The organism is Pontibacter cellulosilyticus (genome assembly GCF_014306105.1).
Classification (GTDB): domain Bacteria; phylum Bacteroidota; class Bacteroidia; order Cytophagales; family Hymenobacteraceae; genus Pontibacter; species Pontibacter cellulosilyticus.
Genome location: NZ_JACRVF010000001.1, coordinates 576,714 through 634,384 on the forward strand (window position 1 = coordinate 576,714; position 57,671 = coordinate 634,384).

At 45.2% G+C, this 57,671-nt stretch carries 48 protein-coding genes (2 of these 48 cut by a window edge); 29 read left to right on the forward strand and 19 right to left on the reverse strand.

The genetic code is table 11. The annotated features are described in order from the left end of the window. The 3 genes in view from H8S84_RS02520 to sdaAB are tightly spaced (at most 15 nt apart) and all read right to left on the reverse strand, a layout consistent with a single transcriptional unit that may run on beyond the window. On the reverse strand, window positions 1–251 hold the beginning of the coding sequence (locus H8S84_RS02520; RefSeq protein WP_187065695.1) for an efflux RND transporter periplasmic adaptor subunit. Its footprint begins 1,135 nt before the window's first position; the window shows 251 of its 1,386 coding nt (coding positions 1–251); the start codon lies at window positions 249–251; its stop codon lies beyond the left edge, outside the window. Between the two features lie 4 nt (window positions 252–255). Then, a complete protein-coding gene (locus H8S84_RS02525) occupies window positions 256–1,716 on the reverse strand; it encodes a TolC family protein (RefSeq protein WP_187065696.1) in 1,461 nt (486 codons plus the stop codon). A gap of 15 nt (window positions 1,717–1,731) precedes the next feature. Beyond that, window positions 1,732–2,409 (reverse strand): L-serine ammonia-lyase, iron-sulfur-dependent subunit beta, encoded by a 678-nt coding sequence (sdaAB, locus tag H8S84_RS02530; RefSeq protein WP_187065697.1) that lies wholly within the window; start codon window positions 2,407–2,409, stop codon window positions 1,732–1,734. 294 nt (window positions 2,410–2,703) lie between these two features. Here sdaAB and H8S84_RS02535 point away from each other — a divergent pair, with 294 nt between their 5' ends. The 3 genes from H8S84_RS02535 to H8S84_RS02545 all read left to right on the forward strand — a co-directional run bounded on the left by H8S84_RS02535 (window position 2,704) and on the right by H8S84_RS02545 (window position 5,972). Further along, window positions 2,704–3,669: a tryptophan 2,3-dioxygenase family protein gene (locus tag H8S84_RS02535; protein WP_187065698.1), complete on the forward strand. Its 966-nt coding sequence runs from the start codon at window positions 2,704–2,706 to the stop codon at window positions 3,667–3,669. A gap of 233 nt (window positions 3,670–3,902) precedes the next feature. Further along, window positions 3,903–5,483: an NAD(P)/FAD-dependent oxidoreductase gene (locus H8S84_RS02540; protein WP_187065699.1), complete on the forward strand. Its 1,581-nt coding sequence runs from the start codon at window positions 3,903–3,905 to the stop codon at window positions 5,481–5,483. Window positions 5,484–5,609: 126 nt separating this feature from the next. Then, window positions 5,610–5,972, forward strand: a complete 363-nt coding sequence (locus H8S84_RS02545; RefSeq protein ID WP_187065700.1) for a CoA-binding protein — start codon at window positions 5,610–5,612, stop codon at window positions 5,970–5,972. Between the two features lie 201 nt (window positions 5,973–6,173). On the opposite strand, the gene H8S84_RS02550 is transcribed toward H8S84_RS02545, so the two are convergent. The 3 genes from H8S84_RS02550 to H8S84_RS02560 all read right to left on the reverse strand — a co-directional run bounded on the left by H8S84_RS02550 (window position 6,174) and on the right by H8S84_RS02560 (window position 10,474). After that, complete coding sequence (locus H8S84_RS02550) at window positions 6,174–7,004, reverse strand: SDR family NAD(P)-dependent oxidoreductase (RefSeq protein ID WP_187065701.1); 831 nt, start codon at window positions 7,002–7,004, stop codon at window positions 6,174–6,176. Window positions 7,005–7,156: 152 nt separating this feature from the next. Then, entirely contained in the window at window positions 7,157–9,736 is a 2,580-nt protein-coding gene (locus H8S84_RS02555; RefSeq protein ID WP_187065702.1) for an ABC transporter permease, read from the reverse strand. Window positions 9,737–9,769: 33 nt separating this feature from the next. Then, window positions 9,770–10,474, reverse strand: a complete 705-nt coding sequence (locus H8S84_RS02560; protein WP_187065703.1) for an ABC transporter ATP-binding protein — start codon at window positions 10,472–10,474, stop codon at window positions 9,770–9,772. Between the two features lie 145 nt (window positions 10,475–10,619). Here H8S84_RS02560 and H8S84_RS02565 point away from each other — a divergent pair, with 145 nt between their 5' ends. From H8S84_RS02565 to H8S84_RS02580, 4 genes are all read left to right on the forward strand, one after another. Continuing rightward, complete coding sequence (locus H8S84_RS02565; RefSeq protein WP_187066644.1) at window positions 10,620–11,339, forward strand: arylesterase; 720 nt, start codon at window positions 10,620–10,622, stop codon at window positions 11,337–11,339. 286 nt (window positions 11,340–11,625) lie between these two features. After that, window positions 11,626–12,159: an RNA polymerase sigma factor gene (locus H8S84_RS02570; protein WP_187065704.1), complete on the forward strand. Its 534-nt coding sequence runs from the start codon at window positions 11,626–11,628 to the stop codon at window positions 12,157–12,159. A 17-nt stretch (window positions 12,160–12,176) separates the two neighbouring features. Continuing rightward, window positions 12,177–13,052, forward strand: coding sequence for a hypothetical protein (locus tag H8S84_RS02575; protein WP_187065705.1), 876 nt, complete (start codon window positions 12,177–12,179; stop codon window positions 13,050–13,052). Between the two features lie 12 nt (window positions 13,053–13,064). Next, window positions 13,065–14,204: an outer membrane beta-barrel protein gene (locus tag H8S84_RS02580; RefSeq protein WP_187065706.1), complete on the forward strand. Its 1,140-nt coding sequence runs from the start codon at window positions 13,065–13,067 to the stop codon at window positions 14,202–14,204. 71 nt (window positions 14,205–14,275) lie between these two features. Here the strand turns inward: H8S84_RS02580 and H8S84_RS02585 are convergent, their stop codons facing one another. Further along, a complete protein-coding gene (locus H8S84_RS02585) occupies window positions 14,276–15,043 on the reverse strand; it encodes a TrmH family RNA methyltransferase (protein WP_317175418.1) in 768 nt (255 codons plus the stop codon). Between H8S84_RS02585 and tamL the strand changes: the two genes are divergently transcribed. Next, the gene (gene tamL, locus H8S84_RS02590) at window positions 15,037–17,481 is read left to right on the forward strand and encodes a translocation and assembly module lipoprotein TamL (RefSeq protein ID WP_222621554.1); all 2,445 of its coding nucleotides are present in this window, start codon (window positions 15,037–15,039) and stop codon (window positions 17,479–17,481) included. The two genes, H8S84_RS02585 and tamL, sit on opposite strands and share 7 nt — an antisense overlap. Before the next feature lie 172 nt (window positions 17,482–17,653). Here tamL and H8S84_RS02595 read toward each other — a convergent pair whose 3' ends face one another. Then, entirely contained in the window at window positions 17,654–19,732 is a 2,079-nt protein-coding gene (locus H8S84_RS02595; RefSeq protein WP_187065708.1) for an alpha-ketoacid dehydrogenase subunit alpha/beta, read from the reverse strand. Window positions 19,733–20,017: 285 nt separating this feature from the next. Between H8S84_RS02595 and hemF the strand changes: the two genes are divergently transcribed. Genes hemF through H8S84_RS02615 form a run of 4 tightly spaced genes read left to right on the forward strand, consistent with a single transcriptional unit; the run spans window position 20,018 to window position 24,857 of the window. After that, window positions 20,018–20,917 (forward strand): oxygen-dependent coproporphyrinogen oxidase, encoded by a 900-nt coding sequence (gene hemF, locus H8S84_RS02600; protein WP_187065709.1) that lies wholly within the window; start codon window positions 20,018–20,020, stop codon window positions 20,915–20,917. A gap of 5 nt (window positions 20,918–20,922) precedes the next feature. Beyond that, a complete protein-coding gene (locus H8S84_RS02605; RefSeq protein WP_187065710.1) occupies window positions 20,923–21,495 on the forward strand; it encodes a phosphatase PAP2 family protein in 573 nt (190 codons plus the stop codon). Window positions 21,496–21,544: 49 nt separating this feature from the next. After that, window positions 21,545–23,920, forward strand: a complete 2,376-nt coding sequence (locus tag H8S84_RS02610) for a TonB-dependent receptor (protein ID WP_187065711.1) — start codon at window positions 21,545–21,547, stop codon at window positions 23,918–23,920. A gap of 1 nt (window position 23,921) precedes the next feature. Then, the gene (locus tag H8S84_RS02615) at window positions 23,922–24,857 is read left to right on the forward strand and encodes a DUF4249 family protein (RefSeq protein WP_187065712.1); all 936 of its coding nucleotides are present in this window, start codon (window positions 23,922–23,924) and stop codon (window positions 24,855–24,857) included. 220 nt (window positions 24,858–25,077) lie between these two features. On the opposite strand, the gene H8S84_RS02620 is transcribed toward H8S84_RS02615, so the two are convergent. Next, window positions 25,078–25,662 carry a riboflavin synthase gene (locus H8S84_RS02620; protein WP_187065713.1) on the reverse strand — a complete coding sequence of 195 codons (585 nt, stop codon included), beginning with the start codon at window positions 25,660–25,662 and terminating at the stop codon, window positions 25,078–25,080. A 188-nt stretch (window positions 25,663–25,850) separates the two neighbouring features. On the opposite strand from H8S84_RS02620, the gene H8S84_RS02625 reads away from it, so the two are divergent. The 4 genes from H8S84_RS02625 to H8S84_RS02640 all read left to right on the forward strand — a co-directional run bounded on the left by H8S84_RS02625 (window position 25,851) and on the right by H8S84_RS02640 (window position 28,850). Next, a complete protein-coding gene (locus H8S84_RS02625; RefSeq protein ID WP_187065714.1) occupies window positions 25,851–26,513 on the forward strand; it encodes a protein-L-isoaspartate(D-aspartate) O-methyltransferase in 663 nt (220 codons plus the stop codon). A gap of 78 nt (window positions 26,514–26,591) precedes the next feature. Then, entirely contained in the window at window positions 26,592–27,533 is a 942-nt protein-coding gene (locus tag H8S84_RS02630) for a gliding motility protein GldB-related protein (protein WP_187065715.1), read from the forward strand. Between the two features lie 108 nt (window positions 27,534–27,641). Next, on the forward strand, window positions 27,642–28,175 hold the full coding sequence (locus H8S84_RS02635; protein WP_187065716.1) for an acyl-CoA thioesterase: 534 nt from the start codon (window positions 27,642–27,644) through the stop codon (window positions 28,173–28,175). A gap of 6 nt (window positions 28,176–28,181) precedes the next feature. After that, the gene (locus tag H8S84_RS02640) at window positions 28,182–28,850 is read left to right on the forward strand and encodes a hypothetical protein (protein WP_187065717.1); all 669 of its coding nucleotides are present in this window, start codon (window positions 28,182–28,184) and stop codon (window positions 28,848–28,850) included. Window positions 28,851–28,930: 80 nt separating this feature from the next. Here H8S84_RS02640 and H8S84_RS02645 read toward each other — a convergent pair whose 3' ends face one another. The 3 genes from H8S84_RS02645 to alaS form a co-directional block, all read right to left on the reverse strand. After that, window positions 28,931–30,043: a TlpA disulfide reductase family protein gene (locus tag H8S84_RS02645; protein WP_187065718.1), complete on the reverse strand. Its 1,113-nt coding sequence runs from the start codon at window positions 30,041–30,043 to the stop codon at window positions 28,931–28,933. Window positions 30,044–30,053: 10 nt separating this feature from the next. Next, the gene (gene gatB / locus H8S84_RS02650; protein ID WP_187065719.1) at window positions 30,054–31,511 is read right to left on the reverse strand and encodes an Asp-tRNA(Asn)/Glu-tRNA(Gln) amidotransferase subunit GatB; all 1,458 of its coding nucleotides are present in this window, start codon (window positions 31,509–31,511) and stop codon (window positions 30,054–30,056) included. Between the two features lie 78 nt (window positions 31,512–31,589). Further along, window positions 31,590–34,226, reverse strand: coding sequence for an alanine--tRNA ligase (gene alaS, locus H8S84_RS02655; RefSeq protein WP_187065720.1), 2,637 nt, complete (start codon window positions 34,224–34,226; stop codon window positions 31,590–31,592). Between the two features lie 202 nt (window positions 34,227–34,428). Between alaS and H8S84_RS02660 the strand changes: the two genes are divergently transcribed. The 4 genes from H8S84_RS02660 to H8S84_RS02675 all read left to right on the forward strand — a co-directional run bounded on the left by H8S84_RS02660 (window position 34,429) and on the right by H8S84_RS02675 (window position 40,254). Next, window positions 34,429–34,776: a MerR family transcriptional regulator gene (locus H8S84_RS02660; protein ID WP_187065721.1), complete on the forward strand. Its 348-nt coding sequence runs from the start codon at window positions 34,429–34,431 to the stop codon at window positions 34,774–34,776. Window positions 34,777–34,799: 23 nt separating this feature from the next. Further along, on the forward strand, window positions 34,800–35,924 hold the full coding sequence (dprA, locus tag H8S84_RS02665) for a DNA-processing protein DprA (RefSeq protein WP_187065722.1): 1,125 nt from the start codon (window positions 34,800–34,802) through the stop codon (window positions 35,922–35,924). A gap of 64 nt (window positions 35,925–35,988) precedes the next feature. After that, a complete protein-coding gene (locus tag H8S84_RS02670; RefSeq protein ID WP_187065723.1) occupies window positions 35,989–36,804 on the forward strand; it encodes an aminotransferase class IV in 816 nt (271 codons plus the stop codon). 336 nt (window positions 36,805–37,140) lie between these two features. After that, window positions 37,141–40,254, forward strand: coding sequence for a M4 family metallopeptidase (locus H8S84_RS02675; protein WP_187065724.1), 3,114 nt, complete (start codon window positions 37,141–37,143; stop codon window positions 40,252–40,254). Window positions 40,255–40,454: 200 nt separating this feature from the next. On the opposite strand, the gene H8S84_RS02680 is transcribed toward H8S84_RS02675, so the two are convergent. Beyond that, window positions 40,455–41,255 carry an MBL fold metallo-hydrolase gene (locus H8S84_RS02680; RefSeq protein ID WP_187065725.1) on the reverse strand — a complete coding sequence of 267 codons (801 nt, stop codon included), beginning with the start codon at window positions 41,253–41,255 and terminating at the stop codon, window positions 40,455–40,457. A 618-nt stretch (window positions 41,256–41,873) separates the two neighbouring features. Here H8S84_RS02680 and H8S84_RS02685 point away from each other — a divergent pair. After that, complete coding sequence (locus H8S84_RS02685; protein WP_317175419.1) at window positions 41,874–42,806, forward strand: L-threonylcarbamoyladenylate synthase; 933 nt, start codon at window positions 41,874–41,876, stop codon at window positions 42,804–42,806. A 235-nt stretch (window positions 42,807–43,041) separates the two neighbouring features. On the opposite strand, the gene H8S84_RS02690 is transcribed toward H8S84_RS02685, so the two are convergent. Beyond that, the gene (locus H8S84_RS02690) at window positions 43,042–43,836 is read right to left on the reverse strand and encodes a thymidylate synthase (RefSeq protein WP_187065727.1); all 795 of its coding nucleotides are present in this window, start codon (window positions 43,834–43,836) and stop codon (window positions 43,042–43,044) included. Between the two features lie 189 nt (window positions 43,837–44,025). Then, complete coding sequence (locus H8S84_RS02695; RefSeq protein ID WP_187065728.1) at window positions 44,026–44,292, reverse strand: hypothetical protein; 267 nt, start codon at window positions 44,290–44,292, stop codon at window positions 44,026–44,028. A 100-nt stretch (window positions 44,293–44,392) separates the two neighbouring features. Here H8S84_RS02695 and H8S84_RS02700 point away from each other — a divergent pair, with 100 nt between their 5' ends. From H8S84_RS02700 to H8S84_RS02715, 4 genes are all read left to right on the forward strand, one after another. Further along, entirely contained in the window at window positions 44,393–46,657 is a 2,265-nt protein-coding gene (locus tag H8S84_RS02700) for an efflux RND transporter permease subunit (RefSeq protein WP_187065729.1), read from the forward strand. 53 nt (window positions 46,658–46,710) lie between these two features. Then, a complete protein-coding gene (locus H8S84_RS02705; RefSeq protein ID WP_222621555.1) occupies window positions 46,711–47,310 on the forward strand; it encodes a prominin family protein in 600 nt (199 codons plus the stop codon). 112 nt (window positions 47,311–47,422) lie between these two features. Further along, window positions 47,423–49,366, forward strand: coding sequence for an AAA domain-containing protein (locus H8S84_RS02710; RefSeq protein WP_187065730.1), 1,944 nt, complete (start codon window positions 47,423–47,425; stop codon window positions 49,364–49,366). An 89-nt stretch (window positions 49,367–49,455) separates the two neighbouring features. Beyond that, a complete protein-coding gene (locus H8S84_RS02715; RefSeq protein WP_187065731.1) occupies window positions 49,456–49,968 on the forward strand; it encodes an FKBP-type peptidyl-prolyl cis-trans isomerase in 513 nt (170 codons plus the stop codon). A 327-nt stretch (window positions 49,969–50,295) separates the two neighbouring features. On the opposite strand, the gene H8S84_RS02720 is transcribed toward H8S84_RS02715, so the two are convergent. Further along, entirely contained in the window at window positions 50,296–50,880 is a 585-nt protein-coding gene (locus H8S84_RS02720) for an acyl carrier protein phosphodiesterase (RefSeq protein WP_187065732.1), read from the reverse strand. 140 nt (window positions 50,881–51,020) lie between these two features. Between H8S84_RS02720 and H8S84_RS02725 the strand changes: the two genes are divergently transcribed. Next, window positions 51,021–51,524, forward strand: a complete 504-nt coding sequence (locus tag H8S84_RS02725) for a pyridoxamine 5'-phosphate oxidase family protein (RefSeq protein ID WP_187065733.1) — start codon at window positions 51,021–51,023, stop codon at window positions 51,522–51,524. 104 nt (window positions 51,525–51,628) lie between these two features. After that, on the forward strand, window positions 51,629–52,366 hold the full coding sequence (locus tag H8S84_RS02730; protein ID WP_222621556.1) for a spheroidene monooxygenase: 738 nt from the start codon (window positions 51,629–51,631) through the stop codon (window positions 52,364–52,366). A 7-nt stretch (window positions 52,367–52,373) separates the two neighbouring features. Here H8S84_RS02730 and H8S84_RS02735 read toward each other — a convergent pair whose 3' ends face one another. The 3 genes from H8S84_RS02735 to H8S84_RS02745 form a co-directional block, all read right to left on the reverse strand. Further along, window positions 52,374–52,973, reverse strand: a complete 600-nt coding sequence (locus tag H8S84_RS02735) for a LysE family translocator (protein WP_187065734.1) — start codon at window positions 52,971–52,973, stop codon at window positions 52,374–52,376. Window positions 52,974–53,032: 59 nt separating this feature from the next. Further along, window positions 53,033–53,740, reverse strand: coding sequence for a DUF1003 domain-containing protein (locus H8S84_RS02740; protein ID WP_187065735.1), 708 nt, complete (start codon window positions 53,738–53,740; stop codon window positions 53,033–53,035). A 111-nt stretch (window positions 53,741–53,851) separates the two neighbouring features. Further along, window positions 53,852–54,526: a DsbA family protein gene (locus H8S84_RS02745; RefSeq protein WP_187065736.1), complete on the reverse strand. Its 675-nt coding sequence runs from the start codon at window positions 54,524–54,526 to the stop codon at window positions 53,852–53,854. Window positions 54,527–54,747: 221 nt separating this feature from the next. On the opposite strand from H8S84_RS02745, the gene leuS reads away from it, so the two are divergent. Together leuS and H8S84_RS02755 are read left to right on the forward strand one after the other, a co-directional pair. Continuing rightward, the gene (gene leuS, locus H8S84_RS02750) at window positions 54,748–57,513 is read left to right on the forward strand and encodes a leucine--tRNA ligase (RefSeq protein WP_187065737.1); all 2,766 of its coding nucleotides are present in this window, start codon (window positions 54,748–54,750) and stop codon (window positions 57,511–57,513) included. A gap of 142 nt (window positions 57,514–57,655) precedes the next feature. Beyond that, window positions 57,656–57,671, forward strand: partial view of a universal stress protein gene (locus H8S84_RS02755; protein ID WP_187065738.1) — the 5' portion only. The gene runs 815 nt beyond the window's last position; the window shows 16 of its 831 coding nt (coding positions 1–16); the start codon lies at window positions 57,656–57,658; the stop codon falls past the right edge of the window.

Here is a 57,671-nt window from a genome sequence, read left to right on the forward strand (position 1 = left end):
CCCTCCTCAACGTTCAGTTCAATGATTTCTCCGGAAACATCAGGGCTAATTTTTACTTCTGTTTCAGGCTGAATTTTACCAGATGCACTTACTTTTTCAACTATCTCAGTTTTTTTCGCCTCGGCAATCACAACTTCTGTTCCTTCTTCCTTCCCGATCCACCCGGCCATTTTTGCTACAATGATGCCTATTATCAGTAATACAAGTACACCTGCAATAATAGGGATCAGATTTGATTTTCTTTTAGCCATAGTTTTACAATGATATGTCTTTGCCTTGGTAGAAATCAAGCACTTTTTGCTTGAACGTATACTCATACTTTGCCTGTAGCAGATTAGACTGCGCAGCACGGTAATTGTTAGCGATTATGTTAAAATCGACGGTATTGATTACTCCGTTGTTTAGGCGCAACTGAGCATTGTTATAGTTTTTCTCAGCTGCCTGTAGTTGTTCTTTTGCTGCATTGTAGCGTCTTTGGGCAGCTAACGCATCCACATATGCCTGTTCTATTGTTTGGCGCAGATTATTGCGTTCAATTTCGGCGTTTATCTGTGCGTCCTGTTGCTGCAGCTTTGCCCGTTGCACATTGTTTCTCACCTGTAGCCCGTTAAGAATAGGTACCTGCAAAGAAAAGCCAAAATTCTTGCCGACACCGTCTTTCAACTGATCAAGGTACTCGTAAGTTTCCCTTCTGAAAGTTGTGGTAGGTGTATAAATAATGAATGGGTCTGTACCTTCAGAGTCGGAGAAACCGATAGTAGTCTGCCTTAAAGCACCTGATTCAGGAAACCTGAAATCACGGGCACTTGAATAGAATGTGTTAAGTCCTCCAAACATAGATAGTCGAGGATAAAAACCTCCTCTGGCAAGTTCAAGTCCTTTCTGTGCACTTAATACTCGTAATTCTGCAGCCTTAATAGCCGGTTGTGTCTGGCTGGCTACATCATACACCTGCTCTAAACTTACGAGCACCGGATCCTGGTCTGGTTCCGGAATATCGGGCACCTCTATATTAAAGTCTTTATTAGCCGGCAGGTTAAGCAACTGCTTAAGTGTAAGCCTGGAAAGGTCGCGCTGGTTTTCAGCATTTATCAGATCCAGATCATCGGCAGCTAACTGAGACTCCAAATCCAGCACAGCATTTTCGGCTACACTTCCAGCCTTGAACAGAATTCGTGTTCTGTTTAGCTGTTGGTTTGTTAAGTCTTTAGTTTGAGTAGACAGCTTTACCAGTTCTTCGGCAAAAAGTATGTTTAAGAAAGAGGTAATTAGCTGAATAGTAATATCGTTTTGCAGAGACAAGTACTCCTGCTCCGATGCCTGAAGTTCTAACTCGTTTTGTTTAATAGCATTTACACGTTGTAAACCTAGAAACAGTGGCAGGTTAGCACCCAGCTGGAAGCTGTTTGTCTGGCTGCTTTCTGAACGAAGGTCCTGTGTGGTAGGGTCGACATAGGTACCAAAGTTAAAGTTATAGGATGAACTACCATTTAGCGAAGGCAGTCTATCGAACTTAGATTGCTTTAGATCAATCCTGTTTCCTTCTTTAATCAGAAAGCTTCGTCTTACCTGTAAGTTATTCGCCTTGGCATAATTCACTGCTTCCTGTAACGACCAGGTACCATCGGTAGGCGCTTGTTGTGCAAAGCCTTCGGTAATGCCGGCAGAGCTGGCTAGTCCGAGGGCAAGCAGTAAAATTCTGGAGGTTTTTTTCATAGTAACTATCTGTTATTAAAGATCTATGTTCGGTATATAAACCACGTGCTTCACCCAGCTAAGCTGCTTCAGGTAGTCGAGGGTAATGGGTTTTATGCCAGAGTCCATCTCTATAAACTGGCGAGCTAACTCATTTCTTCCTTTGCGCGAAACGTTCATCGTCGCAATGTTGCAATCGTCGTGGGCTAAAACAGAAGCTATAAAAGCTATACTTCCGCGCACGTCGTCTGCATCAATGATCAGGGTATGAAGTGTAGCGGAGAAATTAGCTGTAAAGCCGTCCACTTCTACAATTTTGATTACACCGCCTCCCCTGCTCTGGCCGATTACTTCAACTTGTCTGTCGCCAGCTTTTAGGTTAAGCTTTATGGTATTGGGGTGCATGGTAGAGGCATTGCCTACAGATTTAAAAGTATACTTTAGTCCACGCTCTTTAGCATGGTCAAAAGCATCTTTAATGCGCTTATCGTCGGTTTTGAAATCCAGCAATCCGGCAACAATAGCACGATCGCTACCGTGCCCTTCGTATGTTCGGGCAAAAGAATTGTAAAAGGTGATGATGGCCTCTTCAGGAGCGGCGCCAAGTATACGAATGGCAGCGCGTGCAATGCGCACTACACCAGCTGTATGTGAACTTGAGGGGCCAATCATTACTGGTCCAATCATATCAAAAACACTGCTTTTCTCTGCCATGGATGTTTAAGGTCGGATAAGTATAGAAAAAACCAAATTTAAGCATTAACTATCAGCTTTACTCTATTTATTAGCTAAAATAGCTTTATTTATACAATAACAGGTGTTTTTTCTACGAACACGGCCTATATTTCTAGTAAGCTGGATATTCTATGGACGAGATTTGTAACTGATCTTTTCAACCTCCAAAATAATTGCTAGTATGGCCTATTGCTGATTTTAATCATTCTTGACTAGTTTTTATTTACTTAATTTGCGCATTGTCTTTAATCAATCATCCGTAAAACGTTTTAGATGGAGCATACATTTAAACCTGAAGTACTGGAGCAGTTAAGGAGGCTGGAAGAAAAGTATGTGCCGCTGGGGCAGGATTTGGCTGCGTACCTGGAGGGGCTTTACTATACAAACTTCCTTAACTATTGGGATTATATCCACCTCGATACCCTGTTAAGCCTGCAAAACCCGCGCACTAATATTCCGGATGAAAAGATATTTATTATCTATCACCAGATAACGGAGCTATACTTTAAGCTATGCCTTGAGGAATATCGTCAAATAGCTGAGGACAAGAATATTAACGTTGATGTGCTCACTAAACGCGTGAAGCGCATAAACCGCTACTTCGATAACCTGATCAATTCATTTGATGTGATGGTTGACGGCATGGACCCGAAGCAGTTTCTACAGTTCAGGATGGCGTTGATGCCAGCCAGCGGCTTTCAGTCGGCACAGTACCGTATGATCGAGATAGCTTCTACTGACCTACGTAACTTAGTGGCAAAAGACAAAAGAGCCGTGCTTGGCCTGCAAAGCACCCAAGAGGAAATGATTGGTTGTATTTACTGGAAAGAAGGCGCCACCGAGGTAGCCTCTGGCGCTAAAACCCTTACTTTGCTGCAGTTTGAGGAGAAGTATACCGATCAGCTTATAAAGTTTGCAAAGCAGTACGAGCACACCAATATCTGGAGCATTTACAAGCGTTTGCCGGAAGAGCAGCAGCAGGATGCCAAGCTCAAGAAGGCCATGCGCGCACTCGATAGCAACGTGAACGTGAACTGGCCGTTGATGCACTACAAGTCTGCGGTACGTTACCTGCAACGCGACCCGGAGGTGATTGCAGCTACTGGCGGAACAAACTGGCAGAAATACCTGCCTCCAAAATTCCAGAAGCGTATTTTCTACCCTGAGTTCTGGGATAACCAGGAAGTGGAAGAATGGGGCAAAGGCTGGGTAGATAAGGTGCTGAACGGAGATATATAATCTCTAATTGAATTGGTTGAGTGTTTGACTGTTGAATACCTTCACAAAAAGTGATAGTATAAAACCTGCTTCATGTATATCATCACAGTGTCTCGCAAACTTTAGGCATCTTTTTTACGGAAGATTGAATTTGCATTACCTTTGTATTGTTTAATCCCTACTGTAGCTGAAACAACACATCAGCAACTAAATAATTAAAACCGGTTTAAGGCTAACTACCTTACCCACACTTTATGAGAAAAAAAGAACTTGATCTGGTGTTCACACCAGAGGTTGCCTTTGATGCAGCACTGTTAGAGCATGAAATCCTAAAAAGTGCCCGAGTAAATCCTGATGATATAAAGTATGTGCACCGCGTAAAGCGATCTATCGATGCGCGAGGCCGACAGGTGTTGGTTCGTGTACGTGCAGATATTTACCTGGATACCCCTCCTGCTGATGTCATCTCTCCTACCTATACTTACCCTGATGTAAGTAAAGCAAAGCAAATTATTATTGTAGGTGCCGGACCAGCTGGTTTGTTTGCCGCCCTGCGCTGCATCGAACTTGGCCTTAAACCTGTTGTGCTGGAGCGTGGTAAAGATGTCAGAAGTCGCCGCCGAGATCTGGCAGCCATAAATAAAGAGCACAAGGTAAACCCGGATTCCAATTACTGTTTTGGTGAGGGTGGTGCAGGCACATACTCTGACGGTAAGTTGTACACCCGTTCCAAAAAGCGAGGCGACTTACAGCGTATACTTCAGATACTGGTACAGCACGGTGCCACACCAGATATTCTCTTTGATGCGCACCCGCACATCGGCACTAACAAGCTACCTAAGATTATAGAAGCAATTCGCGAAACAGTTCGGGAAGCAGGCGGAGAAGTACATTTTGACAAGCGCGTTTCTGATTTTATACTTGAGGATGAAGAAATGCGCGGTGTTGTTTCGGCCGATGGTCAAACCTACTTAGGTGAGTCGGTTATACTTGCCACCGGCCACAGTGCCCGCGATATTTTCGAGCTGCTGCACGAGAAAGGCATTACCATAGAGGCTAAGCCATTTGCCATGGGCGTGCGCGTAGAGCACCAGCAAAGCCTGATCGATAGCATACAGTATAAATGCGAAGACCGTGGACCATATTTGCCGGCATCTTCTTATGCTCTGGTGCATCAAACGCATTACAAGGGCAGGCAGCGTGGTATCTTCTCGTTCTGTATGTGCCCGGGCGGGTTTATTGTGCCTTCAGCAACAGCTCCCGGCGAGGTGGTGGTGAATGGTATGTCGCCAAGCCGCCGAGACTCTAGATTCTCCAATTCTGGAATTGTAGTGGCCATTGAACTGGAAGATATGGAACTGGAGAAGTATGGCCCATTGGCTGGATTGCGAATGCAGCAGGCACTTGAGCAGAAAGCATGCGAAATGGCAGGCAATACGCAGGCTGCACCGGCACAATTGCTAAAAGACTTTACAGAGCGCAGGGTAAGCAAGCAACTGCTGGATACATCATACCAGCCCGGTTTGGTGTCTATGGACATGAACGAGGTTTTTTCTGAGGATATGGCTTATCGTTTGCGTGAGGGTTTTAAAGCTTTTGGCAGTAAAATGCGTGGTTATTTAACGAACGAGGCGCAGATTGTGGGAGTAGAAAGCCGTACCTCCTCTCCTGTTCGTATTCCCCGCGACCGCGATACACTTGAGCATACCCAAATAAAGCGTTTTTACCCATGCGGCGAAGGTGCAGGTTATGCAGGAGGTATCGTTTCTGCGGCAATGGATGGAGAAAGATGTGCGGAAATGGCAGCTGTGAAAGCGGGTGTTAGCATCCGCTAACTCAATTTTCCATATTTTAGCCACATTATACTTACTTAGCCCGTAAAGTATAAGCGTACAGCCCTGATGAGTGTTAAAGAAGAGGACTGTGCAAGTTTAAAATGTATTTCCATTAAAATTATATTAATGAAAAAGACAGTAGTAGTTGGTGCCACCGATAATCCAACACGTTATGCTTACAAAGCTGTACACCGCTTGCAGCAGCATGGGCATGAAGTAGTTCCGGTTGGCATTCGAAAATCTGAAGTTGGCGGTAAACCGATCGTCACTGATCTAAGCCAACCCATAGAAGAGGTAGATACAGTTACATTGTATGTTGGCCCAAGAAATCAGCCTTACTGGTACGATTATATTCTTTCGCTAAAGCCTAAGCGTATAATCTTTAATCCGGGCACAGAGAACCATGAACTGGAGCAAATGGCAGCTGATGCCAACATAGAAACGCTGCACCACTGCACGTTGGTAATGCTGGCTACGGATAGCTATTAAAATTTTTTTATTATTTTTTCTTTATGCTATAACCTGGCTTAAAGTGCACCGTATAAATAAGAGAAATCAAGCAGATGGCATTTGTTGTCTATGCTTTGAAAGAAGGAATCTGATGAAGATTCCTTCTTTTATTTTAAGGCCAGCCTATAACCTAAAATCCCCTGTAGGAACACTACAGGGGATTTTAATATTTTATACTTACTACAGTTTGCTTTGCTTCCATTCACCTTCGTCTTCTTCCATCTGGTATCGCATACTTGCAGCCAGGGCTGTATCAGGAATAACGTTAGAGCTTGTAGCCTGCAGCTTAGACATAAGGCCGGAAACAATTTTAACTTCACCGCTCATCAGCGCTTTATAGCCGTCACGCGCCACCTCTGCCGGATCTAACAGGTCGCCGTGTGCTGCTCTAGTATGAGCGGCGCCAGCTCTCCTGAAGAACATCGTATTACTCGCCCCCGGGCAAAGTGCCGTTACTGTTATGCCTGTATCCTTAAGTTCGTTAGAGAGTGCCTCAGAAAATGAAAGTATAAAAGCCTTTGTAGCGCCATAAATAGCCATTAGCGGCGAAGGCATAAAGGATACAATGGAAGCAACATTCAGAATCTTGCCATCTCCACGTTGCTTCATCTCTTTCAGGAAGTGTTTAGTAAGTTCTACCGGCGTATTTACGTTTAGCTGAATAATAGCCTGCTCCCGCTCCAGGTCTGTTTCCTCAAATGGACCGTGTACTCCGGCACCGGCATTATTTACTAAGATATCTACATGAATGCCGCTGTCTTTTACCTGCTGGTATACTTCTGAGGCTACTCCTGGCTCAGATAAGTCTGCTGTAATAACAGAAACCTGTTCTAGTTGATGTTCGTCTTGTAACTGGTAACCTAACCTTCTTAACCGTTCTGTGCTTCTGGCAACAAGAATCAGGTTATAGCCGTCTTTGGCAAAAAGCTTGGCAAATTCCATCCCAAAACCATTGGATGCCCCTGTAATAAGTACAGTTTTCTCTTTATTTTCCTCTCGCTTTGTCTTCATAAATTATAGTGCATTTTGTGCTTTTTTACCCTAGTATTTACCTTAAAACAGCGCGATTAGTTATAAATGTCATTTCCATATGTGCACAATAGATACAAAAAAGCCTCACTGCTTTTAGCAATGAGGCTTTAGATTATAGTGCAATAAACCAGTTATGCTTCTCCTCTTAATACTTCAAGCGGAGGTCTGTTCAGGATACCACGACTATTTAGCATACCAATAGCTACTGTTAAAGAAGTGATTCCTAGGAACACAGGCAATAGAGGCGCAAAGTCTGGCACAAAGTCCACTTCAAAACTAAATACGGCCAGTGCCCAGCTGGCTCCCACCGAAAGTATAACACCTGTACCGGCGGCCAAAGCTCCCAGCAGTAGGTACTCAAAGGCATTTATACTTAATATCTGCTTCCGGCTTGCCCCTAACGTGCGCAGCAACACACTCTCCTGCACCCGCTGAAACTTACTGATGTTAACCGAGCCAATCAGCACAAGCAGACCAGTGCTGATACTAAATAAAGCCATGAATCGGATCACAAAAGATATTTTACCTAGGATATCATCTAGTGTCTGAAGTATAAGATCCAGATCTATGGCTGATACATTAGGGAAACGCTGCACCAGGCTGCGCTGGAAAGCAGCTGATTGGGCAGTAGAGTCAGTACGGGTCATGAGCACATGAAACTGAGGCGCTTCTTCCAGCACACCTTTTGGAAACACCACCAGGAAGTTGCTTTGCACTCTGTTCCATTCCACCTCCCGTAAATGTGATACAACTGTGGGTACTAGTGCACCCTGCACATTAAATATCATCGTGTCACCAACTCCTACTTTAAGCCTTTCGGCATAACGATCTTCTAATGAAATAGGTACAGGTGCATCCGGATCAGTAACAGTTCCTTGCCATTTGCCATCTACTTCTTTTTCTGAACCGATCAGGGAATCCCGGTACGTTACCCGGTATTCTCGTGTATAAGCCCAATCAGGTATGCCCAAGGTAGTGTCTTTGCGTACATCGGCGGCGGTAAGTCCTTTCATCTCTTCCAGGCGCATGGTTACCACCGGTACATACTGCAGCACTGGCAAGCCTGCCTCCCGTGTTACCTGAGCTACCTCTTCTTTCTGAGCACTCTGAATATCGAACAGTACCAGATTAGGCTGATTTTCGCTTCCTGCAATGGCCACCTCACTTAAAAGCAAGCGCTGCATCAGGAAAAGCGTAGAAATAAGCGCAGTGCCAAGTCCGATAGATACCGTCAGTAACAGCGTCTGGTTGTTGGGCCTGTAAAGATTTGCCAGGCTTTGGCGCCACACATAGCCCCAGTTTACTGGGAAGAACTTCTTTACAAACCACATCATAGCCCTTGCCAGCAACGCCAGCACCAGGAAAGCCACAATCACACCTCCAGTAAACGATAAAGCACGCAACCATGAGTTTAACTGGAAGTAAGCAAACACAAAGATGAAAGCTAAGATCACGAAGTATACCAGCCAGCGCACTTTGTCTTTCTGATTAGTTAAATGCTCCACCCCAGCCCGAAGTGTTATAAGCGGTGATACATTACGGATAGAAAGCAACGGCAGCAAGGCAAATAGAACAGCTACTACCAACCCAATGGCAATACCCTCCAGTATAGCCAGCCACGATACCGAAACCGTTACCTCTACCGGAAGAAATGCTTTAAATAGCTCCGGCAAGTATAACTGGATCAAACTACCCAATATAGCACCAACTATGGATCCGATCAGTCCCATCGCCATCACCTGGAAGAGATAGATCAGGAAAGCCTGTTTGCCGCTAACACCCAGGCAGCGCAACACGCCAATAGTAGCCAGCTTCTCCCGGATGTATACATGCACGGCACTGGCTACTCCCACGCAGCCTAACAGCAACGCCACAAAACCTACTAAAGCCAGGAAACTTGCTAGGTCTTCGTATGCTTTGCCAGTGCCTTCCTTTCGGCTGTTCACGGTATCAAATCCAAAACCTGCTTCCTCAAAACGTGGCTCAAGTTTCTTGGCCAGCTTATCAGGGTCTGTCGTGTCAGGTAATTTATAGTAGTGGTAATAGCTGATGCGGCTCCCCCGCTGCAGCAAACCGGTTTCGTCGAGGTAGCGGCGTGGAATATACACGGCTGGCGCAATGGTGGCTGTCATCGCGGACTGGCCGGGTATTTTATGCAAGGCTCCGGCAATTTCAAAGGTCACATTACCTACTTTAATAGAGTCACCGGGTTTGGTGTTGTATTGCAGCAACAACGTATGGTCTACCAGTGCTTTGCGGCCTTCTTCCCTGAATGCTCTGCTGGCGCTTTCCGGAACTGATTCAATAGCACCATAGTATGGGAAACCGCCTTTCTCCAGCGCTCTGACCTGTACCAGCCTAGTGCCTTGGGATGCCTGAAAGTATACCATCGAAACAAAACGCACTTCATCTGATCGATCGCCGCCAAAGGCCAACGAGTCGAGCAGTTTCTGCATAGGCGGCTCAATTTCTTTGCTTGTGGCCACCACAAGGTCTGCACCTATCAGCGATTTGGCTTGCTTATCTATGTCGGTGCGCAGGTTATTAGAAAAGGAGTTGATAGCCACAAGCGCAGCTATACCCAATACAATGGATGAAATAAACAAAGCCAGCTTACCCCGGTTGCGGCGGCTGTCACGCCATGCCATCAGCAGGAGCCAGCGCAGGTTAAGCGGTCTTTTTTTATCTAAGTGAATGATGGTATCAGACATGTTTGTTGACGAAAGAGTGATTGAGGGAGTATGCTACTCCTGTACATTTCCAACTGAGGACGTAATTTGATCCGAAACTACGGTACCGCCTTTGATACGTATGATCCTGTCTGTTTTCTCAGCAAGTTCAAGGTCGTGTGTTACCAGCACCAGGGTAGTACCGGCTTCCCGGTTCAGATCGAATAGCAGTTTCTCTACTTTTTGGCCCGTTTCTTCATCCAGGTTACCTGTTGGTTCATCGGCAAAAAGTATGGTAGGCTTGTTGGAGAAAGCCCTCGCCAGCGATACACGTTGCTGCTCACCGCCGGATAATTGTGTTGGGTAATGGTCGAAACGTTCTGCCAGGCCCACGCGTGCCAGTAACTCCATTGCCTGATTATGTACATTGCGCTCTCCTCTCAGCTCGAGTGGCACCATTACATTCTCGATAGCCGTTAAAGTTGGTATCAGCTGAAAGTTCTGGAAAATAAAGCCCACATACTGGTTGCGTACCTGTGCACGCTCATCCTCTGATAAGTTATCGAGCTTTATGCCGTTAAGTATAACTGACCCCGACGAGGCCCTGTCGAGGCCGGCGCAAAGGCCCAGCAAGGTTGTTTTGCCGCTTCCCGACGGGCCCACTATGGCACAGGTATCGCCAGCCTGAAGGGAAAAATTTATACCTTGCAGTACAGTAAGCGGGTGATTGCCGCTGTAGTATGTTTTCTCAAGATCTTTAATATCAAGTATAACAGACACGTAAGTAGAGTTTAGGTAGTGATAGAAGTATAAAGTAGTTACTCTATACAAGCACAAATGATGCACAAAAACTGGTAAACCAGTGATTTACGTTATTGTTTAGTATAGAGCCAAGTATAAATTTAAGAAACTAAGTGTATTTATGATGCTTAAACGTAACTTTTTCATAGTACTGTCGGCGGTTGTTTTTGGTTTGTATAGCTGCAGCGAGTCCGACAGAACAGCCAACACCATAGAAGCCGGCGAAGAGACCAGCACAACAGCTGAGGGTGACGAAGACACTGCGAAAGCAGAGCGAACCAAGACCATCCTCTTCTTCGGGAACAGCCTTACTGCTGGGTATGGTTTGGAGCCGGATCAGGCTTTTCCGGCACTTATCCAGGATAAAATCGATTCCCTTAACCTCCCATATAAAGTAATAAATGCAGGCGTTAGCGGCGAGACATCGGCTGGTGGCAAAAGCCGCATCAACTGGCTCTTAAAGCAACCTGTGGATGTATTTGTGCTGGAGTTAGGTGCCAACGACGGATTAAGGGGCATAGACCCAGCCGAAACGTATAAGAACCTGCAAAGGATAATCCAAAAAGTAAGAGAGAAGAACCCTGATGCAGAAATTATACTTGCCGGTATGCAGATTCCACCCAACATGGGCCAGAAGTATGCTACGCAATTCAGGGAAGTATTTTCCAAATTGGCTGAGGAAGAAAATGTAGCCCTGATACCTTTCTTGTTGGAAGGTGTAGCTGGCGTACCAAAGCTCAACCAGGCCGACGGTATACATCCGACAGTGGAAGGGCAAAAAATATTGGCTGACAATGTTTGGGACGTAATGGAGGATATCCTGCGTGAGCCTGAAACAATTTAAAAGCTGCTACTCTACAGCAAGCCGCTGGTATTTACATACTGGCGGCTTTTTTTATTGCTTATACTTTCAGCTTTACCTTTAGTAGCGCCTGTTACATCAAATTTTTATAGTTGATATTCAATTATTTATAGCAAAGAAATTGGTAGCTGGAAAAAAAATATAGAAATTTATAAATCCTCAGGCAACCTATAAGGTGGTATCTTACATCTAAGGGTTAAAGAGCAACACAAAGCTCGAAAATTGCAAAGTATATATTATAGCAGAATTTGATAAACCATTACACAGCGTGTCGGAAGCGGAGTTAATAGCAGGATGCCAAAGGGCTGAAAGTAAAGCACAGAAGGTGCTATACGAGCAGTATGCCTCTAAGATGTACGGCGTGTGCCTGCGCTACCTTAAAAATGATATGGATGCGGAAGAGGCGCTGCTGAACGGGTTTATGAAAGTCTACCAGAACATTGACCGCTTTGAGGCAAAGGGTAGTTTCGAAGGATGGGTGCGACGCATTATGGTGAATGAAGCACTTGCTTTTTTAAGAAAGAAAGAGCCACTACACCTGGCCATCGAAGACAGCCACATACAGGTAGCCGGCGCTAACGGCGCAGACCACGACCTAGCTGAGGGCGAGTTAATGGAACTGCTGCATACATTACCAGCAGGATACAGAGCAGTTTTTAACCTTTACGCTATTGAAGGATACTCACATAAAGAAATTGCCGATATGCTTGGCATAAACGAAGGTACATCTAAGTCGCAGTTGAGCAAGGCACGCGCCATGCTGCAGCGCCGCTTAGAAGGACAAAGTGCCATAGCCGTTTAAAGAAAAGGAGGATACCCATGAGACCAGAAGACATAGATAAATTATTTAAGGAGCGCCTAGGCAACACCTCTCCTACGCCCTCCGCAGACCTGTGGAGCAGACTGCAGGACAGAATGGAAGCTGAAATGCCACAGCAGGTAAAGCCTATTGTAAAAGAAAAAGATGAGAAGAGAGGCTTTATGTGGATCTACTCTTCTGTGGCTGCTACGCTTTCTCTGCTACTGACTGTGGGCGTGGTGTTCTACAACATCAAGTCTAACCCGGAGGTAAGTGAGACGCTGGCTATACAGGAAAAGGCAGTACTACAGGAGACACCGGTATATAAAGCACCTGAAACAGAGACGCTGGCACAGGTAGAAACAAAAACTGAAAAAATTTCTGAACCCCAGGCAACCGAAGATGCAACCCCTGCATCTAACATTACAGAAACGGTTGATAAACCTGCTACCATAGCAAAGGCAACAACAAAAGCTGTACAGCAAACTAAAGTAACCCGCGCTACAGTAGCAGAACAACCAAATGCAGATGTGCAGCAGGCCATCGCCGTTAATACCCCGATTACTGAAAAACCAGCAGAAATAGCTACGGTGGTGCCAACAGCAAAACCAGTTATGCCTTCTGCCCTAGCTGCCAGTGCCGAAATGAATGCCCGACCTGTCGAGATCACGATCAAACGCTCTGCTGCCCCGGCTGTTGCCTCAGCTCAGGAGCAGTATGAAGAAGAAAGTGGCCTTGAGAAGAAAGCGAAGCTTGCCAAGAACATTTTTAAGCAGGCACGCAATCTGGCGAACGGCGAACAGGTAGAACTTGCAGCTCTGGGCATAAAGGCCGATAGAGTAGCACTGGAAACTCAAATCGGGAAACAAAAAATATCTAAAGTAATTAATCTCTAACCCTACAAAACCATGAAACGAGTACTACTAATCATGGCCATTTTCATGGCCACAGTCACCGGTGTGTCTGCCAAAGGCGGCCTTACCGTAAAAGAGCGCCTCACTTCTGAGCAGGATACAATTGTTGTGAAAATGGCAAACGGCGCTAAACTTATACTTCAGCTACAGAACATTGAGCAGCTAAAGGCTTTCCAAAACTACAGCCTGGATTCGCTGATGCGAGAACTGAACAAGTATGTAGACCAAGTAGACCAGATGGAGAACACCACCACCGGGAACAAAGACCTGACCGTAACATTCAACACAGATAAGGCAACTGACGGTAAATCAGAGCAGATAACAGTAACTGTGCAGGAGAAGGATAAGAAAACCGGACAGGTGAAGAAAGAGAGTCATGAGATCCGCATCAATAAGTCTTTTAAAATAGACGTGGAAGTGGAAGAAGACGGAAACGACACAAAAGTAGACGTTAACATACCAAACAAAGCACAGCGCGACAGTGCCCGCACAGCATATAAAGATGCCCACTACAAGGCCAGTAAATTTAACTTTGATGTGGATCTGGGCTATAACAGCTTGCTTAGCAATGATTACATGCCTGTAACGGAGGTGCCTGATCTAAGAACACTGGGCTCAAGATACGTAAGCCTTAACCTGCACCTGAACAACCAGATCGGTGGCCGTAAGAGTCCGTTCTATATTGTATCAGGTTTTGAGTTCGCCTTCAACAACTTCATGTTCGACGATAACATCGTAGTAAGCGAAGTAGACAAGGTAACCATCTTTACAGAACTGCCTGACCGTAATTTCGAGAAATCAAAGCTTACTTACTCTTCTGTGAACATTCCGATCATGCCAATGTTTAAGTTTAAAAGAGAAGGCGGAAAAGACGGATTTGTGATAGGTGCCGGTGGATTTGCAGGTTACCGCCTGGGCAGCCACACCAAACTAAAGTATGAGGAAGGTGGTAAAACCGAAAAAGACAAAACCCGTGATAGCTTTAACCTAAGTGATTTCCAATACGGTTTAGAAGGAGTTATCGGATACGGAAGCCTAAACCTCTTTGTAAAGTATAACATGAACGATCTGTTCAAAGACAACCGCGGTCCTCAGGCAAATGTGATCAGCTTCGGCTTGAGATTACTAAACTAGTAAGTATAATAGAATAGTTTGTGAATAAGGTGAGAAAGAAAGAGGAGCTTTACGGCTCCTCTTTTTACGTTTTAAGCGTTACGCTTAAAATTATCGATAATGATGGCTGTGGCTGTGGCAACATTCAGTGATTCCGCTTTACCGAAAGCAGGGATCTTGATCAACTGGTTTACCTGCCGGGCCACTTCCGGCCTGATACCATTTGCCTCGTTGCCTAATACAACAATCCCCTCAGGCCTGAGCTGCATGTGGTGAAGGTTTTCGCCGGCAAGTGAGGCTCCGTAAATTTTATACTTACTGTGGTGCTGTTCCAACCACTCTGGCAGGTTTAGGTAGTGTACTTTAATCCTTGTAAAAGAGCCCATCGTAGCCGAAATTACCTTTGGGTTATAAAAGTCGGCACAGGTATCAGAACAAACTACATGCTCAATGCCATACCAATCTGCAATGCGAATAATGGTGCCTAAGTTACCCGGATCACGAATATCATCCAGTGCAATTACAAAGTCTTTTTCCTGTAACCTGAGGGGTTGTAATTTACGCATACTTGCAACAGCAAGGACAGCGTTATTACTGGTAAAGGTGCCGGCGGCAACTAAGTCTTTCTCTGTAACTATATCATACTTAAACCCTTTGGCAAGTATAGCGGTATGCTCTTGCTTAAAAGACTCTGTTACAAACAGGTGCTGTACCTCAAAGTCTGACTGCAACAATTCCAGTACGCTCTTGGCGCCTTCCACTACAAATGCTTGGTGTTGGCTGCGGTATTTTTTTACTTGCAACGATTTAACGTATTTTACAACTGCTTTCGAGAACATAGCCGGATAAACGTTTGACATCACGAGTATACATATACGCCCTTGCATTTACAATTCTTTGCATAACCGGCTGCGTGCCTACCAGGTATTTAGGTGAAGAGGAGCAGTTGTTGGTTAGCGTTAAACCAGTGGGCCTAAATTACGTGGATCCCGTTGCTATTCAGGGCCTTTACCGGCAAGAGCCAAACCGGCTTGTGCTTGGTTCTGCGCCTTACCTAGCACTTTATAATTTTGGGAAAAAGTTTTACGACCCACCCAAAATACAGCAAAAAATAGAAGCACTGGAGGCTAAGCGTCAGGAGAAAATAGCAGAGGCCGGCAAGGATTCCGTTGAGATCGCAAAAATACGGAATAAGTATGAGGGTAAAGTTGAGCGCCTTGAGACAAAATTAAAGGAAGGCAACCTACTGATGCAGATCGGTGAACCGCCTGCCATTTACGATTCGCTGCAGATGGAGCGTACTATTGATCAGATAGAGATCTACCTGAACTCTAACGGATTCTTTAACAGTGAAGTAAGTTATACAAAAGATGTAAAGCGGGATAAGTTAGTGTATGTTACCATTAATATAGATGAGAAAACGCCTTACCGCTATTCAGATTTTACTTACACTATCCCGGATACAGCTATAAAGCAGATTGTGCTGAGAAATGCTGACAGGTCTTTGTTGAAGCTGGGTGATATTTATGACGAGGATGTGCTGACCAGTGAAAGAGACCGGCTGTATAATCTGTTGCGTAACCGGGGTTATTATGATTTTGCGCGCGCTTATATCAATTTTGAAGTAGACACAACAAAGGCAGGTAGCTATGCACAAGTAAACACCATTATCCAAAACCCTGATGAAAGCAGCCGCCACAAAGTTTATACAATAAACAACGTATACTTTAAGTCAGATATAGATCGGTTTGGTATACCGCGCGACACGGTAAAGTTTAACGGCATTAACTACACGGCTTATAGACACCGTTATTCTCATGAAATACTTGATCAAAAAATAGACATACAGCCGGGACAGCTATATAGCCAGCTGCAGACAACGACCACGCAACGGAAGCTTTCTAACCTAGATGTGTTCCAGTTTAACAATGTGCTGTATAACAAAGTCACCTCACCGTTCGATTCTGTTTATCAGCTTAATGCTTTTATTAATGCTGTGCCAGCTAAGAAGTTTCAGGAAACAACAGAGGTAGGTATAAATTTTACGGAGCGAAAACCTGGTCCGTTTACCAGTGTGCGGCTGCGTGTTAGAAACATTTTTGGCGGTGCCGAAAACTTGGATATTGGCGTGTATGGTGGATTGGAAGGACAGCTAGCACTAGTAGACACGGACGAGGAAGCTAAAACGGACATGATTAAGGAATTTGGCGGCAATGTGTCGATTACATTTCCGGTTATACTTGTTCCTTTTACAAATAAAAGCCTCCTCTCCGACCTTAACCCGAGAACACGTGTATTTACAGGGCTTTCATCTGAAGAACGAAGCGAATATAAGCGTCTAAATTACCAGCTTGGTCTGGATTATATTTGGCAGCGCTACAGAAATCCATCGCAACCGCCTGTGATGCAGTATACCTTCTCTCCTGTCAATTTTAACATCATAGAGGTAAACCGTGTAGATTCCACGTTCATCAGATACCTCGAGAGGTTTAGTAACAGCAGATCGCTGGCTGAAAGTTTTGAGAGTGCGTTGCTCTCTTTTATGTCGTTCAACTTTATTTACAACACTAATGATTTTGCGCAGACCCGGAACGCCAGGTATTTCAGAACGCAGGTAGAACTGGGTGGACTAAGCCAGCAACTAGGGTTGAACCTGAATCTTGGCGACCTGCGCACTTTCCAGTATGGCAGAATCAATCCGGACTACAGACGCTATATTCCGTTAGGCGGCGAGCGCTTGTTTGCTTACAGAGTAAATGCTGGTGTAGCAAAGCCACTATTCGACTCAAACGTTTTGCCATACGACAAGCACTTTTTTGCTGGTGGCGCCACGAGTGTACGGGCCTGGCAATCCAGAAGACTTGGCCTCGGCTCATACTTTTCTACTACCCCGACTGAAGTAAATGGAGATACAATTCTTGTCAGAAACTTTAATGCAGAGCAGCCCGGTGAGGTGCTGTTGGAGGGCAGTGCTGAATACCGCTTTAATATGTTCAGCTTTATTAATGGTGCTGTGTTTGTGGATGCGGGAAATGTATGGGAACTGAAGAAAGACCCTGCAAAACCTGGTGCCAATTTTGAGTTTGGCCGCTTCTATAAAGAATTAGCCGTTGGTACAGGTTTCGGTATCCGTTTCGATTTATCTGTAGTTGTGCTCCGATTTGATATTGCTACCAAAGTAATAGACCCCGCTGAGATTAAGGGTGAAAGATTTGTGCTGGATAACTTCAAATTCTCACAAATATTTACCCGTAACAACCAAACTTCACTTAACATCGGAATCGGGTATCCATTCTAGGATCGGTGATCAAGAGCTAAGGTTTAGTAGGTCATAAGGTGTGTCACTACCCCAGAGCTCATACTTATCAAAGCGGAGTTAGAGCAGAGTTGAATTCACATTTAAGATTAAGACAAAAAAGAAGCCCCGTCATCTGGCGGGGCTTCTCTGTTTTTATACTCAATACTTTGTATTAGTACTTCAATAACTCTTCCAGTGCCTTTGCAACTTTATCCGGGTTAGGCAGCATCATTTTCTCCAGTTCCACATTTAGCGGAATAGCCGGTAAGTTAGCAGCGCCTAAAGTATAAACCGGCGCATCAAGCTTCTGGAAACAATCTTTCGATAAGCGTCCGGCTAACGACTCGGCAAACGAATTCATTAATGGCTCTTCCGTCAGTACCAATGCTTTACCGTGGCGCTCAACAGATGCTTTTACCGTGTCGTAGTCCAGTGGGTTTAGCGTGCGCAGGTCTACGATCTCTATACTTCCCGGGAACTGCTTAGAGGCTGTTTTAGCCCAATACACACCCATGCCATAGGTGATCACAGTTAAGCTGTTGCCCATACGGATTTCCTCCTCATCGGCCTTCTGCACAATATTAGCTTTACCTAAAGGCAGAATGTAGTTCTCGTCTGGCTCTATGGTTTTAGCATCTTCTGTGCCCGGCACCTTAGACCAGTAAATGCCTTTATGCTCCAGCATCACAACTGGGTTCGGGTCCAAGAAAGCAGCTTTCATCAGGCCTTTCATATCGGCGGCATTGCTTGGGAACACCACTTTAATGCCCCTGATGTTTAGCAATGTAGACTCTATACTTCCGGAGTGGTACGGACCACCGCCACCGTAGGCACCAATTGGTACACGGATTACAGATTGTATCGGGAATTTACCATTGCTCAGGTAGCAGCTCTTTGATAGCTCTTCTACTAACTGATTTATACCTGGCCAGATATAATCAGCAAACTGGATCTCTACAATAGCCTTGGCGCCTACAGCCGACATACCCGCCGTTGAACCCACAATGTATGCCTCCTGAATAGGCGTGTTAAATACGCGGGCATCGCCATACTTTTTAGCCAGCAAAGCAGCCTCACGGAACACACCACCCAACTCACCTCCAACATCCTGGCCATAGAACAAGGCCTCCGGGTAAGTTCGCAAAATATCGTCTACTGCGTGCAAGGCCGCATCCACCATAATCGCTTTCTCTGCTCCAGCCGGTGTTCTTTCCCCTTTTTCCTCGGTTACCGGGGTTGGGGCAAACTCATGCTCATTAAAGGTTGATGGATCAGGGTTAGGCGCTTCCAAAGCACGGTGATAGTCTGCAGCCACAGTAGCTACAGCTTCCTGCTCCAGCTGGTCAATTTTCTCCTGGCTTACATCTGCATTTAACAACGCGTGGCGCAATTTAGGAATCGGATCATCCACAGAGTGCTGGTTCAGGTTATCGCCACGGTACCACTCACGGCGTACGCCAGACGTATGGTGACCCAGTAACGGAACCTTCGCGTGCACCAGTATTGGCTTTCGAACTTTACGGGCATATTCAAAGGCAACGCGCATTCCTTCATACGACTCTTCAAAGTCAGAACCGTTTACACGCAGGCGTTCCATTCCTTTAAAACCGGCGGCATACTCATATGCATCCATGGCGCGCATTTCCTTGCCTGTAGCCGAAATGCCCCAGTCGTTATCCTGGATAAGGTACACGATAGGCAGATTTTTAAGTATAGCCATCTGGAAAGCCTCTGCTACTTCTCCTTCGGTTACAGAACCGTCACCCAAAGAGCAGAGTACCACCGGCTTCTCCTCACCTTTCAGCAGCCCCTGGCCTTCGAGGTAAGCAATGCCATGCGCCATGCCTGTTGCAGGAATAGCCTGCATACCAGTGGCTGAACTCTGGTGCGGTATCGTCGGGAAACCTTCTCTTCTGAGAGACGGGTGACCATAGTAGGTACGACCTCCTGAGAACGGATCGTCGGCCTTCGCCATTAGCTGCAGCATGAGCTCGTACGGCTGCATACCAATACCCAGCAGAATAGAATCATCTCTGTAGTATGGCGCAGCGTAGTCGTAAGGCTTTAGCTGGAAAGCAGCGGCAAGTTGTATGGCTTCGTGGCCCCGTGAGGTACTATGCACATACTTACTGCAGATAGCTTTATTTTCTTCGTAGGTGTCTGCCAATGTTTTGGCAGTAACCATAAGGCGGTAAGCTTTTTTAAGCAGATCAATGTCCAGCTTAACAGCTTCCAATGTATCTTTTGACATAGAATGCATTTCTTTTGCCCGAAAATAAGAAATTTCGGCCTTTTTCTAAAATCCTGCGCCGGGCTTCGCTTCTCCGGCAATATTCGGTAATTTTGCAGCGGCTATACTTTTAGTAGGCAAAGGACTGCTTACCAAAGGTCAAACGGCTTAGCAGTAGGTGTTCTTTTATGATCTGAGGAAAATATTAGCTCTTCAGATTCAACATGAAGTATAGCTTTATCGGGACATTGGATTGATCAGAACGAAACTATCTAATGTCTTTTGTAAAATAACTTCTAGCAGAAAATGTTCAGAGATAAAGTAGAGGCGTTTATGCGCCAGTTCCAGAAAGATTTGTACCAGGCGCTGGAAAAGTGCGACGGCGGTGCAAAGTTTAGTGCCGATGAGTGGGAACATGAAGGCGGCGGTGGCGGCATTTCCCGAGTAATTGAAAATGGCGCTGTACTGGAGAAAGGTGGCGTAAATTTTTCTGCTGTGCAGGGTGAGCTGTCTCCCCAGTTTCTGAAGATGCTGCAAATGCCCGATCCGGCTTACTTTGCTACAGGTGTTTCGGTGGTAATGCACCCGCACAGCCCCATGGTGCCCATCACTCATATGAATGTGCGCTACTTCGAAGCCGGCAACGGACAAGCCTGGTTTGGCGGAGGAATCGACCTTACTCCTATTTACCTTGATGTAAAACAGGCGCGTGAGTTTCATGAGCAGATGAAAGCTGTTTGTGATAAGCACCACCCAAGCTATTATCCGGAGTTTAAGAAATGGGCTGATGATTATTTCTATAATGAGCACCGTGAAGAGACACGAGGTGTAGGCGGTATTTTCTTTGACAGGCTAATGGCTACGGATGAGATAAGCATGGAAGAGCGTTTGGCCTTTGTGCACGATGTGGCCTATGCATTCATCCCTTTTTATACTTCCATCATGAACCAGAACCGTGATCTGCCACACGGAGAGCGTGAAAAGCAGTGGCAGCTGATTCGCCGTGGCCGCTACGTGGAGTTTAACCTGGTATATGACCGTGGCACTAAATTCGGCTTGCTTACCAAGGGCAGAATCGAATCTATTTTGATGAGTTTACCAACCCATGCCTCTTGGCACTATAACTTTAAACCAGAGTCAGGCAGCCCGGAAGAGAAAACACAGCAGCACCTTAAAAAAGACATCGACTGGCTTAATGCGCAGTAATTTTTATGGAGACGCTGGAGCAACTGGATAAAGAACTTTTCCTTTACCTGAACGACATGCAGAGTCCGTTTTGGGATGCTTTGATGATATTTGTATCGGAGAAGCTGGTGTGGATACCGTTTTACCTGGGGTTGATTTTATACCTGGTTTGGCGTTACCGCAAACGTAGCATCCTGATGATAGCGATGGTGCTGGTTGCCATTGGCCTCTCCGATTTTATAGCATCAGGTTTGTTTAAGCCATACTTTGCACGACTTCGCCCCTGCCACGATGCCTCGCTCTCTGAGTTCATCAATATTGTAGAGGGCTGTGGCGGGCAGTTTGGGTTTATGTCGTCGCATGCAGCCAACAGTTTTGCGCTGGCTGTTTTCTTTAACCTCATACTTTCTGACAGGTACCTGTACTTTAAGGTCATTTTAGTGGCCTGGGCTGTAATCGTATCGTATAGCCGCATTTACCTTGGTGTACACTTCCCGGGTGATATTATTGGTGGTGCTTTGCTAGGCTCTTTCCTGGCTTATGTATGCTCTCTGGGTTATACTATTTTACTGAACAAATATCCCACGTTTGCGCGTTAAACCTTTAACACAAAGTGCTGTTTCCTATGTGTTAAAAGGAGCCTTAGGTTTGCGAATTACTCTATATACTTTTTCCCTTCTACTTATACTACTGGCAACGAATACAGCTTCAGTTGCACAGCAGTTTTATACCCTTTCCGGCCGAGTACTGGATGCCCAGACTGGTGAAGCACTTGCCGGAGCTACACTATTTCTAAAAGAAACCAAAGAAGCCGGAGCTGTTACTGACGCCACAGGCAAGTATAATTTTGCTGCCCCAGCTGGAAACTACACACTTGTCACGCGCTACATTGGCTACGACGACCTGGAGCAGCAGGTAGTTCTGGATAAGAGCAAGCAGCTAACGATTAGATTGAATGCAAAAACCTATGGCGTGCAGGAGGTTGAGGTAATTGCCGAAAGGAGACCTCCAATCACGCAATCTGCCACCATGGGTCAGCTCGATATCCCCCTCGAAACTATCAAAACACTGCCGGTTCTTTTTGGAGAAGTTGACATCTTAAAAACAATACAGCTGATGCCGGGCGTACAGTCTGGTGGCGAAGGAAATACTGGTTTTTATGTACGCGGTGGCGGCTCAGATCAAAACCTGGTGCTTCTGGATAAGGCTACTATCTATAACCCGGGCCATCTGCTCAACTTCTTTTCAGTGTTCAACAGCGACGCTATCGTAAATACGACACTTATCAAAGGCAGTATGCCTGCAAAGTATGGCGGCAGGCTATCTTCGGTGCTGGATGTGGAGATGAAAGACGGCAGCATGTCAGATTACAGTGCTGAAGGTGGTATAGGTTTAATTGCTTCACGGTTGTCAGTGCAGGGGCCTTTTGCTAAGGAGAAGGCCTCTTTTATACTTTCCGGTCGCAGAACCTACATCGATGTACTTACTGAGCCTTTTCTAAAAGATACAGAGCAAGGCGGGGTACCCTATTTCTTTTATGACCTCAACGGCAAGCTAACTTATACTTTATCACAAAAGGATCGGCTATACCTGAGCGGTTACTACGGACGCGACAAAGGCACACTGAATCTTTCGGATGGCCGCTTTACATCCGACTTTAAGTGGGGCAACGCCAGCGCCACAGCCCGGTGGAACCACCTTTTCAGCGACAAGCTTTTCATGGATGCCACTGCTCTGTTGAGTAATTACAATTTTGAATTTACCTGGGAGTATGGGGGCTATACTACTGTACTTGAATCCGGGGTGCGCGACTACAGCTTTAACCTCGATTTTGACTACACGCCCAATGTAAGGCACCACCTGCAATACGGAATACAATACACCTACCATACCTTAAGGCCACGCACCGGGCAGGCTGAAGGTGAAGCAGGCGAGGCTTTTGCCACAGATCGCATCAAACCAAAATATGCTCACGAAACTGCCCTTTACCTCTCCGACGATTGGAACGTAACAGATAAGCTGCTGCTAAACCTTGGCCTGCGCAGCAGTTACTTTATGCAGGTGGGGCCTTTTAATTTATACCAGTTTAACCAAAACGAACAGGTAACAGACTCTGCCAGGTATGGTAGCAACGACAAAGTAAAGGCCTTTCATAACCTGGAGCCGCGGATAGCGCTGCGCTACACGTTAAACAGTAAGTCCTCTGTAAAAGCAGCCTTTACAAAATCTGCACAGTACCTTCACCTGGTTTCGAATGCGTACACAACCCTGCCTTTGGATGTATGGGTGCCAAGTTCTGCCATTGTTGCACCGCAGCGTGCCACGCAGTATGCCCTGGGCTATTTCAGGAGTATGAAAGACAACCTATACGAAGGCTCTGTGGAAGTATATTACAAAGACATGCAGAACCAGTTGGAGTATCGCGAAGGCTATGCGCCGGGCCCAAGCAATCGTGATCTGGAGTATGAGTTTGTGAGCGGAAGCGGAGAATCTTATGGCGTGGAGCTTTTTCTGCGTAAGAACCTGGGCAACCTGCAGGGCTGGTTTGGTTATACTTTGTCACGTACCACGCGCACTTTTCCGGATATAAATAGTGGCGAAACCTTTCCGGCGCGCTTCGACAGAAGGCATGACCTCTCTGTGGTAGCCAACTATAAGCTGAATGATAAGTGGACGTTTGGAGGCTCATTTATCTACGGCACCGGGCAGGCTACTACTATGCCGGTTAGACGCTATTTTATCGAAGGAAATGTTGTGTACCAGTACGGCGACAGGAACAGCTTTAGAATGGAACCTACCCACCGCCTAGACCTTGCTGCTACGCTGGAGGGAAAGAAGTATAAAAACATCCAAAGCAGCTTTACTTTCTCTATTTACAACGTATATGGCCGCCGCAACCCATTTTTATACTACATCGACAATGAAGGCACCGCTTACAGCGAAAGTATAAATTTGCAGGCAAAAAAAGTATCTATTATACCTTTCCCGTTGCCATCAGTCACCTGGAATTTTAGCTGGAAATAACATGAAGCGTTTACAATTTATACTTCTGTTCGTTGCTGCGCTGCTATTAACCGGTTGTGAAGAGAACCTGACGTTGGAGATACCTGAGGGCGAAGCAAAGTTGGTAGTGGAAGGACACATTGAGCAGGGAGCTCCTCCCATTGTAGTGCTTACTAACTCTGTTCCGGTTTTTGCCAATGTATCAGCAGAGACATTTCGGGATGCCTTTGTACATGATGCGCAAGTAACGGTAAGTTCTGGAGGCCAGGTTTATACTTTGCGGGAAGTGTCTTCAGCTGCTTTTTCAGATGAGCTTAAGGAACAGGTGGCACTGCAGTTCGGAATTTCTGAAAGCTTGCTAAACGGCAGCAATGGCTTTCCTTTTTATGTGTACACTACCGATGCGCTTAAGGGAACAGTTGGCAATAGCTATGCATTGCGCATCAGCCACCAGGGTAAAGTGTTAACCGCCAGCACTACCATTCCACACCTCAACCCAATAGACTCACTCTGGACGCTTCCTCATCCTAAACCAGAAGAAGACAGCCTCAGGATACTCATGTATAAATATGCTGATCCGGATACACTGGGTAACAGCGTGCGTTATTTCACAAAACGCAACCAGGAGCCATTTTACCCGGGCCTGCTGGGCTCGGTTTTTAACGACGAATTGATCAACGGCGGCACCATCACTTTTCCCTTGGATAGAGGTGAACCCCGTGGGCAGGCTGAAATAAACCAGGAGCTTTACGGCTACTTTGGCAAAGGTGATACTGTTACAGTACGCTGGGCTGCTATAGACCTTCCCCACTTCCGTTTCTGGAGCACATTGGAAAGTGAGCAAAACAGCAACGGCAGCCCAATTGGCTCACCCAATACAACGCGTTCAAATATAAATGGCGGCCTGGGTATTTGGGGCGGTTATGGAGTTACTTACCACAGGATAATTATCAAGTAGGTATTTGTGTAGACCAACCACACCTGCCCCTAATTCCGACAATTTAGGGAGCTAAGTATCCCTTTTTGTCATTTCGAACTCAGTGAGAAATCTATTTAAGATTAATTCTGAAAGGATTCTATAAAGATCTTTCCTATCGTCGAGATGACAACAAATCTTAAGATGACGGCTTAGGTTGTTAGGGGTGGTTGGACCCGATGCCTCTCATACATTATTAAACTTACTTGCCAAGCAGCCTTGCAACATACTTTCCTATGATATCAAACTCCAAGTTTACCATGTCGCCAGGTTTTACCTGGTGCAGGTTGGTGTGTTCGTAGGTATAAGGTATAATAGCTACTGAGAATGAGCTCTCTTTCGAATTGAAAACAGTCAGGCTGATGCCGTTCACGCAGATCGATCCTTTTTCAACAGTCACATTTCCTAAGCTAGGATCATAGCGGAAAGTAAAGATCCAGCTGCCGTTTTCATCTACCACAGACTCACAGATACCTGTCTGGTCTACGTGGCCTTGTACCACATGACCATCGAAGCGGCCATTGGCCTGCATGCAACGCTCCAAGTTTACCTTATCCCCTACTTTTAGGTCATTCAGGTTAGTTTTTTTAAGCGTCTCGTCAATGGCTGTAACGGTGTATTTATCCTCGTTTATGCTTACCACTGTCAGGCAAACACCGTTATGGGCAAGGCTCTGGTCTATTTTAAGTTCGGGTGTAAAAGGGCTGGAAAGGGTAAAATGCTTATTCGTGTTCTCCTCACGTATATCTGTAACCTGGCCAAGTGCCTCTATTATTCCTGTAAACATCGTTCTAGTGCTGGTTTATATTTCAAATTTAACAGCTTTATAGCCTATTTGATGCACTAAATCTTATTTTGATGCCTGATTTATACTTCAGATGCTTATTTTCGCAAACAAATCTTTTTTATCCGGAGCAAGTAAGATAAAAGTAGCGGCATTGTAGTGGCCCTAGTACCCAAAGCAATAACAGAAAAATGCAGACAGACTCATACAGACACCGTGGCATGCGCCGTGCTTTAGTAAATCAGTTGCGCGAAAAAGGCATACGCGATGAACGGGTGTTGGCTGCCATCGAGGCTGTGCCACGTCATTTCTTCTTCGATAAAGCTTTTCTGGAGCAGGCTTACCAAGACAAGGCCTTCCCAATCGGTGAGGGACAAACAATATCACAGCCTTATACTGTTGCTTTTCAGACAGAATTGCTGCAGCTTAAGCCCTCCGATAAAGTGCTCGAAATAGGTACAGGGTCTGGTTACCAATGCTCCGTATTGCTGCAGATTACGCCGCACGTTTATACTATTGAGTATAATCGCGCCCTCTACGAAAAAGCCCAATTATTTTTTAAAAAGCACGGGCTGAAGCCACACGCTTATCATGGCGATGGCTCCCTTGGCTTGACTCAGCACGCACCATATGACAAGATTATTGTAACCGCGGGTGCTCCGGGTGTGCCAAAGGCGCTGGTACAGCAGTTAAATGCGGGTGGTTGCCTGGTAATACCGGTAGGTAGCGAAAGCAGCCAAAAGATGTTGCGCATTACACGTGTAGAGCATGATGAGTTTACGAAAGAGGAATTCACCAGCTTTAAATTCGTACCACTTTTAGGTAAATCTGGCTGGGAGTCTGAAAAATTTTAAACCGCTTATATAAGTGTTTTTGAGGCGAAGGTGCAACCATAGTCCATGGCATTTGTCTTTGACAAAAAAGATCAAACTATGAAAAAAACAACTACAGCCTTAGCCTTTATACTTTTCTTTGTTACTACTGCTAGCAGGGCACAACATAAATTTGAGGCAATCTACTCAGATGTGAGTCTGTTCTGGAGTGCTTTTGATCAGTTACATAGAGCAAAGACAACAGAGGATTCTATTGCCATACTTCAGAGCGCCTATTTAACCAAAGCAAGCCCCGGTGTTGCGCAGTTTACACAAGGCCGTATCGTAAGTGCAAAATACCTCCAGAAAACCATCAGCAAGCACCGCCAGTATTATACTTTCCTTCGCAGCCATACTTATAAGCTAGACCAGATACTCCCGCGGCTCGACAAGCACTACAAAAGGTTAAAAAAGCTGTACCCAGAAACAGATATACCAAAAGTATACTTTGTAATGGGCGCTTTAAATTCTGCGGGTACTATAAAGCAAGATCCAATTATAGGCGTGGATATGTTCGGATTTTATCCCGAAACACCCAAACAAGAATTGAGTCCGTGGCTTTTATCTGTATTGAGGCCCATAGAAAACATTGATATTGTAGTGATGCATGAAATGGTGCACATGCTGCAGAAAGGATACGAGGGTCAGGAAAACACGCTGCTAAAGAAAAGTATAGGCGAAGGCGGCGCAGACTTTGTAAGTGAACTGGTTACCAAAAGCAACATCAACAAACACGTGCACAAATATGGCATTGAACATGAGCGGGAGCTATGGATGCTATTTAAGAATGAAATGCACGGCACTGATCTGAGCAACTGGCTCTACAATGGCCTGACCAGCAAAGACAGGCCCGGTGACCTGGGCTATTTCATGGGATATAAGATATGCGAGGCCTATTACAAAAAGGCGAAAGACAAGAAGCAGGCTATTAAAGAAATACTGGATATAAAGGATTATGGTGTATTTCTTGCTAAAAGCGGATATGCAACGAAGTTTAACTGAATGTTAAGTTTATAGCAGGAGCCCTGTTTTTTGCCTTGCCTGCAAAAGTATATTTTATGCTTTGCCCTTTGAGGCGTATCTTTGCGCAATCAAAAAAGCATAATTGTAATGCGTAAACAGAAAAAAGTACAAGACTCTTACGTTATCATGACGGAACTGGTATTGCCAAACGATACCAACACGTTGCACAACTTAATGGGTGGCCGTATGATGCACTGGATGGACATTGTGTCGGCTATTGCTGCTCAGAAACACTCCAACCGCATTGTGGTTACAGCATCTGTAGACAACGTTTCTTTCTCTGAAAGTATAAAATTAGGAAACGTTGTAACGCTGGAGGCAAAAGTTACACGCGCCTTTAACTCCTCTATGGAGGTACACATCAATGTTTTTGCCGAGGATATTCCAAGCGGTAAAAAACTAAAAACAAATCAGGCCTTCTTTACTTTTGTGGCAGTTGACCAGCTGGGTAACCCGATCGATGTGCCAGAGGCAATTCCTGAAACAGAAGAAGAGATCAGGTTATATGATGGTGCATTGCGTCGCCGTCAGCTGCGCCTTGTACTTGCAGGCAGAATGCAGCCAAGCGAAGCAAACGAACTACGCTCCATATTCGACATCAAAGAAGACGCACAAGGTTAAGCAAGTATGGCAGGTTTACAGGCAGATCAGTTAAACAGCGAGTTTCTTAAGAACTTCATATCGGAAACCGTTTATGTGGTTGATGGCGATATGCCTGTGTCTGTACCTGATGCACCAAAAGAGGAATTAGTTGCAACACCTGCTACACCGGCTCCAGTTGCTGATCAAAATAAACCTGAACCTGTAGCTCCACCTGATGCCCCTGTTCCGCCTGCTCAGCAAAAGCCGAAGCCTACCCCTAGCCTGCCTAAAATTCCAAAACAAGATGTTACGCCGACAACTGGTAAGTATAAGACCATTGGCGAAAACAGGAAAGGCGTAGTTATACTTGTAACGTTACCGGAAGAGCAGTTTGTAAAGCTGCCACAACTTGAGTTCCTGAACAAGATTTTGGGAGCTATTGGGCTTAAACCTACAGATGTCGCTTACCTGAACAATGTTTCTGGTGCCATAGCGAAGTTTGAGGATATGCAGCAGGAACTGGAAGTGAATTACATCATCAGCTTTGCCAGCCGTTTAGATACAGACTTACCTCACGATAAGTTTACGCTGTACAATCCTGTGATGGTTGGGTCGGTGCCAGTACTATTTTCGCAAGCGCTTGCTATACTAGAGCACGATATAGAGCACAAAAAGCAACTTTGGGGTGCTTTGCAAAAGGTATTTTCCAAATAACAGATTTATACTTCCTTTAAATAACAAAAAGGCCCTTTCTATTTAGAAAGGGCCTTTTTGTTATGCTACTATAATATTTTTTACTGCAGTAGGGTTGCCAGTTTTGCCTCCAGCTCTGCGCCTCTTAAACCTTTAGCAATTATCTTGCCTTGCGGATCTACGAGTACAGTTTGCGGAATGGCGGTTACGTTGTATAGCTGTGCGGCGCTACTCTCCCAACCTTTCAGGTCAGAAACGTGAGGCCATGTAAGTTTATCCTTCTCTATGGCAGCCAACCACTTTTCCCTGCTTTGGTCAAGTGACACACCGAAAATCTCGAATCCTTTGCCTTTATACTTGTTGTACATTTTAACAACGTTCGGGTTCTCTACGCGGCATGGCCCGCACCAGCTGGCCCAGAAGTCGATCAAAACATACTTGCCGCGCAATGCTGAAAGCGACTGAGTACCACCGTCTGGAGATGGCAGTGAAATATCAGGAGCCATCTGGCCGATTGCAGTTGAACGCAATGGTTTCAGACGCTCGTTTAGCATCTTAGTATACTTTGAGTTCGGGATATTCTGGGAATACAGGTTTGCCATACTATCGGCAAAGGCAAAATCATTTAGCGGGTCTATCAGACTGGCTGTACCAAATGCCGATGCAATAGACGCCGGGTGCTGCGCCAGGAATTTTTTTGTTTCCTTCTGCATCGCCATATATTCCTGACGAATCTTTTCCGCTTCTTCCTCCTGTCCGTTCTGCATCGCTTGGTTAAAGCGCTGCTCCAGCTCCATCTGCTTCATGCGGTTCTCGTTCACCAGCTTGTTTAACTGCTGAAACAAAACTGATTCTTCAGAGCCTTCTATCTTAACAGATCCGTTTAGGTCTTTGGCATCAGCATTTAACTTTATTTTACCGCTGTCCAGCACCAGCATCACTCCGTTTTGCTGATCAAGGGAGATACGATAGAACGTAGGCTCAGTAATATTTCCTTTAAATTTAAAAGAACCGTCTTTCTCTAACTCGGCTGTATCGCGTGGGATAAACTGCTGCTCGCCCAACTCAGCCAAGTATACCTGACTGGCTGTAGCGTTCTCAATCTTTCCCTGAATAACAAATTCATCCGCCTCGTTAGAAGCAGATTCTTTGCCCTGGCATCCTGCCAGCAGCGCAGCCGCCGAGGCAGCAAATACGAACTTCTGAAATTTCATAGGTATGGATTTATGCTTTTAATCCTGCTTGTAGTAATTGGTTCGCCACTTTAGGGTCTGCCTTGCCTTTCGTCTTTTTCATGATCTCACCCATAAACATACCTATCAGCGACTGCTTACCTGCCTTATACTCTGCAACTTTAGCAGGGTTTGCAGCAAGTACTTCATTAACGATCTGAGCCAGCTCATCCGTATTTGATTCCTGCAATAAATTCTGTTCCTCTGCTACCTGTATGGCAGTAGTTTCAGGGTGCTCCAGCATGTACGGGAAAATCTGTTTAGAGGCAATCGAGTGGCTCACCTTGTTTTCATCTACTAACGAAATAAGCTGGGCAATTTGTTCAGGTGCCAGCGGAAAATCGTTTATATGTAGCTGTAACTCGTTCAGATAAGACTTTACAGGACCCATCAGCCAGTTAGAAGCAGCCTTGTAGTTAGTAGTTTCTTTGCAGAGTTCCTCAAAGTATAAAGCGATCTCTTTCGCATCTGTTAATACTGCGGCGTCGTACTCAGGCAGGCCCAGTTCATTAATAAAACGGTTGTAAAGTACCTGTGGCAGGCTTGGCATAGATGCTTTAACACTATCCAGCCACTCTTGTTCAATTACTAAAGGCTGCAGGTCTGGCTCCGGGAAGTAGCGGTAATCGTTCATGGTTTCCTTTGAACGCATGGCCGTTGTCGTGCCCGTGTTGGCATCGAAGTTACGTGTTTCGCCTCCTACTTTACCACCATTCTCCAGCACCATGATCTGGCGCTCAATCTCATGCTCAATGGCACGCTGTACGTTACGGAAGGAGTTCATGTTCTTCACCTCTACCTTCGTGCCCCAAAGTGGAGAATCCTTCAGCATCACAGAGATGTTGGCATCGCAACGCAAAGAGCCTTCTTCCATGTTACCGTCGCAGATATCCAGGTACTTTACCAGACGCTTGATCTCAATCAAATAATTGTAAGCTTCTACAGAGTCACGGATATCCGGCTCCGATACGATCTCGATAAGCGGAACACCTGCACGATTAAAATCTACTAATGTCTCAATCTCTCCAGGCAAGTGCATCGATTTACCGGCATCTTCTTCCATGTGGATGCGGGTAATGCCAATGCGTTTATCGTTGCCCTCAGCGTCTTTTATAACGATATGGCCATTTGTACAGATCGGCGTTTTATCCTGCGTGATCTGGTATCCTTTCGGAAGGTCAGGGTAAAAGTAGTTCTTACGGGCATAGATGTTGTAGCGCGTGATCTCACAGTTAGTGGCAATACCCATTTTAGCTGCCATCTCCACTACTTTCATGTTCACACGCGGCAATGTGCCCGGGTGGCCAAGTGTAATGGCACTCAGGTTGGTATTCGGCATCATGCCATACTCTGTAGAGTCAGATGAATAGGCTTTGCTATCTGTTAGCAACTGCGCGTGCACCTCCAGACCAATAATTGCCTGATATTTATCTCTTATCGCTTTATCCATTTTTATAATGATGAATGAAGAATGAGTAATGAATAATCGCTACTTAAGGACTTTTCACTACTCATTTTTCATTATTAATTATTCATTAATCAAAGATTTAACAAGTTCTACCGCTTTGCCAGGCACAGCAGCCAGACCAGCTGCATTTTTACCGCCGGCTGTAGCATAAAATGGCTGACCACCACCACCGCCTTGTATCTCCTTAGCAAGTTCGCGTACCATTTGGCTTGCGTTCATGTTCTTTTCAGCAACCAGGTTATCAGATAACATCACTGCGATTTGTGGTTTACCGTCAATCTCAGCGGCAAGTACCAGTACTAAATTATCTACTATCTGGCGCATATCAAAAGCCAGTTTCTTTAGGTAATCAGAAGAACTAACGTCAACTCTCTCAGCTACAAGATTAATGCCGTTCAGCTGCTGCGCGTTTTGTGCCAGTGTATCTTTCAGGCTGCCTAATTGCTTCAGTTCAAACTGTTCCAGTTGCTTTTGCAGCACTTTATAGTCTTCCTGAAGCTTTTGCACTGCACCTGAAACATTGCTCTGTGTGTTCAGTACCTCGCGTACCGCATTCAGTTCGTTAACCTGTTGCTGCATGTAATCTTCTGCTGCGTCACCGGTAATAGCCTCGATACGGCGCACACCAGCTGCTACAGAGCTTTCTGAAACGATCTTAAAGTAACCGATATTACCGGTGTTCAGCACGTGAGTACCGCCGCAAAGCTCTACAGAATGGTCCTGACCAAAAGAGATCACACGCACAAAGTCGCCATACTTTTCACCGAACAGGGCCATGGCTCCCATTTGCTTTGCTTCCTCTATTGGTATGTTGCGGCTCTCTTCTAAAGGAATAGACTCACGCACACGCTTGTTTACCATGTGTTCAATCTGGCGAAGCTCAGCCTCCTCTACCTTAGCAAAATGTGAGAAGTCGAAGCGTAACAGTTTCTCGTTAACCAATGAACCGCGCTGTTGTACGTGCTCACCTAAAGCAGACCTTAAGGCAGCGTGAAGTAAGTGTGTAGCTGAGTGGTTTCTACGGATCATGTTACGACGCTCCGCATCAATCTCAGCTCTGAAACCAGCCTCCACATTTTGTGGCAGCTTGGCTGTTATGTGAAGTATAAGGTCGTTCTCTTTTTTCGTGTCCAGCACCTCAACCTGCTCACTGTCAGAAATAAGGTAACCGGTATCTCCTACCTGACCGCCGCTTTCAGCATAGAAAGGTGTTTTATCGAGCACGATATGATACTCACTCTTGTTCTTAGTTTTTACCTGGCGGTAACGCACAACGTGAGAAGCAGAGGTATCGCAGTCGTAGCCGATAAATTCATTCACCACGTCGGGCTGAAGTATAACCCAGTCGGTTTGCTCGGTAGCAGAGGCATTTCTAGAGCGATTCTTCTGCTGTTCCATCTCCACGCCAAAACCAGCCTCGTCTACTGTAAAGCCTTTTTCACGGGCAATAAGTGCAGTCAGGTCAAGCGGGAAACCGAAAGTATCGTATAATTCGAAAGCAGTTTTGCCGTCAATGGTATTGTTGTTCTTCTTAAAGTTCTCTTCTAAAGCATCCAGACGCTTCAATCCATTTTCAAGAGTTCTTAAAAATGCGTTCTCCTCCTCCTCTATCACACGCTGCACAAAACCCAGCTGTTGCTTTAGCTCAGGGAAGATGTGTGCAGTTTGCTCAGCGAGTACTTCTGCCAGTTTATAAAGGAATGGCTTCTTAAAGTCCAGGAAAGTAAAGCCGTAACGCACCGCACGGCGCAGGATGCGACGAATAACGTAGCCAGCCTTGTTGTTTGAAGGTAACTGACCATCGGCAATCGTAAAGGCAATGGCACGAATGTGGTCAGAGATTACACGGATGGCAATGTCAGTTTTCTCGTTCTCGCCATAAGTTACGCCAGCTTCTTTGGCTACATACTGTATCAGCGGCTGGAATACGTCAGTATCATAATTAGAACGCTTGCCCTGGATAGCCATGCACAAACGCTCGAAGCCCATACCTGTATCTACGTGCTGTGCAGGCAGTTTAACAAGCGAACCGTCAGCCAGGCGGTTGAACTCCATGAATACGTTGTTCCAGATCTCTACTACCTGTGGGTGGTCGTTGTTCACAAGAGACTTTCCGTCAACCTGTGCACGTTCCTCGTCTGTACGTAAGTCCACATGAATCTCAGAGCACGGACCGCACGGGCCCGTATCACCCATTTCCCAGAAGTTATCTTTCTTAGAGCCCATTAGGATACGATCCTCAGCGATCATACTTTTCCAGATGTTGTATGCATCCTGGTCCATTGGCAGATTCTCAGATTCATCGCCCTGGAAAACAGAAACATACAGCCTGTCTTTTGGCAGACCATATACTTCCGTCAGCAGTTCCCATGACCACTCCAGCGCCTCTTTCTTAAAGTAATCGCCAAACGACCAGTTGCCCAGCATTTCGAACATGGTGTGGTGGTAGGTGTCGTAGCCTACTTCTTCCAGGTCGTTGTGCTTGCCGCTAACGCGAAGGCATTTCTGAGTGTCGGCGATACGCTTGTAAGGTGCAGGCTTGTTGCCCAAAAAGTAATCTTTGAAGGGTGCCATACCCGAGTTGATAAACATCAGGGTTGGGTCGTCTTTTACCACAATCGGAGCCGAAGGCACGATCTGGTGCTGCTTCGAAGCGAAGAAATCCAGGAACTTTTGTCTAATCTCAGCTGAGTTCATGTATGATTATTAGGCCTTTAGATACTTATGGCTATACTTGTTGTTTAATAACAAAAAATATAGAATTTTTGCCCTAGAGAAACACGCTTATTTTGTGAAGCTCTGAAAAGCATATTAGAGGCAAAAGTAGCATATTTTAGCCTTAAACCGTAGCATCTGCCCGAAAATTACGCAGCTGCCATACTTAAACCGAACCATAGCCATGCCATATAAAGAAAGAGAAATAGAAAAGCAGTACTATACCATTGGCGAAGTTGCCGAAATGTTTGATGTTGCAGCCTCTCTTATACGTTTCTGGGAAACTGAATTTGAGCAACTTAGTCCTAAAAAAAATAAAAAAGGTAACCGCCAGTACACGAAGCAGGATATTGAAACCCTACGCACCATTTATCACCTGGTAAAAGAGCGCGGCTATACTATCCAGGGCGCAAAGGAAGTACTGAAGAATAAATCTGTTCAGACGAAAGATAAGATTGAAATCATTGAATCGCTGGAGAAGGTGAGAGCTTTTCTAGTTGGCATTAAAGAGCATCTGAATACCAAAGCTTAAAAGCTACGTAAGCACTTTACCATATGGTAGAGGAGCAGAATTTATACGAAGTAGCTTTAACTAAATTGCCTGGAGTTGGCACACAACTGACGCGCCAGTTAGTAAGTTATTGTGGCTCGGCTAAAGCTGTGTTCGAGGCCAATACTGCAAAACTAAGTAAGATTCCGGGCGTTGGTCCGGTTTTGCTCAAGAACCTGCTTGATGGAAGTAAAACGGCGCTCTACGAAGCTGAGGAGATCCTAAAGCAGGCGCAGGAGCAGGATGTGCAACTGCTGTTTTATACTTCGCCAAAGTATCCTGACAGGCTAAAGCAAATTGCAGATGCTCCTACCCTTTTATACTTTAGAGGCAACGGCAACCTGAACCAGCGCCGCATCATCAGCATTGTAGGCACCAGGCAAATAACAAGTTACGGCACTTCTGTTACAGAAAAGATTGTAGAAAGCCTGAAGCCATACAATGCCATGATCGTAAGTGGCTTAGCTTATGGCGTTGATGTAGTGGCCCATCGTGCTGCACTGCAGGCAGGCTTGCAAACCATAGGCGTAATGGCCAGCGGACCCGAAACAATCTATCCTGCCGTACACCGGAAGTATGCAGAGCGTATGCTTACACAAGGCGGACTACTCACAGAAAATACCTTTGGCACCAGACCCGATGCACCTCGCTTTCCGGCACGCAATCGCATCATTGCCGGCATGAGCGACTGTACTATTGTTATAGAGGCCGCCCTTAAAAGCGGTACTTTAATTACCGCTGATCTTGCGCATGGCTACGATAAAGAAGTGATGGCCGTGCCCGGTAATATCACATCCCCTGTTTCAGAAGGCACCAATTATCTGATCAAATCACACAAGGCGGCAACCTATACTTCTGTTCAGGACCTGGTGGAACTGCTGAATTGGGACTTGGAAGACGAAGCGGCAGCTAAGAAAGTAAAAGCAGCACCTGTGTATGATGCCGCAGAGTATACTTCCGATGAGCTAAAGGTACTGCAGGTGCTGCAACAAAACGGAGAAGAGCACATGGACAATCTCAGCTGGAAATCTCAGATTCCGGTAAGTATGCTGGCATCTGTGCTGTTAGGGCTGGAGTTTAAAGGAGTGGTTAAAGCGAAGCCCGGTAAAAAGTTTACTTTAATCTTATAAGTTAGATCAATTTATACTTCTTAGTCGCGCTTATACTTTATATTAGCATGTAAAACATAAGCTCATGCACCTGCTGTTCAATCATCGGCTTTTACGTGAAGAAGAACTGAAGCTGTCTCTTTCCAATAGAGCGTTTCAATATAACGATGGTTTTTTTGAAACGGTGATGGTGGTAAATGGGCAGCTTCGATTTTGGCAGGACCATGTAGCACGGATAAGCGAAGCGGCTGAGAGCCTGCAATTAGATTTACCTTCTTACTTTTATCAGCCGGAATTTGAGCAAGCGCTACTACAATTGGCAGCAAAAAATCAGGCAACCAGCTATGGACGCCTGAAGCTGAAAGTATGGCGTGCTGGCGCAGGTCTTTACACTCCCGAAATAACTAGTGCTGATTGGCTGGCTACCGTCGTTGAGGCTTCTCCTGCATCCGCAGAAAGTATAAGCATCGGCATTTGCCAAAGTATTAAAACGGTTTACTCGCCACTTTCTCATTTTAAAGGTCCCAACGCACCTATTTATACTTTAGCTGGTATTGAGAAGAAGACTACGAATTTTGATGACATGCTCTTGCTAAGCACTCAAGGCATGGTATCCGAGTTGATTTCCTCAAACCTCTTCTGGGTAATGGATAATAAGCTTTTTACACCTGCCCTAGATACTGGCTGCGTGAACGGCATCGCCAGACGAAATATTCTGAGATGGTGCAGGCAAAACAATGTTAAAGTCCACGATGCATACTTTACGCCGCAAAGGTTATTGGATGCGCATGCTGTTTTCGCGGCTAACGTAACCGGTATGCGAAGTATAAAACAGTTGCAGGGCCAATCTCTTCAACAGGATTCATCCATCATATCTCAGCTTCAGGTGGATCTTTTTTAATAATAGACATAATTTTGATGTTACCTTAGGCCATTTTTGCCCTATAAAAGTAGCCTTATTGCACGTTTAAAAGTGCAAAACAAAAGCCTATCAAACTCTCCCTAATATAACATAGGGTATATTATTTCTTACATTTTACTATTGTTCAACAGGCTTTGAGTTGCAAAACAAGACAATTCTCCACCTGTATACCCCATGTTACCATGGCGATATAACCTTCCTGTTACTTTTCTTCCTAAAACGCTACTATTACAACGTGTGATTCCGGGCTATGAAGACATTCACTTTCTGAGGAAAGAAAAAATTTTATTATTTCTCACCTTAAACACTTTTTGTATGAAACACTATTACGTGTATGCGTCCATTTTTCTGTGCGGATTGCTTTATAGCCCTACAGCAGAAGCACAGGATCAGGCCAAAGTGAAACAGCGAATAGAGGCAGCAAACGGCACCCCTGCTTTTATCGCTTTCGAAAATAATGGTGCCGCCCACCGCTCCGACCAGGCTACTGAAGTTCTAAAAAAGTACCTGAATCTTTCTGCAGCAGATGAAATGCGAGCTGCCAAATCAGAGAAAGACGACGTTGGTTACACCCACCAGCGTTATGAGCAGTTCTATAAAGGTATCAAAGTTGAACATGCCGCTTACTTGGTGCACAGTAAAAACGGAGTAGTGCAATCCATCAACGGCGATTTCCGGAAAGTAAGTGATGTAAGCACAAAGCCTGCTCTTTCTGAGAAAGCTGCTTTATCCAGCGCACTAATATACATCAATGCTGAAAAGTACATGTGGCAGGTGCCTGCGCAAGAGCAGTGGGCAAAGCAGTTAAAGAATGATCCAAAGGCTACATTTTATCCTAAAGGGGAGCTTGTGCTCATCAAAGACGGTTTGGCTACGACCAAAGAGAACGACGGAAAGCATGTGCTTGCCTATAAGTTCGACATCTACGCGCACAAGCCGGTAAGCAGGGATTATGTGTATGTGAATGCGCAGACTGGCGAAGTGGTTTTCAAAGATGCCATCATCAAGCACGCCACAGCTACTGGTACTGCAGCCACACGTTATAGCGGCTCCAGATCCATTACTACAGACAGCTATAACGGCTCTTATCGCTTGCGCGAGTTAACACGTGGCAATGGTATTGAGACCTACAACTGCAAAACAGGTACCAGCTACAGCGCGGCAGTAGACTTTACAGACAACGACAACAGTTGGACCTCCGGTGAGCATAACAACACAGCCAAAGACAATGCCGCACTAGATGCGCATTGGGCTGCACAAATGACTTACGACTATTTCAAGAACAAGCATAGCCGCAATAGCTATGATAATGCAGGAGCTAAGATCAAGAGCTATGTGCACTATGATTCAAATTATGAGAATGCGTTCTGGAATGGATCAGTAATGACTTACGGCGATGGTGCTACCCGTTTCGATGCTTTAACTAGCCTTGACGTGGGTGCTCACGAAATCGGCCACGCCGTTTGCTCTAACAGTGCTAATCTGGTATACCAGAACGAGTCTGGTGCTATGAACGAGGGCTTTTCTGACATCTGGGGTGCCGCAGTAGAGTATTATGCTGCTCCTGAGAAGTCCATCTGGCTGATCGGCGAAGACATAGACAAACAGCGTCCTTCGTTGCGCTCCATGAGCGATCCGAATGCAGAAGGTCAGCCGGACACTTACAAAGGGGATATGTGGTACAGTGGCACAGGTGATAATGGTGGCGTACACTATAACAGCGGCGTACTTAACCATTGGTTCTACATCCTGTCGGTTGGTAAATCTGGTACAAACGACATCGGGAACAGCTACAGCGTAACTGGTATCGGCATCGATGCTGCCGCCAGAATTGCCTACCGCACCGAGACTGTATACCTTACATCCAGCTCTGTTTACGCTGATGCCCGCACCTACTCTATTCAATCAGCCATTGATTTGTATGGTGCTGGCTCTGCGCAGGTAATCCAAACTACAAACGCTTGGCATGCAGTAGGTATAGGTGGCAAGTATGGCGATATTAGCTACTGTACTTCACAAGGCAACAACTCGTCTTATGAGTGGATTGCAAGTGTGAAAATTGGAAGCTTTACTAAAACGTCCAGCGCAGCGGGTTATTCTGACTTTACAGGTACTACTGTTAGTGTGAATGCTGGCAGTTCGTATGCCATTACGTTAACTCCAGGTTTTTCAGGCACAGCTTATAACGAGTACTGGAAAATATGGATTGACTACAACAAGGACGGTGACTTTAATGATACAGGTGAGTTGGTATATGATGCCGGCGCACTTAGCAAAACTGCCGTAAGCGGTACTATTACTATACCTTCAACTGCATCCGGAAGTACACGTATGCGCGTATCTATGAAATATAACGGGGCTCAAACCTCGTGCGAGTCATTTGGATACGGTGAGGTAGAAGATTATACCATTAGCATTTCAGGCGCAACTGCAACCTGTGCTGTACCGGGTAGTTTATCCGCTACTAACATCGGTTCTTCATCAGCAACATTGAATTGGGGTGTCGTTTCAGGTGCCTCGAGCTATAACGTACGTTTCAGACCAACAGGCACTACCACTTGGACAACTGGCAGCGTAACAAGCACTTCTGCTAACGCAACTGGTTTAACTGCCAGCACACAGTATGAATTCCAGGTAAGCACCGTTTGCTCCGGCAGCAGCTCTGCGTATTCTTCTTCTTATACCTTTACTACAGCAGCAGCTACAGTTAGTTACTGCGCATCTAAGGGCAGCAACGCCAGCTACGAGTGGATTGATCTGGTAGAATTTGGCGGCTTTAAAAATGCCACCGGAAGCGATGGCGGCTATAAGGATTACACTAGCCTTACTGCCAATGTAGTGCGCGGCAGCAGCAACACTATTTATATCAGCGCTGGCTTCTCCGGTACGGCCTATACAGAGTACTGGAAAGTTTGGATCGACTTTAACCAGAACGGTAGTTTCGATGACTCAGGCGAACTTGTAGTGAATGGCTCCAGCTCCAGCAGCGGTACGCTTAGTGCTACTGTTAATGTGCCGTCTACTGCCCTTCTTGGTAAAACACGTATGCGCGTGTCAATGAAGTACAATGCTGCACAAACTTCCTGCGAAACGTTTAGTTATGGCGAAGTAGAAGACTACAGCGTAAACATCGGCACTTCACTTTCAGCATCACTGGCTAGCTCTGTGGTAAACGCTGAACTGTTAGGCGATGACGCTGGTCCGGATGTAGTAGTATATCCAAACCCTACCAGCAATTACATCCTAGTAAGCACTCCTGCCGAAAAAGCGACAGTACAGGTAATGAGTATCACTGGTATAGAGCTTTTACGTGCAGAAGTAAAAGGTGCTAACCAGCGTGTTGATGTGTCTTCATTACCATCAGGTATATATATGATCCGCATTCACGATGGCCAGAAAGAAACGCACCAGCGACTAATAAAAGAATAAGTATAAACTAAGATTACTTATCTAAACAAAACCCCGGCCTTATGAGGTCGGGGTTTTGTTTGTTTATATAAATGGCATAACACCTTTAAAGCGATTCATCATGTGAGCCATAATGTAAATCAATTTGGAGCAATGCCATAACACCAGCAGATATAAAGAAGCCCAAAGTATCATTTTGGGCTTCTAATAGTATGTTGTACTTATTTATTCTGCTGTTGCGAATACCAGTTTCGCAGGCGTACATCAATATTCTTGTTCTTTTCATTTACCATTTTTTTGAAAGCTGCCACATCTGCCAACCCTTCGGTGCCACGGTAATGGTAAGGGTAAACGATCTTCGGCTTAAACTCCAGTACCGCACTGGCCGCCTGGTTAATGTCCATGGTATAAGGAAGATTCATACTTACAAAGGCCACATCAATGCTCTTCAAGTCGCGCATTTCCTTTATATCTTCTGTATCACCAGAAATGTAAACCTGCTTCCCTCCTATGGTTAAAATGTAACCGTTGCCTCTGCCTTTCGGGTGGCGCGAGTCCTCAGTCTCTGGCAGATTATACATAGGTACAGCTTTAATAGGTATCTCTAGTTGCATAGTGCTTTCTCCGTTGGCAATTACCACAGCTTGGTTTTTATACTTCTCAGGTAGTTTATCAGCAACAGCCTGCGGTACTACCATTTTAACACCGGCTGTTTCAATGGCATCCAGTGTTTTCGTATCTAAGTGGTCACCGTGAATATCGGTTATCAGGATCAGGTCCGGTTTGCTGATGCCTTTGTACATTTCTGCACCACCGTACGGATCTACATAGATGGTCTTGCCGTTCCATTTTAGCACCAGTGAGCCGTGCGTAACTGGTTGCACGATTAGCGCACCCTTATCCGTTTTTATCTGGTCAGGGTTTGGCTTCATTTGCTGCTGCTGTTTGGGTTGCTGCTTTTGCGCATTAACCTGTAACACAGCTAAGAGAAGCATCAAAGTTAAGAGAGCTTTAAATTTCATAGTGGTAAAGTTTTACCTTCTTTAACTCCCATCGATGCATAATGTTTAGCAATCACAGCCAGTGGATAAGATGTAAGTATAACATATGATAGTTATTTTCTTGTGCTAAAGATTCTTCTGTTAACATTCCTATCTCCTATATGAACATTTGATTATGATGTACATAAACTGCATTTATGTACATCATAATTAATATAAATAAAAATTTATAATTATTATTAACCAAATTTGCCGGTCACAAACCAGAGTATAATTAAGAAAATATAACTGCTGTGTAGGGGATTCGAAGGCTTTTCGGGAGACCATAGCGCGGGTTATTTATCTAATTGTTATAAAGAAATTGGAATTGTTTACGCGAACCTTTGAAATTAAATTTGATTATACGGGATCTTATAAATACCATGAATGCAATCTGTAAAAGCATCAGTCAGTCCGAACTGTGTGTGACAACCGATATATCTATCTAATAGCTATGAATGGGCAGTGTTATATTTGCAAAGCTACTGGGACACCTAAGATGGCAGGAGCTTGAATAAAGCTTGATTTTAATGGAATTCAATTAAAAAATATTTATAAGATTATTGCATCCTGGTCTAAATGATTACAACTGATATAAACATGGCTGTGAAGGCCTTAGAAGAAGGTAACGTAGTTGCTATACCCACGGAAACAGTTTATGGGTTAGCAGGCAATGCATTTAGTGAAGCGGCTGTGGAGAAGATTTACTCTTTAAAACAGAGGCCTTTTTACAACCCACTGATCGTTCATATCAAGGCTGCTGATTTTTTAGCTAAGGTCGCACGCGATGTACCAGATGCAGCCATTAAGCTGGCCAATGAATTTTGGCCAGGCCCATTAACCTTGGTTCTAAAAAAGCAAAAGTTAATTCCTGATATAGTTACCTCTGGTAAAGATACGGTTGCTGTTAGAATGCCGAACCACCCCTTAACCCTTAAACTTTTAGAACAACTTGATTTTCCGTTAGCTGCTCCAAGTGCAAATCCATTTGGCTCTATAAGTCCTACGAGTGCCTCGCATGTTCACAATTATTTTAAAGAAGAACTCGAGGTGATCCTGGATGGTGGTGAATGTGAAAGAGGGATAGAGTCTACGATAATCGGCTTTGAAGAGGATCAACCAGTTGTATATAGGTTAGGGTCACTATCTATTGAGGATATAGAAGATAGGATTGGAAATGTATTCACTAAAACGCGAGATGATAGTTCTCCCGTAGCACCGGGAATGCTGTCACGCCATTATGCGCCTACTACAGAAACACATCTGGCGGAGAATATTGGAGAGTTTATTCAACTTCATTCCGGTAAAAAGATCGGGTTACTGCTATTTCAGCACCAAGTTGATGATATTCCGCAAGAGCATCAGGTAGTCCTCTCGAAGTCAGGTAACCTGAAAGAAGCAGCTAAGAATTTATATGCAGCCATGCACCTACTTGACAGCCTTAACCTGGATATAATTATCGCTGAGAAGTTTCCTGATGTTGGACTCGGAAAAACAATAAACGATAAGCTACAAAGAGCTGCAAAGAAATAATATTAAGTTTAATTGAACATATTAACTTATCTAACAGCTTTAGAGGCAACATTTTTTAACGCGGCAAAGATAAAGGCCGATCAACAACTTGAATTTGTTGATCGGCCTTTATCTTTTAGCTATTGGGTTCTGGTTATACCAATGAGTTCATAGTACACATTTTGGTTCACATTTCAGAAGTAACGGCAAATTGATGTCTGACCTTATTATGCAGTGTATTTTTATTTAATTCTGCCTATACAGCCACTGGAGCTTTTATAGCCGGATGCGGGTTATAATTTTCCAATTCAAAATCCTCATACTTAAAGCCGAAGATATCTTTTACTTCTGGGTTTATCAACATAGTGGGTAAAGCACGAGGTTCGCGGGTAAGTTGCAGCTGTGCCTGCTCCAGGTGATTCAGGTATAAATGCGTGTCGCCACCTGTCCAGATAAATTCGCCTGGCTCCAATCCGGTTACCTGCGCCATCATCAGCACCAATAAGGCATACGAAGCAATGTTAAATGGCACACCCAAAAATACATCAGCAGAACGCTGGTACAGCTGGCAAGATAATTTGCCTTCCGCCACATAAAACTGGTAAAATGCATGGCATGGCGGCAGCTTCATGTTTTCTATTTCGGCCACGTTCCAGGCACTCACAATAATGCGTCGGGAATCCGGGTTGTTTTTCAACTGTTTTACTACCTGCATGATCTGATCTATGTGGCGGCCATCCGGTGTAGGCCAGTTGCGCCACTGAGAGCCATACACTGGCCCAAGGTTTCCATTTTCATCAGCCCACTCGTCCCAGATGCTCACGCCATTCTCTTTCAGGTAAGCAATGTTTGTATCGCCTTTCAGAAACCACAGCAACTCATGTATAATAGACTTTAAGTGCACTTTTTTGGTCGTAACCAGCGGAAAACCCTCTGCCAGGTTAAAGCGCATCTGGTAGCCAAACACACTTAAAGTTCCCGTTCCAGTTCTATCTTCTTTCTTTACCCCATTGTCAAGGATGTGCTGCATTAAGTCTAAATATTGCTTCATGGTTGTTTTGCTTCGTAAAATTTTGTGAGATGATAAAGATAGATCAGTATTAGCAGGATTAAAAGATTGCCAGGATGTTTTCTTTTATAAAATTCACATGGCAATAAGCTATAATTTCCATTCGACATTGGGCAACAAAAAAAGCCTCTTGCTCCTGCAAAAGGCTTTTCCTGAACAAGCAAAGTATAATTACTGTGCTTTTTTCTCTTCTTTAGCTGCTTCGGCTTTGCCAGCCTCAGGCTTTGCGCAGCAAGATTTAGTTGCTCCTGTGGCAGTTGCCGTTTCCTTGTTCATATGGCAGCTCTCTGCTTTCGCAGCAGCCTTTTTGCTTTTCTTCTTTTTGCCACCGTCTTTTTCAGTGTACTGCATGGTGCATTTACCACCCTCGCAGGCAAGGGCAGGTGCAGCTGATCCTAGTAAGCCAACAAGTGCCAAGGCTAATAATATTTTCTTCATACGATTCCTTTAAACAAAACAGGTTACCTTTAGTTTTAGAACGTAAATGTACCAATGTGGTGCAATACTACAAATGATCATCATCAGTTATTAAATTACCTTGAACTATAAAAATTTAAGTTACCTGGTGCTGCTTGTGGTGGCTTTGCTTACAGTGGCCAGTATTTTTTTTGCTTCCCGGCTGCGCTTCGATTATAACTTCGATAATTTCTTCCCGAAGGGCGACCCTGACCTGGCTTACTACTTCGATTACCGCGATAAGTTCGGCAATGACAACGATTACCTGCTTATCGGTATCGACAACAACAAAAGCCTCTTCGACCAGCAGTTCTTAACAAAAGTTGACAGCCTTACCTCTTTTTTACAACGGCAGCCGAACGTAGAGTCAGTGCTCTCTCCTACTACGGTTAAAAGCCCCGTTATTGAAGCTTTCGGGTATTTCGAAATTCCATACCTGCACGTAGCTGAGCCGGAGCGTTACGAGCAGGACTCTGTGGTAATTTACTCCTCCAAAGAGCTGGTAGGCACCCTCTTTTCCGAAGATGCTACCTCTGTTTCGCTCTTTGTACAAACCTCCGACGATCTAGGCAAGCAAGAAAGCGATACCCTGATCGCAGCTTTAAATCAGAAGCTGGAGCAGCTTAACTTACCCAATTATCACGTTGCCGGCAAAGCCCTGGCGCAGTCGGTGTTTGTTGAGAAGATGAAGATTGAACTGGCAATTTTTATGTCGGCCTCCATTGTGTTGGTTATACTTTTCCTTTGGATCACATTTCGCACCGCCTGGGGCGTGCTGGTGCCTTTGCTGGTGGTGCTGCTTTCAGTTATTTGGGCTTTGGGTGTGATGGGGCTGTTTAACAAACCAATTGATATCATGACCGTGCTGCTTCCTACCATTATGTTCGTGGTAGGCATGTCTGATGTTATTCATATCCTGTCGCGGTACATGACGGAGATTAGCCACGGGGCAGAAAAAATGCAGGCGCTAAAAGTAACGCTGCGCGAGGTTGGCCTGGCTACTTTGCTTACCTCCGTTACTACTGCTGTAGGCTTTCTCACGCTGTTAACCACAGCCATTGTACCTATCCGCAACTTCGGGCTTTTTACAGCCATTTCCATCGGCCTGGCTTTTATACTTGCTTTCTCGGTGCTGCCGGCCATACTGCTGCTTATTAAAAAGCCAAACCCTATAAAAGCAAGAAAAGTAAACCTGTCGTGGCCCGTGTTGCTGCGCCGCATGCTAACCTTTGTGTTCAGAAAACCTACCGTCATACTTTCTGTAAGCGCACTGGTTACAGTTGTCAGTTTGGTGGGCATCAGCCAGATAAAAGTAGACACTACCTTGCTGGAAGATCTGGGAGACGAAGACCCGATCATACTTGATTTTAAGTATTTTGAAGAGAAGTTTTCGGGTGTAAGGCCATTTGAACTCCACCTTAAAGCTGCACCAGGTCATACTTTATATGACTATGAAGTACTGAAAGAAATTGAGGAGATTGAAAATTACCTTTACTCGACCTACGGCCTAAACTTTATCACTTCGCCTGCCACAGTGGTCAAAACAATAAATCGGGCACAGAACGGAGGATTGAATCAATATTATACTTTACCGGAGAGCAAGCAGCAGATGCAAAGTATAAAGCGCAGGCTGCAGGCATTTAAGAACCGCAGCGAGTTGCGCAGTGTAGTAACCGCTGATGCTTTAGAAGGCCGTCTTTCAGGTAAAATGACAGATATCGGTAGCGCAAAAGCTACAGTCCTTAACGATTCCCTCAGAAGTTTTATAGCAGCTAACATCAACCCCAGTTACTTACAAACACGCCTTACCGGAAGCGCCCTGCTCCTCGACAAAAACAACGAGTATGTTACGCTTAACATGATGCAGGGACTGCTGATCGCGTTCGGGGTGATTGCAGTGATTGTTGGTATCATTTTCAGGTCGTTGCGGATGGTACTTATCTCGCTGGTTCCCAATATTATTCCATTGCTGATGATCGGGGGCATTATGGGCTTCATGGGCATCAACATGACAGTTTCTGTTTCGATTGTATTCACGATAGCCTTCGGTATTGCCGTAGACGACACCATCCACTTCCTGAGTAAACTAAAGTTGGAACTAGCCGCCGGACGATCACTGCCTTATGCCATTAAACGCACCTTTATATCCGCAGGCAAAGCCATCATCATCACCTCCTGCATCTTAATGGGAGGCTTTATGACACTTATACTTTCCACCTTTGATGCCACCTATTATGTCGGGTTCTTTGTGGGCCTCACGCTGCTTTTTGCCGTAGTGGCCGACCTCTACCTGCTGCCCGTCCTGATCCTTTATTTTTACAAACCACCTAAAAAAGTAAAGCTTTAATCCAATAAGATGCTCATATTTGCGTGTATATTGTGAGACTTAATTTTGGAGTGATGATGAAGAGATTTTTCGTAGCTGCTTTGCTTTGCCTTGGTGTGTTAGGTGCTCAGGCCCAAAATCAGGAGCAGAAAAAGGTGCAGGAAGATAAGCTTACCAGGCTGATGGAAGAACGTGAGCAGTTGGTAATGGAGTACCAGTTCTACAACCAGCAGAACAGCAATTTCTGGGGCAAGAAATCTAAAAGTGACCTGCTGAGCATCATCGAAACCCTTAAAAAGATCATCAACAAAGATACACAGCTCATTGCAGCGGTAAAGGAGGCCAGCTTAAAAAAGATAGCCGAAAGTACGGTGGAGCTGCAGCGCGAAGGTAAGATTGTACGCGAAGACCAGCGTATTATTGATGCCCGTTTCAGCAACCTTCAAAGCCAGGTAAAAACGCTGCAGTCGCAGATAAAGAAGCGTGAACGCACCATAAAGGAGCTCGAAGACCAGGTTACAGCCTCTTCTGACCTGCGATACGGTAAAGACAAAGTGATATCGATAATGGCTGTGGTTTGCTTTATACTGCTGCTGTACGCTGTGTTCCTGCAGGTGCGCTTAAACAAGGCAAAAGCGGCAGCGGTAAAACCAAGAGCGCGTAAAAAAGTATAATCAACAGCCATAAAGCTGAAACAAAATAGCAGATATAACAACCTTCTTACCAATAAGTAGAACATCATAAGGAAAGGCTGGCATGTTAAACCAGCCTTTTTTGATTAGATACATGAGCGAAATATTATTAGAACTGAAGCAGGTACAGGAACTGCTTAAAATAGAGCAGGAAGAAGACAGGCAACAGTACAAGATCAAAAGTTTGAAAAGCACCATTGCCGAACGCAAGCAAATGGGCTTTTGCTGGTATCCTGTAACCATTGCCAAAGAAGAGATTGGTTTTGGAAGCAAGGTGGTGATAGAACTGGAGCGGACAAAGGACCGGGACCAGCTGCACCTATTCCAGGCGGGTAAAACGGCTGCACTGTTCAGCAATACCGGAGAGCGCCAGACGCTGAACGGAGTTATTGTTGGAATAAAACGCAACAAAGTTATACTTGCCACCAACCGCGAAGACCTGCCTGACTGGGTAGATGACGGCAGATTAGGCTTAGACCTTACGTTTGACGAGATGAGCTATCGGGAAATGGAGATAGCCATGAGAAAAGTGATGGAAGCCTATAAAACAAGGCTGGCAGAGCTGCGCGATATACTCTTAGGTGATGCTCCTGCCCGCTTTACAGATGCTACCATGGATCCTATTGCGGTGCTGAACCCTTCGCAGAACGAGGCAGTCCGGAAGATTGTGCAGGCAAAGGATGTGGCGATTATACATGGTCCTCCGGGTACAGGTAAAACCACCACCTTAGTGCAGGCTATACTTAAAACACTCGAAACACAACAAAGGCTTTTAGTTACGGCACCATCCAACACTGCTGTAGATCTGCTGACAGAAAAGCTTGCCAACGAAGGCGTCAATGTGATTCGGATCGGTAATCCTTCACGCGTGTCGGATGTGCTACTGGAGCATACGCTGGATGCCCAGATCATGAATCACCGCTCTTACAAAAGCCTGAAAGACCATCGTAAAACTGCCGAAGAGTATAAACGCATGGCTTATCAGTATAAGCGAAAATTCGGGCATGAAGAGCGGGCACAGCGGCAGTTCTTTAAAGCAGAAAGCCACCGCATGCTTGTGGAGGCAGATCGCATTGAAGAATATATTACAGAAGACCTGCTTAACAATGTGCAGGTGATTACCTGTACGCTAGTGGGCGCAGCCAATAAAGCCATACGCCATTTGGAGTACGAAACCGTTTTTATTGATGAAGCAGCACAGGCACTGGAACCGGCTTGTTGGGTCCCGATTACAAGAGCTAAGCGCGTAGTGCTGGCAGGCGACCACTACCAGCTTCCTCCTACTGTTAAATCTTTTGAGGCTGAGAAAGGAGGCCTGGACAAAACGCTGTTTGAGAAATGCATTGAGCGGCAACCCGACGTGGCAGTTATGCTGAAGACACAATACCGCATGCACCACCACATCATGGAGTTCTCGAACCAGCAGTTTTACCACAGCGAGCTAATGGCGCACGAAAGTGTGCACAGCAGCGATCTGCATGAATTTAATTCCCACTTCCCTCCCGGCCTGGCAGTAGAGTTTATTGACACGGCCGGCTGCGGATACAACGAAGTGGTAAACCCGGAGGCACAAAGCTCTGCCAACCCCGATGAAGCCGACCTTCTCCTGAACCACCTGGTGCACTTGCTAAAAGGCTATACCCATGCCGACGAAGAAGTGGAGCACCTGCGCATTGGTGTTATCGCTCCGTATCGCGCCCAGATAAATTACCTGGAGGATAAGATCGAACATGTCCCGCATCTGCACGAACTAAGGCAGCAACGCCATTTATCGGTGGGTACGGTAGACAGTTTCCAGGGCCAGGAGCGCGATATCATTTACATCAGCATGACGCGCAGCAACGAACAGGGCGAGATAGGTTTTCTGGCTGATATCCGCCGCATGAACGTAGCCATGACGCGTGCTAAAAAGAAACTGGTAATAGTAGGCGACAGCGCCACCCTGAGTCAGCACCCGTTTTATGCTGCTTTTTTGAGCTATGCAGAAAGTATACATGCTTACCGCAGCGCCTGGGAGCTTTCTGAACTGATGCCTTAGTATCAAATATCCCAAAACTCCAGTATAGATTAGAGGAAGGCACATATTTTTACTACCTTACAAAAATCGAGAAACATAACCTCTAAAACATGAAAATAGAGAAAAACAAAGTGGTGACGCTCACCTACGAGCTAAGAATTTTAGACGAAAACGGAGAGCAGAACCTGGTTGAAACAGCCAACGAAGAGCATCCGATGGTATTTATATATGGCATGAGCGGCTTGCCTGATCAGTTTGAGGATAGTCTGGCTGGCAAGGGCGAAGGTGACACGTTTGATTTTAAATTGGATACAGAAGAAGGCTACGGTGATGTAAATCCTGATGCTGTTGTAGATCTGCCAAAGAACGTATTTGAGGTAGAAGGCAGCATTCCAGACAACATGCTGGAAGTTGGTAATTTTATTCCTATGACGGACAGCGAAGGCAATCAGCTACAGGGTCGTGTGAAAGAGGTTAAGGCAGATGCTGTTACCATGGATTTCAACCACCCGCTTGCCGGCAAAGAGCTATACTTCAAAGGCAAAGTGGAGAAAGTTCGCGAAGCTACGCAGGAAGAACTTGACCACGGCCACGTGCATGGCGAAGGCGGTGTTCATCACTAGAATGTAATTGCATAGGATTAAGTCCTGCAAGTATAAAGCACAGGTATAACGCCTGTGCTTTTTTTATTTAGTACCAAGTCCAACAACCTCTAGCCCCTCCTTATCCAAGGCGGGGAATTTTACTTAGTCCCTCAATTGCTATCACGTTAGTCAAGGCCTTTACTCAATGTCTTTGTGTAAAGATTTCGGTGGAAGAGAGGTTAAGCAACTGCTACAGAGATTATACTTTGGCAGTAGTAACCGCAGAATTCCCCGCCTTGGATAAGGAGGGGTTAGGGGTGGTTCGACCCGGTATTGCCATTTATTTTTCAATTCTGTAAATCCTGGTTACAGACCTGGCTTTACCTCCTCTACATACTTTACCAAATCAGGGAAAAATTCTTCAAACTCACCGGCATACAAAGTATAATTCTCCTCTAACTCATACACAGCAGTCTCCATACCAGATACAAAAGAAGCGCGCCTGCTCATGCCAGTTAAAGCTCTACCTATGCCTTCCAACTCAGCATATCCGAGTAACCAATTGTGGCGCTGCATGTGATCAAAAGTATACTTCATGCGCTCAGGCAACAAGTGTAGCGATTCTCTTACAATACTGTAAACTTTTTCGGAGTAATGCACGAGTGGCTCATCAGCATACAACTCAAATCTGCTGGCCAGGAAATGGTCGTAAAAGATGTCAGCAATAACGGGGGCAAACTTGCGGAACTGCGGGCGCAGACGGGCTTTGGTTTGGGCTACTATTTCATGGGTGTCGGTATAGGTATCGATCAGGCGGTGCAGCTTTATGCCTTTGGCTACCTCAGTGGTATACAGCTCTACCTGCTTCCCTTTCACTGTGTCAGCAATAAAATTACCTAACAGTAGTTTAGGGTTATCGCCGGATAAATAAGCATGTGCAAGAAAATTCAAAACCGTATAGTGCTAATTAGAAGTATAAACAATAACAGACTATAGCTGTTAAACAACATGTACTATGTATAAACACGCAGATAAACCCTTAGTAGTTTAGCCGCGTAATCAAAACTCAATGCTACTAAAGTATAAAAACTATGGATAACAATCAGAACAGACAAGAAAGCCTGAACAAACTTATAGATATGATAAAAGACGTAGACATCGCCATGATGACTACGATAGATGATGACGGTAGCCTGCGTAGCAGGCCTATGCGTACTCAGGAAGTAAAAGAAGACGGCGTTCTCTGGTTTTTTACGGGATACCAGTCCGGCAAATCGCACGAGATAAATGATAATGACGCACACGTTAACCTGAGTTACTCGAACCCAGATGACGAACTGTATGTGTCGGTTTCTGGCAGGGCAACATTAACAAAGGATAAGCAAAAGATTGATGAGCTGTGGAATCCTGCCTTGAAAGCCTGGTTCCCGAACGGAAAAGATGATCCGAATGTGGGCCTTATTAAAGTAACTATTGACAAGGCCGAGTATTGGGATGCACCGAACAGCACGCTGGTTCATTTATACGGCATGGCAAAAGCAGCTATAACCGGCGACAAAGCCAGGCCAGGCGACAACGAAAAGATTAACTTGTAAGTATAAAAAAGTACCTATAGCTTGAAAGCAACACCTGCCAAACATTTCAGTCTGGCAGGTGTTTTCATGTTTTGCTATCTTTGTTAAACTTTTACTCTGCTGCCTTGGAGCTTCACACCCCTACATCTGCACGCTTAACCACCCTCACCCTGTTTGGAATCAAAAAAGGCAGCCTCCGTTGGGGACTGGCACAAATGGGCACTTCAGGACCACACTTAAGTAAAGTACCAGGGCTTTTGTTTTACAAACTGTTGGGAAGCGGACACGGTAAGGGATTTAGTATAAAACCAAACTTCTGGCGCTACGGCTTAATGTGTACCTGGGAAAGTGAAGCCGCAGCAGATACCTTCCTGAACAGTTCAGCGCTGATGCAGGAGTATAAAAACCATACGTTTGAATCCTGGACAATTAGACTCTTGCCCTATCAGTCGCATGGGCAGTGGGACAATCAGGAACCCTTCTCTCCTACCTTAACTGAGCCTCATACTTCCGGCCCTGTTGCAGTACTTACCCGGGCAAGTATAAACTGGCTGGCCTTGCCTAACTTCTGGCGTTTTGTGCCCGAAACCAGTAAAGCCCTTGATGATGCCGAAGGGTTAATCTGCTCCATTGGATTAGGAGAATTACCTTTTATCAGGCAGGCTACTTTTAGTGTTTGGGAAAGTATGGAAGCGATGAAGCAGTATGCCTACAAAAACCCGCTGCACAAAGAAGTAATGCGTCGCACAAGAGCTGAGAATTGGTACAGCGAAGAGTTGTTTGCCCGTTTCAAACCTGTTGCCACACAAGGCACCTGGAATGGAAAAGATCCGTTGGAACATGTTAAGCTTACAGAAATATAGGTGCAGCTTAAAATAAGCCTGCAACTCCAAAACCAATAATCAGGATGCTGCTGGCAATGTTCAGTAACCTGATTACGCTGCGATTTCTGATAAACCTGCCAAGAGAGGCTCCAAAGAACGCCAGCATCAACTGTATGATCAGGCTTCCGGAAAAGATAGCTGCAGCCAGCAAGATTATATCAACAAAACCTGTAACTGGAGAAATAAGCTGCCCAGAGAACCCAAGGAAAAGTATAATGGTAAGCGGATTTACAATAGTTAGCAGATACGTTGACAGCAAATAGTTGCCTTTACCTACCTCCTGCTTTGCCTCTGTTGGCGGTGTTTCCCTCAGGCTTCCTTTCAGCATCCAGGCACCAAAAAGAAATAAAACACCAGCGGTTGCATAAGAGAAGTATAGCTGATTTGTCTTCAGAAATCCCACGATAACAGTGCCAAGTGTAAAGGCAATTATGCCGTAAGTAAAATCGGCCAGGGCTGCTCCCACGCCACTTAGTGCTCCGCTTTTTAAACCTGAATTAAGTCCCCTGTTTATGATAAGTATAGCTATTGGCCCGACTGCAATGGCAATCGTTACTCCAAAAATAAATGCCTTTACCATTTCCATACTTTAAGATTGATTTATCAGAAGACGTTTTAGAATGTAAAAAGACGCAGGTTTAAAAACTACTTTTTCATGCGCTGCATAATGTCCTCCAACAAATCAACCTGGATCTGCTGTATCTCTAGCAAGCGTTGGTTTTGCTGTATAATCAAATGGTCAACCTTTTCATGCAGCAGCCTTATCTCCAGCTCCGCTTTCAGGTTTACCTGGTAATCATACTCTGAACGCTGCCGGTCCTTTGCATCTTTCCGGTTCTGGCTCATCATAATAATGGGTGCTTGTATAGCTGCCAGACAGGAAAGGATCAGGTTCAGAAGTATAAATGGAAACGGATCAAAAGGACGTGAGGCTACAAAATATACATTAATGGCCATCCAAAGGAACAGGAAGCTGAAGAAGATCATGATAAATGTCCAGCTGCCACCAAACGAAGCAATTTTATCAGATAATCTTTCTCCTAATGTCAACTTTACCTTCAATTCGTCTTCGATATTAGAAGAAAGAAGTTCGTGCTTGTTTATACTTTGGATTACCTCCTCCTCTAGGTTTGATATTTCGCCTAGTTCTCGCTTTAAGACTTGCTCCAGGTACAGCTTGCGGTAACTGTTTAAGGTTTTTAAAGATATGTAGTGCTGCTCTTCAAAATCGGGATGATCTGCCTTTATTAACGCTAGGATACTTTTACGAATGCTAGTGCCAGCTACCAACTCCTGCATGGGCAGGTGCTTTTTTGTAATCTGGCAATACCCTGTATTGCGATGGTTTTTCATAAGGCAACAGCTAATACCCACTGTTGCTTACGCATAAGTACAGGTTAAAGTAAATGCGCTATCTTAATGCTAAAAAAATAAAGCTGCAGTGGAGGCTGCAGCTTTTCAGGGTTATTTGGTTTGGCTCTGATTAGGAGCTATCTCTTTTATTACCCTTTGCAGGTGCGCAGAGAGTCCGTCGTATGGTCTGTATCCACGGCTAACCAAATGGATATTCGTCCCGTTGAGGATGTAAAGGCTCGGGAAAGCAGTAGCCTGAAGGTGCCGCGCAATCACGAAGTCTTGTTTTGTTTTTTCCAGGATCTCATCCGATCTGAACTTCTCTAGAAATTCTTCTTCCTCTATACCAAATTGCAGTGCTATACTTGCCAGCACCTCCGGCTTGGTTACATCGTTGTTATTTGCGTAAAAAGCGCTCTGCACGGCCTCTGCCATTTCAAACTCCATTTCCGGTTTCAGGTAGCGCATCGTAACTACGGCACGACAGGCAGGCTCAGTGTCATATACAAAGTCTTCACGGTTGAAAAATGTATAATCGAAAGGCTGACCCGTTACCTGGTCCACGTCCTGCCAATGTTGTTTTATACTTGCTTTCATCTGCTCTTCTAGTGGCTTCTCTGTGCCAGGGCGCAATCCGCCCATTACCAGTTTAAACTGCATGGTACCTTGCTGCTCCTCAATGGTTCTTCTAATTACAGGCGCAAAGCCATAGCACCACGAACACATCGGGTCCATCACGTAAATCAGGTGAAGTATATCTAATAAGTCTTCTTTCTGCTTTTCCATAGTGCAAAGGTATGATAATTGGACCGGTGATTAAAGGGATATGCTTCATGAAATTCTTTAGGATTACCTACTATCAGTTATGTGTCCTTTTAAATCTGAGGTCAAATTTGAGGCAAAGAAATCATTAAAATCTCCTTATTCACTGGGCAAACAATCCAACAATTAATAATTAACAATTAACTTAGCGGTTTAACAAAGAACAAGCGAATACTGCATAAACTATGTCAGAGTACAACTTTAACCAGATCGAGAAAAAGTGGCAGCGCTACTGGGAAGAAAACCAGACGTTTAAACCCTCAGCCACCAGTGATAAACCAAAGTATTACGCCCTGGATATGTTCCCGTATCCATCAGGTGCCGGACTGCACGTAGGTCACCCACTCGGTTATATCGCCTCTGACATTGTAAGCCGTTATAAGCGTCTGAAAGGATTTAACGTGCTGCACCCAATGGGCTTCGACTCGTTTGGTTTGCCAGCTGAGCAATATGCTATACAGACAGGCCAGCACCCTGCCATTACCACGGAGCAAAACATCGCACGTTACATCGAGCAGCTGAAAAACATCGGTTTCTCTTTCGACTGGGAGCGTGAAATCCGCACTTCTGATCCAAGTTATTATAAATGGACACAGTGGATCTTTATGCAACTGTTCAACAGCTACTACAATTATACTTCGGATAAAGCTGAAAGTATAGAGAAGCTAGTTGCGGAGTTTGAAACTAACGGTAACGCCAATGTAAATGCTGCCTGCGACGACGATACACCTGCTTTCTCTGCGGAGGAATGGAAAAATATGGATGAGCAGCAGCAGGCAGAAACGTTACTGAAGTATAGACTGACTTACGTGGCCGAAGCAGTTGTAAACTGGTGTCCTGCTCTAGGTACTGTACTGGCGAACGACGAAGTAGTAGGTGGTGTATCAGAGCGTGGCGGTTACCCGGTAGAGCGTAAGAAAATGCGCCAGTGGATGATGCGCATCACGGCCTATGCCGAGCGTTTACTGCAAGGTTTGGAAGAGATTGACTGGCCAGAGCCGGTAAAAGAAATGCAGCGTAACTGGATTGGTAAATCAGTTGGTGCAGAGCTAGATTTTGCCATTGAAGGTGATGGTCATATTAAAGTATTCACGACACGTATTGATACGATTTTTGGAGCTACGTTCGTAGTACTTGCCCCTGAACACGAGCTCGTAGAGCAGATCACAACGCCAGAGCAACTTGAGCAGGTAGAGGCTTATGTGCAGGTGGCTAAAAACCGTTCGGAGCGTGAGCGTATGACGGATGTAAAAACTGTAAGTGGTGTGTTTACTGGTGCCTACGCGATCAACCCTATTTCTGAAGAGCGTGTACCGATCTGGATCGCTGATTATGTATTGGCTGGTTATGGAACCGGTGCCGTAATGGCCGTACCGGGCCACGATAGCCGTGATTATACTTTTGCCAAGCACTTTAACCTACCAATCAGAGAAGTTGTAGCAGGCGGAAATTTAGAAGAAGAAGCCTACGCAGCCAAAGAAGGTAAGATCATTAACTCCGGTTTTCTGAATGGATTGGAAGTGAAAGATGCCATAAAAGCAGGTATAGCCAAAGCCGAAGAACTGGGCGTTGGCAAGGGCCGTGTGCAGTACCGTATGCGCGATGCCGTTTTCAGCCGCCAGCGCTACTGGGGTGAGCCGGTGCCGGTATACTTTAAAGATGGCATTCCGCACTTGCTTAAGCAGGAGGATTTGCCTCTTGAGTTACCGAAGATTGATGCCTACCTGCCAACTGAAACCGGTGAGCCGCCACTAGGTCGCGCCGTTGACTGGAAATATGAGAACCAGTACGAGTATGAGCTGAGCACCATGCCAGGTTGGGCAGGCAGCAGTTGGTATTGGTACCGCTACATGGACCCTCAGAACGACAACGCCTTTGCCGAAAAAGACAAGATTGAGTACTGGCGCAATGTAGACCTATACATTGGTGGTTCGGAGCATGCTACAGGTCACCTGCTCTACTCCCGCTTCTGGAACAAATTTATGTTCGACCTGGAGCTGGTGGTGGAGCATGAGCCATTTAAAAAGCTGATTAACCAGGGTATGATCCAGGGCCGATCTAACTTTGTATACAGAGTAAACGGCACCAATAAGTATGTTTCCTTTGGCCTGAAAGACCAGTATGAGACAACGCAGCTGCACGTAGACGTGAATATTGTAGAAAACGATGTGCTGGACCTGGAAGCCTTTAAAAAGTGGAGACCTGAGAATGCAGATGCTGAGTTTATACTGGAAGATGGAAAGTATAACGTAGGCGTTGAGATAGAGAAGATGTCTAAGTCGAAGTATAACGTAGTTAACCCTGATGACATTGTTGATCGCCAGGGTGCTGACACGCTGCGTATGTACGAGATGTTCCTGGGGCCGCTGGAGCAGTTTAAGCCTTGGAATACCAACGGCATGGACGGCGTGCATAAGTTCCTGCGCAAGTTCTGGAGACTCTTCCACGACAACGACGGAAACTTTGCTGTATCTGATGATGCTCCTACGGCTGCTGAGCTAAAGTCGCTGCACAAGACGATCAAAAAAGTAGAGGAAGATGTGGAGCGTTTCTCCTTCAACACATCCGTTTCTACTTTCATGATTTGCGTAAACGAGCTGACGCAGTTAAAGACAAACAAGCGTGCTATACTTGAGCCGCTTACAGTTATTCTTTCGCCTTACGCACCACACATCGCTGAAGAGCTTTGGGAAAAACTAGGGCACAGCGGAAGTATAAGCTATGCCGCTTTTCCTGAGTGGAAGGAAGAGTACCTGGTAGAGAATTCATTTGAATACCCAGTTTCCATAAACGGAAAAACACGTTCTAAGATGACCTTTGCCTTGGATGCTCCAAAAGATGAAATGGAGAAAGCAGTGTTAGCTGATGAGCAGGTTCAGAAGTTTATGGATGGAAAATCTGCAAAAAAAATCATCATTGTTCCAAACAAAATTATCAATGTAGTAGTATAAGGTTACTCCATCTTACCAATTAACTACAACACAAAGCCGCTCAAGCCCCAAACTTGGCGGCTTTGTGCTTTTTACTTCACCCCATATCATCCGTTTTACCGTAAAGTAAGTATACGTTCTCTCCTGTATGCTACGGATTCTTGTGCCTACCGATTTTT

Excerpts from the sequence above, each read along its gene's own strand:
- H8S84_RS02525 (WP_187065696.1), bottom strand. The coding sequence starts at position 1,716 with ATGAAAAAAACCTCCAGAATTTTACTGCTTGCCCTCGGACTAGCCAGC.
- sdaAB (WP_187065697.1), bottom strand. The coding sequence starts at position 2,409 with ATGGCAGAGAAAAGCAGTGTTTTTGATATGATTGGACCAGTAATGATT.
- H8S84_RS02535 (WP_187065698.1), top strand. The coding sequence starts at position 2,704 with ATGGAGCATACATTTAAACCTGAAGTACTGGAGCAGTTAAGGAGGCTG.
- H8S84_RS02540 (WP_187065699.1), top strand. The coding sequence starts at position 3,903 with ATGAGAAAAAAAGAACTTGATCTGGTGTTCACACCAGAGGTTGCCTTT.
- H8S84_RS02545 (WP_187065700.1), top strand. The coding sequence starts at position 5,610 with ATGAAAAAGACAGTAGTAGTTGGTGCCACCGATAATCCAACACGTTAT.
- H8S84_RS02550 (WP_187065701.1), bottom strand. The coding sequence starts at position 7,004 with ATGAAGACAAAGCGAGAGGAAAATAAAGAGAAAACTGTACTTATTACA.
- H8S84_RS02555 (WP_187065702.1), bottom strand. The coding sequence starts at position 9,736 with ATGTCTGATACCATCATTCACTTAGATAAAAAAAGACCGCTTAACCTG.
- H8S84_RS02565 (WP_187066644.1), top strand. The coding sequence starts at position 10,620 with ATGCTTAAACGTAACTTTTTCATAGTACTGTCGGCGGTTGTTTTTGGT.
- H8S84_RS02575 (WP_187065705.1), top strand. The coding sequence starts at position 12,177 with ATGAGACCAGAAGACATAGATAAATTATTTAAGGAGCGCCTAGGCAAC.
- H8S84_RS02580 (WP_187065706.1), top strand. The coding sequence starts at position 13,065 with ATGAAACGAGTACTACTAATCATGGCCATTTTCATGGCCACAGTCACC.
- H8S84_RS02585 (WP_317175418.1), bottom strand. The coding sequence starts at position 15,043 with ATGTCAAACGTTTATCCGGCTATGTTCTCGAAAGCAGTTGTAAAATAC.
- H8S84_RS02595 (WP_187065708.1), bottom strand. The coding sequence starts at position 19,732 with ATGTCAAAAGATACATTGGAAGCTGTTAAGCTGGACATTGATCTGCTT.
- hemF (WP_187065709.1), top strand. The coding sequence starts at position 20,018 with ATGTTCAGAGATAAAGTAGAGGCGTTTATGCGCCAGTTCCAGAAAGAT.
- H8S84_RS02605 (WP_187065710.1), top strand. The coding sequence starts at position 20,923 with ATGGAGACGCTGGAGCAACTGGATAAAGAACTTTTCCTTTACCTGAAC.
- H8S84_RS02615 (WP_187065712.1), top strand. The coding sequence starts at position 23,922 with ATGAAGCGTTTACAATTTATACTTCTGTTCGTTGCTGCGCTGCTATTA.
- H8S84_RS02620 (WP_187065713.1), bottom strand. The coding sequence starts at position 25,662 with ATGTTTACAGGAATAATAGAGGCACTTGGCCAGGTTACAGATATACGT.
- H8S84_RS02625 (WP_187065714.1), top strand. The coding sequence starts at position 25,851 with ATGCAGACAGACTCATACAGACACCGTGGCATGCGCCGTGCTTTAGTA.
- H8S84_RS02630 (WP_187065715.1), top strand. The coding sequence starts at position 26,592 with ATGAAAAAAACAACTACAGCCTTAGCCTTTATACTTTTCTTTGTTACT.
- H8S84_RS02635 (WP_187065716.1), top strand. The coding sequence starts at position 27,642 with ATGCGTAAACAGAAAAAAGTACAAGACTCTTACGTTATCATGACGGAA.
- H8S84_RS02640 (WP_187065717.1), top strand. The coding sequence starts at position 28,182 with ATGGCAGGTTTACAGGCAGATCAGTTAAACAGCGAGTTTCTTAAGAAC.
- H8S84_RS02645 (WP_187065718.1), bottom strand. The coding sequence starts at position 30,043 with ATGAAATTTCAGAAGTTCGTATTTGCTGCCTCGGCGGCTGCGCTGCTG.
- gatB (WP_187065719.1), bottom strand. The coding sequence starts at position 31,511 with ATGGATAAAGCGATAAGAGATAAATATCAGGCAATTATTGGTCTGGAG.
- alaS (WP_187065720.1), bottom strand. The coding sequence starts at position 34,226 with ATGAACTCAGCTGAGATTAGACAAAAGTTCCTGGATTTCTTCGCTTCG.
- H8S84_RS02660 (WP_187065721.1), top strand. The coding sequence starts at position 34,429 with ATGCCATATAAAGAAAGAGAAATAGAAAAGCAGTACTATACCATTGGC.
- dprA (WP_187065722.1), top strand. The coding sequence starts at position 34,800 with ATGGTAGAGGAGCAGAATTTATACGAAGTAGCTTTAACTAAATTGCCT.
- H8S84_RS02670 (WP_187065723.1), top strand. The coding sequence starts at position 35,989 with ATGCACCTGCTGTTCAATCATCGGCTTTTACGTGAAGAAGAACTGAAG.
- H8S84_RS02675 (WP_187065724.1), top strand. The coding sequence starts at position 37,141 with ATGAAACACTATTACGTGTATGCGTCCATTTTTCTGTGCGGATTGCTT.
- H8S84_RS02680 (WP_187065725.1), bottom strand. The coding sequence starts at position 41,255 with ATGAAATTTAAAGCTCTCTTAACTTTGATGCTTCTCTTAGCTGTGTTA.
- H8S84_RS02685 (WP_317175419.1), top strand. The coding sequence starts at position 41,874 with ATGGCTGTGAAGGCCTTAGAAGAAGGTAACGTAGTTGCTATACCCACG.
- H8S84_RS02690 (WP_187065727.1), bottom strand. The coding sequence starts at position 43,836 with ATGAAGCAATATTTAGACTTAATGCAGCACATCCTTGACAATGGGGTA.
- H8S84_RS02695 (WP_187065728.1), bottom strand. The coding sequence starts at position 44,292 with ATGAAGAAAATATTATTAGCCTTGGCACTTGTTGGCTTACTAGGATCA.
- H8S84_RS02705 (WP_222621555.1), top strand. The coding sequence starts at position 46,711 with ATGATGAAGAGATTTTTCGTAGCTGCTTTGCTTTGCCTTGGTGTGTTA.
- H8S84_RS02710 (WP_187065730.1), top strand. The coding sequence starts at position 47,423 with ATGAGCGAAATATTATTAGAACTGAAGCAGGTACAGGAACTGCTTAAA.
- H8S84_RS02715 (WP_187065731.1), top strand. The coding sequence starts at position 49,456 with ATGAAAATAGAGAAAAACAAAGTGGTGACGCTCACCTACGAGCTAAGA.
- H8S84_RS02725 (WP_187065733.1), top strand. The coding sequence starts at position 51,021 with ATGGATAACAATCAGAACAGACAAGAAAGCCTGAACAAACTTATAGAT.
- H8S84_RS02735 (WP_187065734.1), bottom strand. The coding sequence starts at position 52,973 with ATGGAAATGGTAAAGGCATTTATTTTTGGAGTAACGATTGCCATTGCA.
- H8S84_RS02740 (WP_187065735.1), bottom strand. The coding sequence starts at position 53,740 with ATGAAAAACCATCGCAATACAGGGTATTGCCAGATTACAAAAAAGCAC.
- H8S84_RS02745 (WP_187065736.1), bottom strand. The coding sequence starts at position 54,526 with ATGGAAAAGCAGAAAGAAGACTTATTAGATATACTTCACCTGATTTAC.
- leuS (WP_187065737.1), top strand. The coding sequence starts at position 54,748 with ATGTCAGAGTACAACTTTAACCAGATCGAGAAAAAGTGGCAGCGCTAC.